The organism is Nonomuraea sediminis (genome assembly GCF_018531495.1).
Lineage (GTDB): Bacteria > Actinomycetota > Actinomycetes > Streptosporangiales > Streptosporangiaceae > Nonomuraea > Nonomuraea sediminis.
Genome location: NZ_JAHDTI010000013.1, coordinates 330,138 through 380,153 on the forward strand (window position 1 = coordinate 330,138; position 50,016 = coordinate 380,153).

The following is a 50,016-nucleotide window of genomic DNA, read 5'->3' on the forward strand; positions in this document are numbered from 1 at the left end:
ACCTCCCTCGGCACGATGCCGTCCTTCTCCCACTCGGCGTGGTGCGGGACGACCTCGCGGGTCAGGAACTCGCGCACGGTCTCCCTGAAGAGCAGATGCTCCTCGTCGAAGAGGTCTCGCTGCATTGGGGCGCCTCCAGAATCTGATTCTGTTACCCGAAGGTATACCCGATCGGCTACGGGTTCATCACAAGTGTCTGGAGACGGAGAAATATGCATGTGTCGCAGCATTTTCGACTCTAGGATCTACCTTCGGTCTATTTGGTGATCTGGAGTGTGTGCCGTGAGTGGGTGGCGCAAAGCGTTGATCGCCGCAACGGTCGGCGTCGCGGCATCCGCCGCGTTATCGATCTCGATGTCCCCCGGCCACGCCGAGGCCTCCCTCGTGGCGAAGTACAACTGCGTAGGCGGGGTCGCCGGGAGCGAAGGCGTCCAACTCGAGGCGCGGATCACGCCCAGGCTGGCCGAAGGCGGGATGCTGAACGTCGGGTGGTCGCTGAAGTACCTCGGCAACCGGCGGTTCGGCTCGCCGGGCTTCTTCGCCAAGGGCTCACAGCTGAACCTCGAGGGCATCGTCGACATCACCGGCGCATGGAACGGCCAGTTGCGGCCCAAGGGCGGCAAGGAGCAGGACGCCCTGGTGCCCGGGTCCCAGCTCGTAGTGCCCGAAGGGCTCTCGGACGCGGGCCTGGTGCAGCGGCCTGGGACGATCCGGGTCACGCCGGGCGCGCTCGCCGTACGGTTCACGCCCGCCAAGGGCGAGGTGATGGTGAACAACCACAAGCTCGCCTACCCCGGCGGCACGTGGACCCGTGAGAACACCGAGGCCGAGTTCGGCGACTACCTCAACGACCTGCACAAGACCACCGACCTCGGTGCCGCGGCGCGGCTCGACTTCACCGGGACCCAGGTGTCCTACATCAGCCGCCGCGAGCGCGACCTGAGCAAGATCCAGATCCTCCTGGACGGCCACCCGATCACCGACGGTCTGGTCGAGCCCGGCAAGGACGCCAACGGCATCCCGATGACCGGCACCAAGGCGCAGGAGAACCTCTGGACCTCGCCCGAGCTGCCGTACGGCCCGCACTCCATCCAGATCGTCAACACCGAGGCGAAGACCGCCTACGTGGATGCCGTCAAGGTGATCACCGGTGAACTCAGCGAGCCGCCGCTGCACGACCAGGCAACCTGCACGCTGATCAACGACCCCGGTTCGATCGAGCTCACCGTCCCCGGCGCCACGCCCACGAACTCGGGCACGCCCACGACCTCGGGAACGCCGACCACGACGGGCACGCCCACGGGCACCCCGACCACGACGAGCTCCACCCCCGGGCACACCGGCACCCCGAGCGCGACCAACACCAACGGGATGGGGCAGGTGATCGTGCTGCCCAGGGCCACCGGGACCAAGACCGTCACGGCCACCGCCAGCCCGACCACCACCAAGTACGTCAAGGCGCAGGTGGCCAAGACGCCCAAGGGCGGCGTCGAGACCGGGGAGGCGCCCGAGCAGGGGCGGCAGCCGTACGCCCTGATCGCGGGAGGATCTGTGCTGCTCATGGGCAGCGCGACCGGCGGCCTGCTGCTACGGCGGCGCCGGGCCGAGCACGCCGGAGGGATAGTCCGATGAAGTCGTCAACCAACAAGGTCCTGCCCGGCGTGCTGATCGCCGGCTCGCTGGGCGGTGTGGGCGCCATCATGGTCGGCCTGCTGTCGCTCGCGCCCAAGGTCGACGACGGCTCGGGTCCCGGGCCGCGGCCGCAGGGCAGCACCGTGCAGATCCAGAACGCCGGAGCCTACGAGCTGCCGCCGACCGTCGGACCCGGCGGCAAGAACGTCCCGCTGATGCCCGCCCGCCTGGACGCCCCGCCTCCGGCCGCCGCCGCGCCGATCGTGGCGCCCATCCCGCCGGCCAAGACCAAGACCACGCGGGCCAGGCCCACGCGCATCAAGATCCCGGCCATCAAGGTCAACGCCCCCATCGGGCCCGTGACGGTCGACATCAAGGGCGCCCTGGACACCCCGCCGCTCACCAAGCCCAACCAGACGGGCTGGTACCGCTTCAGCCCCGTTCCCGGCGAGCTCGGCCCCGCGGTCATCAACGGCCACGTGAGCACCAAGCGCGGCGACGCCGTCTTCTACCGCCTGCACGAACTGGCCAAGGGCAACCAGATCTACGTCTACCGATCGGACGGCAAGGTCACCCGCTTCACGGTCAGCGGCGTGGAGCAGGCCGGCAAGAACTCCTTCCCCACGGCCAGGGTCTACGGCAACACCGCCAACGCCCAACTCCGCCTGATCACCTGCGGCGGCGTCTACAACAAGACCACTCACAGCTTCTCCGACAACATCATCGTCTACGCCACCCTCTCCAAGAAGAAGGGCTGACCTCGCGCCCTGGCGCAGGTTCGATCAAGAGCGGATTTGATGACGGCTTTATAGCTCGGAGGATATTTACAGACGGAGTTCGTATGTTCTCAACCCAACTGTGACCAACGGCTGCAATCCTGGTACGCCTGTTGAACCTGTGCTGAACGGAGATGGACAGTGCTGACGTCCAAGGCGCGGCGCCGCCTCGCCCAGAAGACATCTGCCCTGGGGATCGCAAGCACGCTTCTCCTGTTCACCGGTGCAGCGCTGGCTGTTTCTTCGCCGGCGCAGGCGGCGTTAACAGACCCCGTGTCGACGTGTACGCCGTCGTCGACAGAGCAGCAGCAGGTGACCGTGCCGATCGGAACCGGTACGGGCGACAAGGGCCCTAAGCACATCACCTACACGTGCTCAGGCACCGCGATCACGGGCTCGCCGACGGTGGATCTCAGCGTTACGGCCGACACGGTGCAGGCCGGCGGGTCCATCGACGTCTCGCTGGCTGTTCCGCAGCTCACGCTCGCGACCGCCGTGACTGCGGCGTCCACGATGCAGGTGGATGCCACGCTGACCGTGACCGGCGGCACGGTCAGCGATGCCGGCGCGAAGACGGGCGGCTCGATCACGACGTCGTCGCCGACCAGCGTTCCCGCCGCTACCGTGAAATACAAGGTCACCGCGGCGAGCACCGGTGCCACGACAGTTTCGATCAAGCCGGGCTCCCTGAAGCTCACGGTCCAGAGTGGTTCGGGCGGCGGGACCGGGACTGATGTGGTCGAGTACAAGTGCACGGCCGGTAGCACGGACACGACCGGTCAGACCGTCAAGATCAAGACGACGCTGACCCCGCCCACGAGCGCCCAGACGAACCAGCAGTTCAGCATCGGCTGGACCGGCACGTACGAGACCGGCTACGAGCTGAAGGCGCCCTCGACCGGCACGCTCAGCCCCACCCTCTACGCGTACGCCGCGATGACCGGTATCAGCGGGTTGACCTCGGCGACCGGTCAGGGCACGCTCGGCACGATCACGCCGGGAGCCACCATCCCGCTGCCGACGGCTTCGGTCAGTCTGAAGGCGACGCCCACCACGGTGGGCACGGTGACCGTGAAGCCAGGCAAGCTCAACTTCGGCGCGAACTCCTCCGGCGGCACCTCGCCGATGATCGAGTGCACGGTCCAGAACGAGTCGGCGCTCAAGTCGTACACCTTCTCCGTGACCTCCGGCAGTTCCAGCACGTCGACGCCGACCAACTCCAGCACCAGCACCAGCACGCCCACGAACTCGCATACGCCCAAGCCCACCAAGACCACGACGAAGTTCGTCACCGCTTCGCCGACCAAGAAGAGTTCCAAGACGCCGAAGGCGGGAGCTGACACTGGTGGGGGTGGGGAGATCGGGCCTGATGGGCGGGTGTTCCTGCTGGTGGGCTCGCTGTTGATCGTGGGCGCGGGAGCTGGAGGGCTCGTGTTGCGGCGGCGCGGGCTCGGTAAGGGCTGAACCGGGTGAAGGGGGCGCTGATCCTGGCCGCCGTCGCCGGAGTGGTGGCGGTGGTCGCGGGGCTGCTGATCGTGATCAAGTCGCCCGGTGAGTACGGCCTGGGCGACGGCGACGGGCGTGATCAGTTGCAGCTGGCGGCGCAGCCGAGCGGGATGCCGCAGCAGGCGCTGTTCAAGGCCGCGCCGACCGCGCCGCCGCCGCTGCCCGCGCTGGTGCCGGCGCCGCCGTTGATGCCGTCGACGCCGAAGCGGATCGTGATCAAGCGGCTCGGCGTCAATGCGCCCATCGAGTCGATCGGGCTGGCCAAGGACGGCGCGATCGAGGTGCCGCCGGTGGACAAGGCCAACCTGGCCGGGTGGTACCGGGAGATGTCCACCCCGGGTGAGGCGGGACCCGCGATCATCCTGGGGCACAAGGACACCAGGACCACCACCGCGGTCTTCGGCAGGTTGTGGGAGATCCGCAACGGCGACACCATCGAGGTCAAGCGCCAGGACGGCCTCACCGCGGTCTTCACGGTCGGCGGTGTGGAGCAGGCGAGCAAGAAGACGTTCCCGACCCAGCGTGTTTACGGCAATCAGACGAACGCTCAGCTACACCTGATCACGTGCGGCGGCACGTACGACCGCACGATCGGTCACTACAAAGACAACATCATCGTCTACGCGACGATGACGAGCTCCTATCGAGGCTGACCCCCGGAGGGCGCGACATGGGCTGGATGGCGAAGCGGAGATTGCGTACCGGCCCGACGGCCGCCATGCGTACCAGGCCGTCCAGGGATGAGCTGCTGCGCATCGTACGGCTGGCCGACCCGGAGGCCAGGGCGGACGGTGACGACATCGTGGCGGCCGACGTCCGGGTGCACGCCCCTGAGCAGGCCGAGACGGACCTGGTGGGCGGCGAGCTGGACCGCGTGTGGGCGTGCCGGGTGAGCGCCGAGGGGCCGCTGCCGTTCGACTACTTCGACCGCTTCCTGGCGGAGGGCATCGCGTTCCGGCTGGGCGGGCTGGCCGTGTGCCGCGGCGAGGTGAGCGACCCGGCCGACGAGGGCAGGGGCGGCCCGGCGGTGATCGTGCCGGAGAAGCCCACGGACCTGTCGCCGCTGGAACCCGGCGAGGAGGAGTTCGTCTTCGAGGCCGACGGGATCCGGGCGGTGGTGGTGCCGCAGAAGGAGGGGCCGCCGGCCGTACAGGAGATCGTGCCTTTCGCGACGGAGCTGACGGCGATCGAGCTGCGCGGGGAGGATCAGGCGAAGCTGGGCGCGCTGGCGCTGGAGCTGGCCGACAGGCTGAACGGCGTGCCGGTGGACCGGTGGCGGTTCAGGATCGAGGCCGCGGGGGACCTCCTCCCTCCGGAATAGGATTCTGTTGTACGCTCCATGAGTAACCGAATATTGCTCGGTTTTCCATGGAGGCACTGTGGCAGAGGCGTACATCGTCGGGGCGGTCCGCACCCCGGTCGGCAAGAAGAAGGGCGGCCTGTCCACCGTCCACCCCACTGACCTGGCCGCTCACACGCTGAAGGCGCTGATCGACCGCACCGGCGTGGACCCCGTGGCGGTGGAGGACGTCGTCATGGGGTGCGTCATGCAGTTCGGCCCCCAGAGCATGGACATCGCGCGCAACGCCTGGCTCAGCGCGGGCCTGCCGGAGACCACCGCCGGCGTCACGATCGACAGGCAGTGCGGCTCCTCGCAGCAGTCGATCCACTTCGCCGCGCAGGGCGTCATGTCCGGCACGCAGGACCTCGTGGTGGCCGCGGGCGTCGAGTCGATGAGCGTCGTGCCGATGGGCTCGTCGATCACCGCCGCCCTGGAGAAGGGCATGCCGTTCCCCTTCGGCGACATGTGGGTGGACAGGTACGGCAAGCAGGAGATCTCCCAGTTCCGCGGCGCCGAGCTGATGTGCGAGAAGTGGGGCTTCAAGCGCGAGGAGCTGGAGCAGTTCGCCTTCGAGTCGCACCAGCGCGCGGCCAAGGCCATCGCGAACGGCTACTTCAAGGACCAGATCGCGCCCGTCAACGGCGTCGAGGACGACGAGGGCCCGCGCCCCGACACGACGCTGGAGAAGATGGCGGGGCTCAAGACGCTCAAGGAGGGCGGCCAGATCACCGCGGCCACGTCCTCGCAGATATCCGACGGCTCGGGCGCGGTGCTGATCGCCTCCGAGCAGGCGGTCAAGGACCACGGGCTCACCCCGCGGGCGCGGATCCACCAGCTCGCGCTGATGGGCGACGACCCGGTGTTCATGCTGACGGCGCCGATCCCGGCGACGCAGCGGGCGCTGAAGAAGGCCGGCATGTCCATCGACGACATCGACGTCGTGGAGATCAACGAGGCGTTCGCCCCGGTCCCGCTGGCCTGGATCAAGGAGCTCGGCGCCGACCCGGCGCGCGTCAACCCCAACGGCGGCGCGATCGCGCTCGGCCACCCGCTGGGCGGCACCGGCGCGATCCTGATGACCAAGCTGCTGCACGAGCTGGAGCGCACCGGCAAGCGGTACGGCCTGCAGACGATGTGCGAGGGCGGCGGCCAGGCCAACGTCACGATCATCGAGCGGCTCTGACCCGTGGACGGCGAACGGCGCCCCGGTCTCGGTGTGAGGCCGGGGCGCCGTCGTGTGCGGGGGTCCCGTGGCGTTTCGGGACGCGCGCCCGCGACTTACTACCATCCTGGTAGTAGATCAGCGGCCCTTCTGCGGGATGCGACGCGGCGGCGCGATCGGCCGCTGCGGGACCTTGGGCATCTGGCGCGGAAGGTCGGACTTGGTGGTCTTCTTGCCTGAACGAACTCGCATAAAGCATGGCTCCTTTACGGGACTCTCCGACGCGGCCGTGGCCGGTCGACAAGCTCAGCTGCCGCGTCTGGACGGGCGGGTGGGCTGATCTCGGCGAATCACAGGTAAAGGCGCATGTCCTTGACGATAGGGGGACGCCCCGAAGGGACACAACTGATTAAATCCGGCGTCCATCCACCTGTGAGGACACCTGGCCGAACACCCACGGCGAGGTCTGCGCGATGAAGTCCGCGGGGAACCCGCGCCGGAACCCGGTCGCCTCCTCCAGCCGTCGCACGGCCTCCTCGGGCAGTTCCACGGACACGAGGTTCTCGGCCAGCTGCGCCGCCGAGCGCGCCCCCACGATCGGGTGCACGGCCCGCGACCTGGCCCGCGTCCAGGCCAGCGCCACCTGCGAGCTCGTGGCGGCGAGCTCGTCGGCCACCTCCTGCACGGTCCTGGCCACCGCCAGGTCGTGCTCGCCGATGGAGTCCGGGGACACGCGGGTTCCCTGGCCCGCCGTACCCTTCACGTACTTGCCCGACAGGATCCCGCCCGCCAGCGGGCTCCAGGCGGCCACGGTGAGGCCGAAGGACTCGGCCATCGGCAGCAGTTCGCGCTCGATGTCGCGGTTGAGCAGGCTGTAGGGCACCTGGAGCCCGGCGAACGGGGTCCAGCCGCGCCATTCGGCCAGCGTGTTGGCTCTGGCCACGATCCAGGACGGAGCATCGGAGATGCCGATGTAGAGGACCTTCCCCGAACCGACCGCGTCGTCCAGCGCGCGCATGGTCTCCTCGATCGGGGTGTGCTCGTCCCACAGGTGCACCCAGTAGACGTCCACGTAGTCGGTGCGCAGGCGGCGCAGGCTCGTCTCGAGCGACAGCGTCAGGTTCTTGCGGTGGTTGCCCGCCGCGTTGGGGTCGGCGCCGTCGCGCGAGACCGTGTACTTGGTGGCCAGCACGAACCTGTCCCTGCGCCCGGCAAGCAGCTCGCCCAGGAACTCCTCGCTGGCGCCGCCGCGATAGTTGATCGCGGTGTCGACCACGTTGCCGCCCGCCTCCGCGTAGGCGTCCAGCATCTTCCGGCATTCCTCCAGGGGCGCGCCGACGCCGCCCTGCTCGCCGAACGTCATCGCCCCCAGGAACAGCTCGGAAACCCGTAATCCCGTCTGCCCGAACATCCGATATCTCATGACTCGATCATGTACAGCGCGGCCTCCGCGCCGCCATCGGTCCAAAGCCTCTTGCCAGCGGGGGAGAAGCCAGGTACGTAATCACCTAGAGCCATGTCATTTACCGCTCTTCAGACAAGGACGGCTGATGAACGGCAATAGTGATGAGTCAGGGATCGTGTCGTCGCTGGCGAATCTGAACGGGGTCTCGCTCTCCGAGATCGACGACGCGTCCGTCGCGGCGCTGCTCGGCAGGCTCCGGCTCACCCACGACCAGGACCAGGTCGCGGCGTTCAACTCCAGCATCTGAGCGGCCCAGGGCCGTGGGAGCGCCGTTCCGGCAGTTCGTGCTGAAGGTGTACGGCCGGTGCGATCTGGCCTGCGACCACTGCTACGTCTACGAGCACGCCGACCGGAGCTGGCGCGCCAAGCCGCCCAGGATGCCGGAGCGGACCGCACGCCTGGTGGCCGCGCGCATCGCCGAGCACGTCACGGCCCACGGCCTAGACCGGGTTCACGTGACGCTGCACGGCGGGGAGCCGTTGCTGGCGGGCGTGCCAGGGCTGCGGGCCGTCCTCGGCGCGCTGCGCGCGGCGCTCGATCCGCTGTGCGAGCCGGTGCTGCAGGTGCACACCAACGGCGTGCGCCTGAACGAGGAGTTCTGCGACCTGTTCGCCGAGTACGGCGTGCGGGTCGGCATCTCGCTCGACGGCGACCGGGCGGCCAACGACCTGCACAGGCGATACGCCGACGGCCGCAGCAGCCACGCCGCGGTGACCCGGGCGATCAACCTGCTCAGGACGCGGTATCCGGACGCGTACGCGGGCCTGCTGTGCACGATCGACCTGGCCAACGACCCGATCGCCGTCTACGAGGCGCTGCTGGCGCTCGAGCCGCCCAGGATCGACCTGCTGCTCCCGCACGCCACCCACGACCACCCGCCGCCGGGCGGGCCGGGCGACTACGCGGCCTGGCTGACCAGGATCTACGACCGGTGGGTGAGCGACGGCCGCCCGATGGGCATCCGCCTGTTCGACTCCGTGCGGCGCCGGTTGAGGGGAGAGCCGAGCCTGACGGAGGCGATCGGGCTCGAACCCACCGACCTCATCGTGGTCGAGACCGACGGGTCGCTGGAGCAGGCCGACTCGCTCAAGACCGCCTACGACGGCGCCCCCGCCACCGGGCTCAGCCTCACCACCGCCGGGTTCGACGCGGCCGCCACCCATCCCGGCATCCTGGCGCGCCGTACGGGGGTCGAGGGGTTGTGCGAGATCTGCCGGACGTGTCCCGTGGTCGGGATCTGCGGCGGCGGGCTCTACGCGCACCGGTACTCGACGGCGAACGGCTTCGCCAACCCGTCCGTCTACTGCGCCGACCTGCTCGGGCTCATCGACCACGTCAAGTCGCGCGCCGCGACGCCGCCGCCGACCCACACGCTGCCCGCGCGCCATCTCGACGAGCTGGCCTCGGGGTACGGCTCCGCGGCGGCGATCACCGCGCTGGCCGAGGCGCAGCTCAGCATCGTCAAGGGGCTGGCCAGGGCGGTCCGCGGGCCGGACGGGGTGTGGCGGGCGCTGAACCGGTTGGAGGAGGCGCGGCCCGACATCCTCGCCGACCTGCTGCTGCACCCGTACTTCCGGGTGTGGGCGGTCAACCACCTCGCGCGTCCCGGGCAGGACCCCGGCTACCCGGCCAGGCTGGCGGCGGCGGGGCTGGCCCGCGCGGGGCTGCCCGGCGCCGTGACGATGAAGCCGGACCCCGAGGGCATGATCTACCTGCCGACGCTGGGGCGCATCACGGTGCCGCCGGGCGCACCCGTCCGCGTCGAGACCGGGGAGCAGGGGATCCTGGCGGACCTGGAGCCGATCCGCATGCTCGACGCGAAGGGGCTGCGCGTCAGGATCGAGGACCTCGACCCGTGGCGCGACTGCCACCACTGGCCCCCCGCCCCCCGCCTGTCAGAACAGGAGGTCCAGGCATGGCAGTCCATGCTCGGCCAGGCCTTCGAGCTGATACCGCCCGAGTACGCGGGCGCGATCGCCGCCGGGCTGACCACGATCACCCCGCTGGTCCCCGGCGGGACCGAGCGCAGCTCGACGGCGCGGCACGCCTTCGGCGCGGTCGCGGTGGCCAGGCCGGGCAGCGCCGACAGCCTGGCCAAGCTGCTCATGCACGAGTTCCAGCACGTGAAGCTGGGCGCGGTGCTCGACCTGGTCGACCTGACGATCCGGGGCGAGCCGGAGCGCCGCTACCGCGTGGAATGGCGGGACGACCCGCGCCCACTGGAAGCCATCCTTCAGGGGACATATGCGCATATAGCGGTCACGGATTTCTGGCGAACCCGCCAGGAGGACGAATTCGGGCGATGGTATTCCGCGACCCTCGACGGCGCCCGCATCCTGCTGGACTCCGGGCGCCTGACGCCGCTGGGGCAGCGGTTCGTCGGCGGAATGCGCGCGACGCTCGCCTCCTTTCGCTGAATTCATCCCGGCAACCTCCCCGGCCCCGAAATTTCCTATATTTTGGGCTCACCGCCGAAGGCCGGAGGGCGCGCTGGATGGGACCACGGGAAACACCGCGGGTGCGAGTGCGCCCCTACTTCTTCTTCAGTTACGCGCACAGCCCCCCAACCGACTCGGTCGACGGCGAGCACCCTGACCGGCTGGCGTTCAAGTTCTTCCAGGACCTGCGCACGAACATCCTCCAGCTGACGGCCGCGCCCAGCGCGGAGGCCGCCGGGTTCATGGACCGCAACCTGCGCACGGGCGACGACTGGGAGCCCGGCATCTACCGCGCGCTGGCCGACTGCTACGTCTTCGTCCCCATGTACCAGCCTCGCTATTTCACCCGCCCCTACTGCGGCCAGGAATGGGACGGCTTCGCCAGGCGCGAGGCCGTGCACAACAGCCGCCGCAAGGTTCCGGTGCGGGCGATGATTCCGGTTCTCTGGGCGCCCGTCGACAGGAAAGAGATCCCGCCGTGCGCCGGCCATTTACAGGATTGGCACACGGAAATAGGGGAGAACTACCGCAGGTTCGGCCTGTTCAAGCTGGCCAGCGTCGAGAAATACCGGCACGACTACCAAGAGGCGACCTACGAGATCGCCTGGCGCATCGTCAGCGTGGCGCGGGCGACCAACCTCAGGTCGTGCAACCCCAACCGATTCAAGAATCTCGAGAACGTCTTCGAGACTCCCCAGGACCCGAGATCCAGGGAGGCCCCATGACGAGCCGGCCCTACTTCTTCCTGAGCTACGCGCGCACGCCCGGCGACCAGGACGACGAGCGGGATCCAGACCGCTGGGTGTTCATGCTCTTCAACGACCTGCGCGTCAAGGTGGCCCAGCTGGCCGACGTCCGGCACCTGGACGAGGCGGGCTTCATGGCAGGCGACGAGACGCACCTGGCCTCCGCGGTGGCGACCTGCCGGGTGTTCGTGCCGCTCTACTCGCCGCGGTACTTCGCCAGCGAGTTCTGCGGCAAGGAGTGGTCCGCCTTCGCCAAGCGCGGCTCCCTCGAGGCCATCGTGCCCGCGCTGTGGACCCCGGTGAGCCCGTCGGAGACGCCGGAGGTCGCCAAGGATCCGCGGATCACGGCCGAGGCGCTGGGCGAGCCGTACGACACCATGGGCTTCTACGGGATCATGAAGCTCAACAGGTTCAGGAGCGACTACGAGAAGACGGTCGACCACCTGGCCAGGCGGGTCGTCGAGGCGGCCGGGCACGCGCAGCCCGCGCAGGGCGTGCCTACCGACTACTTCGGGGCGCCCAACGCGTTCAAGGGGCCGGCGCGGCGGGCGCCGCTGCACATCACGGTGGCCTCGCTGACGGTGGACAGCCTTCCCGCGGGCGGGGCCGCGGACCGTTACGGCGAGCGCGAGCTGGACTGGAACCCCTACTACCCCACCTCGAAGGGCCCGATCGCCCGCTACGCCGCCGAGCTGGCCAGGCGCGAGGAGTACCAGCCGGTCCTGCGGTCCTTCGACGAGGACGTGGACGAGCTGCTGTCGGGCGGCGAACATCCCGCCTGGCCGGGGATCCTGCTGGTGGATCCGTGGACGCTGGCCGTACCTGAGCGGCGGGAGCGGCTGGCCGCCTTCGACGCGCTGCACAAGCCCTGGATCGCGGTGCTGATGCCGTGGCCGCGCGCCGACGACGACCCCGACCTGCGGGACGTCGCCGAGCGCACGCTCGGCCGCAAGTTGCTCGAAGGACGCGCCGCCGCCAGAAGCGTCGACAGTGGTATCCCCACCGTCCAGCAGTTTGGTAGAACTCTGCTTGACGTCGCTCGCGTGGTCGGCAGCAGATTCCTCAGGGTCGCGAGGACCTTTCCTCCGCAGGGGCCCGCCGTCAGACGTCCCCGGCTGCTTGGTCCTTCAGAAGGGCGGGAAGAGTCACGATGAGCGAAGGCAGCATCATCACCTTCTACTCCTACAAGGGCGGCACCGGACGCACGATGTCGCTGGCCAACACGGCCTGGATCCTCGCCTCGCACGGACACCGGGTGCTGGCCGTCGACTGGGACCTGGAATCGCCTGGACTGCACCGCTTCTTCCACCCCTTCCTCGGCGCCGGCGTGCTGCGCGACACCAAGGGCGTCATCGACATCATCAGCGACTACGCCTGGACGGCGGCCCACCAGGACGACCAGCGCCCGCTCGACTGGCACCTGGACTACGCCCGCGTGCTGCCGCACGCTGTCTCCATCAGCTGGGACTACTTCCCCGGCGACGGCACGCTCGACTTCATCTCGGCCGGCAGGCAGAACCGCGACTACTCCTCGCTGGTCTCCAGCTTCGACTGGGACAACTTCTACGACCGCCTGGGCGGCGGCCAGTTCTTCGCCGCGCTGCGCGCCGACATGAAGCGCCACTACGACTACGTGCTCATCGACTCCCGCACCGGGCTCAGCGACATCGCCGACATCTGCACCATCGAGATGCCCGACGTGGTCGTCGACTGCTTCACGCTGAGCGACCAGAGCATCGAGGGCGCCGCCGCCGTCGCGCGCAGCATCGTCAACAGGTACGGCGAGCGCAACATCCGCGTGCTGCCGGTGCCGATGCGCATCGAGAGCGCCGAGAAGGTCAAGCTCGACAACGGCCGCGCCCTGGCCCGCATCAAGTTCGCCGGCCTGCCGAGCCGCCTGGAGGGCAGCGACCTCGACAGGTACTGGGCCGACGTGGAGATCCCCTACCTGCCCTTCTACGCCTTCGAGGAGACCCTCGCCACGCTGGCCGACGCCCCGGGGCTGCCGTCGCCGCTGCTGGCCGCCTACGTACGGCTGGCCAGATTCATCACCGAGGGGGAGGTCAGCGAGCTGGCCAAGCTCGACGAGGAGGTGCACCGGCGCTACCAGGACGTGTTCGTGCGCAGGCGGCCCACCAGGCCGGCCGACGTGTTCCTCAGCTACATGCCGCAGGAGCGCATGTGGGCCGACTGGATCAAGGCCACCCTGCAGCGCGCCGGCATCCAGGTGCTCACCCGCGACAACGACGCCGCGGCGCCCCAGTCGACCGAGCACACCGTCGAGGCGGCCTCCCAGACGATCGTCGTGCTGTCGTCGGCCTACCTGCGCTCCAAGGAGGGCCGCACGGTGCTCGAGGCCGCGGCCGCCGCCGACCCGCTGCGCGCCAACCGCACGCTGATCCCGATCAGGGTGACCGACGTGCGGGTCCCCGAGGCGTTCGCCGACTGGTCACCGGTCGACCTGGGGCGGTTGGACGCCGCGCAGGCCACCGAGCTCCTGCTGCGCGCGGTCGGCAGGACGGCGCCGGCCACCGAGCATCCCGCCTACCCGGCGCCCCGCTTCCCCGGCGCCATCCCGCCGGTGTGGAACGTCCCGGGCAGGAACCCCCAGTTCACCGGCCGCAGCGAGGTGCTGGAGCGGCTGCGCGACCAGCTCGTGGCGGGCAGCGCCACCGTCGTGCTCCCGCAGGCGGTCCACGGCATGGGCGGGGTCGGCAAGACCCAGGTGGCGCTGGAGTACGCCCACCGGTTCATGGCCGACTACGACGTGGTGTGGTGGGTGGCCGCCGAGCAGCCCGCGCTGATCAACACCGCGATGGCCGAGCTCGCCGAGACGCTCGGCCTGTCGGTCGCGACCAGCAGGATGAGCGAGGCGGCCGACGCGGTGCGCGAGGCGCTGCGCAGGGGCCAGCCGTACCGCAGATGGCTGCTGATCTTCGACAACGCCGACAGCCCTGAAGCGGTGTCCGGCTTCCTGCCCGGCGGGACCGGGCACGTCATCGTCACCTCGCGCAACGCCGGCTGGCGCACTGTCGCCGAGTCGCTCGACGTGGACGTCTTCACCCAGGAGGAGGCCGTCCAGCACCTGCGTATGCGGGTCTCCGGGCTCAGTGACGAGGACGCGCTGGCGGTGGCGGGATCGATGGGGTTCCTGCCGCTGGCGGTCGAGCAGGCGGCCGCCTGGCTGGCCGAGACCGGGATGACAGCCGCGCAGTGCATCGAGCTGTTCGAGGAGCAGCTGCGGGAGGTGGGCGAGGTCGCCGAGTCGCGGGACTACCCGCTCCAGGTGGCCGCCACCTGGAACGTTTCGCTCCGGCAGCTGGAGTCCCGGTCTCCCGCCGCGGCCCGGCTGATGCAGCTGTGCGCGTTCCTCGGGCCCGACCCCATCGCGATGCGGATGATCGACAGCGATGTGGTGGCCAGGCTGCTCCTGCCCTACGACAGGAGGATGCGCTCGCGGCTGATGATCGGGCAGGCCGTACGGGAGATCACCAAGTTCTCGCTGGCCAAGGTGGAGAGCAACGCGATCCAGGTGCACCGCCTGGTGCAGGCCGCGATCAGGGGGCAGCTCGACGAGGAGGCCGCGGAGCGCACCCGGCAGGAGGTGCACGAGATCCTGGTGGCGGCGCGGCCTCGCGAGGGCGGCACGGACGACCCGGAGATGTGGGCGCTCTACGACCAGATCTGGCCGCACCTGGAGCCGTCGCAGGCGGTCGGCAGTTCCCGCGAGGAGACCAGGCAACTGCTGCTCGACCGGGTCCGCTACCTGTGGCAGCGGGGCGAGCTGGAGGAAGGGGTGGAGTTCGCCGGGACGGTTCACCGGGTGTGGGAGGACAGGATTCAGCAGAGTCCGCAGGACGACTCGCTGAGGACGAACCTGCTGCAGCTGGAGCGCCTGACCGCGAACCTGCTGCGCTCCCAGGGTCGCTACCGCGAGGCCTACGACCTGGACGCCCGGGCGCTCGAGCATCAGAAGGCATCCCCTGACCTGGGTCCCGACCACCCCGAGACGCTGATGACGGCCTTCGGCGTGGCCGCGGACCTGCGCGGGCTCGGCAGGTTCACCGAGGCGCTGGCCCGCGACACCCAGACCCTTGAGCAGCTCAGGGACCTCTTCGGCGAGGATCACCGCCAGACCTGGTCGGCCGCCAACAACCTGGCCGTCTCGCTGCGGCTCATCGGAGACTCCGGCGGCGCCCTCGTCCTGGACGAGGACACCTTCGAGCGGCGCCGGCTGGCGCTCGGGCCGAACGATCCCTGGACGCTGTTCTCCGCGCTCCACGTGGCCAGGGACCTGCGCGACCTGGGCAGGTTCGGCGAGTCGACCAGGCTGCTGCGCGAGACGCTCGATCGATACCGGACGAGCAAGAAGGGACCCGACTCGATCGAGACCCTGCGCACCGCCAAGAGCCTGGCCGTGTCGCTGCGCAAGGACGGCAACCAGAGCGAGGCCGCCGAGATCGTGACGGAGGCCTGTGACCGCTACGAACTGCACCACCCCAACGACCCCGAGCGCACCGCGGCGCTGCTCGAGCTCGGCTGCTGCGTGTCCGCGCTCGGCGACAAGCCCAGGGCCAAGCAGATCGCCCGCGACGTCGTCGGCGCCTACGGGCGCGACCTCGGCGACACCCACCCCTACACCCTGGCCGCCAGGAACAACCTCGCCTGCTACATGCGCGAGTCCGACGAGCTCGAGGCGGGGCTGGAGCTGGCCCAGGACACCTTCGACGCGCTGATCGACGGGCCGGGCGAGGCGCACCCCTACACGCTGTCGGCGGCGATCAACCTGGCCAACTGCCTGACCGACACCGGCGACTTCGAGCGGGCGCAGACGCTGCAGCGGCGCACGCTGTCGCTGCTGCGCGACTCCCTGGGGGACCGGCATCCCGACACGATCGCCTGCGAGGCCAACCTGGCCGTCACGCTGCACCGCTCAGGCCGGCCCGAGCACGCGGCCGAGGCGAGGAAGACGCGCGAGCGGCTGCTGACCGTCATGGCCGAGGTGCTGGGCAGGGAACACCCCAACCTGACCGCGCTGCACGACTGGCGGCTGCTCAACCGCGACCTGGAGCCGCAGCCGACGTAGTCAGCTCTCCACCAGCCAGGGCAGCACGTCGGGCAGGATGTCGAGCGCGCCGAAGTGCGCGACGCCGGGCTGCACGATGACCTTGGCGTCGGGGATGCGGTCGGCCAGCCAGCGCGCGTGGCCGACAGGGGAGAAGCCGTCCAGCGCGCCGTGCCACAGCAGGGTCGGCACCGCGATGTCGGCCGGGTCGAAGCCCCACGGCTTGGAGAAGGCCATCGCGTCGTCTATCCACCCGTACGCCGAGTGCTTCAGTCCTTCGGCGAAGTTGTCGACGAGCATGCGGCGGATGCCGAGGTCGGCCACGGTCTGCCGGTCGCTGGGGGACAGCTCCTGGTAGAGCCCGGAGATCAGGCTCTCGGGGTTGGCCCGGATCGCGGCCGCCTTGGGCGCGAGCCGCGTCTCGAGCACGCCCACCCCTGAGGCGGCGGCGTTGTACTCCACGACGTTGGACTCGGTCATGCCCTCGTACCAGTCGAGGCCCTCGGCGCCCTGCGGGGCGAGGCTGACCAGCGCGGCCACCCTGGTCACCCGGCCGGGCAGCAGCGCGGCGGCGGCGAGCGCGTGCGGACCCCCTCCTGACCTGCCGACCAGCGCGAACGTGCCGAGTTTCAGCGCCTCGGCGATGGTCAGCACGTCGACGGCCGCCGCGGCGACGTCGCGGCCCTCCAGGCGGTCTGACCCGCCGTATCCCGGCCTGTCGAAGGCGATCAGCCGGATGCCCAGCCGGTACAGCAGCATGCCGCGCGGCGCCGGTCCCATCCGGCTTCCCGGAGTGCCGTGGAGAAGGAACACAGGCCTCCCGGAGGGGTCTCCGGATTGCTCGACCGCGATGCGCCTGCCGTCGTCCGCCCGGACGATATCCGTCAACGCACGCCTCCTCGGCTCTGGGCCCCCGTGACGTCCCGGCTCCTGTAGCAGACCGCACCCGGCCGCGTGGAGAAAGGCTTCGTCGTCACTTATTCTCCAACTCGATAGCAAAAGTTGGCCAGCCAGTGAGGGATACGTCGTTACCTCACACACGGTTCAGGGGTCGTCATTGGATCTGGCGGAGGATCTTCAACGGCTCGGTCTGACCGAAGGGCGCATCGTGCTCCTGCACGCGTCTCTGGCCGGCATGGGCTACATCCCCGGTGGAGCGGCCACCGTCGCCGAGACGATCCTCGACGTCCTCGGCCCCTCGGGCACGCTGGTGGTCTCCACCTCGACGCCGGAGAACTCCGACACCTCCCGCGCCCACCTGCGCAAGGTCTCCGGGCTGTCGGAGCAGGACGTGCTCGCGTTCAGGGCAGAGATGCCGCCCTTCCACATCAGGACCTCGGCCGCGAGCACGGGACGCATCGCCGACTACGTGCGCACCCGCCGCGGGTCGATCCGCAGCGCCCATCCGCAGACGTCCTTCGCGGCCACCGGCCCGCACGCCGCGCACCTGATGGCGGGCCACCCGCTCACCTCGCACCTGGGACCCGACTCGCCCCTCGGCAAGCTCTACGCGCTGGGGGCGAGCGTGCTGCTCATCGGCGTCGGCTACGGGGCCTGCTCCGCCCTGCACCTGGCCGAGTACCTGTACAGGCCCGATCCGCCCCGCCGCGTGTACCGCTGCGTCATGCAGGTCGACGGGCTGTCGCAGTGGGTCACCTACCAGGACGTGGTCCTGGACGACAGCGACTTCCCCTGGATCGGGCGAGAGCTGGACCGGCACACCGACGTGCGGCGCGGCAAGGTCGCGCGGGCCTGGGCGCGCCTGATGCCGATGACCCTGTCGGTCGATACGGCGCGCCGCTGGCTAGCGGTGCACCGCTGAGAAACCGGTGATCATGGCGCGCAGCCCGGCGTCGAACCAGGTGTCGTAGAACTCGGCAGGGGGCGTCGGCTCATGCGGGCCGACCTGGGCCAGGGCGTGGCCGAGCACGTAGACGCCGACCGACTGGACGACGGTGATGGCCTCCTCCTGCGCCACGCCCGTCGCGGCGAACTGGTCGAGCAGCCCGCTCACCAGCTGGAGCCCGATCTCGAGGTCCACCGGATGGGTGGCGAGCAGCGGCACGGCCCCCGGGTGGGCCAGCAGCATCCGCCGGTAGGCGGCGGCGAAGCCGTACAGCGTCTCGGGCCAGCTCTGCCCGAGGGTCAGTTCGACCTCGGAGAACAGCCGGTTGACCACCGCGGCGAGCAGGGCGTCGTGATTGGGTACGTGCCGGTAGAGCGACATGGGCGCCACGCCGAGCTGCGCGCCGAGCCGGCGCATGGTCAGGGCCTCGGTCCCTTCGGCGTCCACCACCTCGACGGCCGCCGCCAGGATGCGGTCCAGGCTCAGTACGGCGGGCCGCCCTCCTCGCTGCTTCACCCAGCCAGGGTAGCGGCGAGCGTGGTGCCGAACATGAGCAGCGAGAGCACCCCGACGACCAGGTGCTGGACGTCGATCACCACGTCGTGGCCCTCGGTCGGGATGATCTTCAGCGTTCTGGAGTAGTCGCGCACGTAGGTCTCGCGCTGCTCGGGCGTGGCGGTGCCGAAGTAGGGCACCCACCAGCTCTGCACGTGGCCGATCAGGACCAGCACGCACAGCGCGGTGGCGGCGATCAGCGACCACGTCTGGTGCAGCGCGACGCCGCCGGCGATCAGGAGGGGGAACGGGTAGTTGATGGAGGCCGCCAGCATGCGGTGGCGCAGGTTGCCGGGGGCGAGGTCGTTGAGCGGGTACATGGGCACCCACTCGGTCAGGATGAGCCAGCCCAGCCAGACGAGCGGAACGACGATGGCGATCACGTATGCCTCCTTGAGGTTTGTGTACGACGTAAGCTTACGTCGTACACAAACTAAAATGGAAGCCATGCAGCAAAAAAGGCTCGTCCGCATCTCCAAATACCTGGCCAAGCACCTGCGTCACGAGCCGGAGCGCATCGGCATCCACCTCGACGCGCACGGCTGGGTCGCGGTCGACACGCTGCTGTCGGCCGCCGCGGCCCACGGCTTCCCGATCACGCGGGAGGAGCTCGACGAGGTCGTCGGGGGCAACGACAAGCGGCGCTACACCGTCGAGGACGGCCTGATCCGCGCCAACCAGGGGCACTCGGTGGAGGTGGACCTGGATCTCGAATCCGCGGTGCCGCCCGCGCTGCTCTATCACGGCACGGTGGGCAGGTTCCTGCCGTCGATCCTGACGGAGGGGCTGCGGCCGATGGCCCGCCATCACGTCCACCTCTCGCCCGACGTCGAGACGGCCACCAAGGTCGGCTCACGCCGCGGCGCTCCGGTGATCCTCACGGTCGACGCCGCCGCCATGCACGCCGGCGGCCACGTCTTCCACCGCTCCGCCAACGGCGTCTGGCTCACCGCCCACGTGCCGCCTCCGTACCTGCGCGTCCGCGGGATCTCCTAGCCTTCCGCGACGGCGGGCGGCTCGCCGTACTGGAGGAGTTACTTGCCGGACGGCAGTGGCAGTCATAGGAAGGAGATGAGACCGGGAGGCGTCATGAGCGACTACGCAACGGCGAGAGCGGTCGGGGAACAGGCCAGGGAGACGGAGTGGGTGCGGCCGAGCTTCGGCAAGCAGCTCTTCCTGGGTGACTTCCGGCTGGACCTGGTGTATCCGGTGCCGGCGCCGGCGGAGGAAGCGGCCAAGCGGGGCGAGGAGTTCGTCAGGGCGGTGCGCAGGTTCCTGGACGGGCAGGTCGACCCGGCGGTGATCGAGCGGACCGGGCGGATTCCCGACGAGGTGATCAAGGGGCTGCGGGAGCTGGGCGCGTTCGGGATCACCATCCCGGAGGACTACGGCGGGCTCGGGCTGCCGTACCTGTACTACTGCCGCGCGCTGATGCTGATCGGCTCGTACTGTCCGGCGCTGGCGACGCTGCTGTCCGCGCACCAGTCGATCGGGGTGCCGCAGCCGCTGAAGCAGTTCGGCACCGAGGAGCAGAAGCGGGAGTTCCTGCCGAGGTGCGCCCGGGGCGAGATCTCGGCGTTCCTGCTGACCGAGCCGGACGTGGGCTCCGACCCGGCCAGGCTGTCCACCACCGCGACCAGGGACGGCGACGACTACGTCCTGGACGGCGTCAAGCTGTGGACCACGAACGGCGTGATCGCCGACCTCCTGGTCGTCATGGCCCGCACGGGCAAGAGGATCTCGGCGTTCGTCGTCGAGGCGGACTCACCCGGCATCACGGTCAAGCGGCGCAACGAGTTCATGGGCCTGCGTGGCATCGAGAACGGCGTGACCGAGTTCTCCCAGGTCAGGGTCCCGGCGAAGAACCTCGTCGGCCGTGAGGGCGAGGGACTGAAGATCGCCCTCACCACGCTCAACACCGGCAGGCTGAGCCTGCCCGCCACCTGCGCGGGCAACGCCAAGTGGGCCGTGAAGATCGCCCGCGAGTGGGGTACGGCGCGCGTCCAGTGGGGCAGGAAGCTCGGCGAGCACGAGGCCGTGGCCACCAAGATCGCCTTCATCGCCGCCACCGCCTACGCGCTCGAGGCCGTGTGCGACCTGACCGCCAGGATGGCCGACGACCAGCGCAACGACATCAGGATCGAGGCCGCGCTGGCCAAGCTGTACTCGACCGAGCAGTCCTACAAGGCGCTGGACGAACTGGTCCAGATCAGGGGCGGGCGCGGGTTCGAGACGGCCGAGTCGCTGGCCGCACGCGGCGAGCGCGGCGTCCCGGCCGAGCAGATGCTGCGCGACTCGCGGATCAACCGCATCTTCGAGGGCTCCTCGGAGATCATGAAGCTGCTCATCACCAGGGAGGCCGTGGACGCCCACCTGTCGGCGGCCGGCGAGCTGATCGACCCGGAGGCCAGCCGCCAGGCGCGGGCGCAGGCACTCAAACGGGCCGGCCGCTTCTACGCCAAGTGGCTGCCCTCGCTGGTGGCGGGCACCGGCAACCTGCCCACGGCCTACGCCGAGTTCGGCCCGCTGGCGGGCCACCTGCGCTTCGTGGAGCGGACCAGCAGGAAGCTGGCCAGGTCCACCTTCTACGGCATGTCCAGGTGGCAGGGCAGGCTGGAGCACAAGCAGGCCTTCCTCGGCAGGATCGTCGACATCGGAGCCGAGCTGTTCGCGATGACGGCCGCCTGCGTGAAGGCCGACGAGGACTCCCGCGACCTGGGCCGCCGCCCGCAGGAGCTGGCCGACACGTTCTGCCAGCAGGCCAGGCAGCGGGTGGACGCGCTGTTCGGCAGCCTGTGGGACAACACCGACGGCCAGGACGTACGGCTGGCGCGGTACGTGCTGGAGGGCCGGTACTCCTTCCTGGAGGAGGGCATCCTCGACCCGTCGATCGAGGGGCCGTGGATCGGCGCGCCGGAGGGCGGCGAGAACGTGCGGAGAAAGATCCTCTGACGCCCCGGTCTAGACCGGATGACCCATTTGCTTTGCTCTCATGTTCTCAAACCGATATCTGGCGGTATAGACCGGCTGGTGAATCCCGGCTTACGCTGACGCAAACGCGGTGAGCTGCGGCTCACGCACCCCCAATCCCCTTGGGCGGGGCCAGGCCGCTGGTACGGACCAGCATGGCCCGTCCGACGAGAAGGCGGTATCAACGGTGAACATCAAGCTTGTGGGCGGTGCCGCTCTCGGCCTGGCCACCATGCTGGTCCTGTCCAGCTGTGGCGGGGGCGGAACCAGCTCGAACGGCGGCGGCGACAAGGCGTCAAGCGCAGGCCCCGTCACCCTGAAGATGGTGGCCGCGGACTACGGCGACAACCCCACGGCGGACAACGCGGGCACGAAGTTCTGGAAGTCCGTGGTGGACGAGTTCCAGGCGCAGAACCCGAACATCAAGGTCGACGTCCAGGTCATCAACTGGAACGACATCGACAAGCAGGTCGCCACCATGGTGCAGAACGGGCAGGTGCCCGACATCCTGCAGACCGGCGACTACTCCGGCTTCGTCAAGGACGGCCTGCTCTACAAGGTCGACGACGTCCTGTCCCCCAACGTCTCCGGCGACATGCTGCAGAAGTTCGCCGACTTCGGCAAGGTCGACGGCACGGCCTACGGCATCCCGTTCGTGTCCTCGGCCCGCGCGCTGTTCTACAACAAGGACCTGTTCAAGAAGGCCGGTATCGCCGAGCCGCCCAAGACCTGGGACGAGCTCAAGGCCGACGCCGAGAAGCTGAAGAAGGCCGGCGTCAGCCAGCCCTTCGGCCTGCCGCTGGGCCAGGAGGAGGCGCAGGCCGAGTCCTTCCTGTGGATGCTGGGCAACGGCGGCGGCTACACCGACGCCTCCGGCAAGTGGCAGATCAACGCCCCGCAGAACGTCGAGGCGTTCACCTACGTCAAGGGCCTGGTCGACGCCGGCCTGACCACCCCGAACCCGGGCACCAAGGACCGCAAGGCGGTCTGGGAGGACTTCGCCGCCGGCAAGGTCGGCATGGTCAACGGCGGCCCGATGTCGATCCCGATCTTCGACAAGGGTGCCGTCAAGGACCAGTACGCCGTCGCGCCCATCCCCGGCAAGACCGGCCCGCTGACCACCACGCTGGGCGTCATGGACTGGATCATGGCGTTCAACAAGAACGGCCACGGCGCCGAGATCAAGAAGTTCTTCGACTTCTTCTACACCGGTGACGCCGTCAACAAGATCGTCGACAACTACAAGCTGCTGCCGGTGACCAACGGCGGCATCCAGAAGCTGGCCGGCGACGAGAAGCTCAAGCCGTTCCTCGACGCGCTGCCCAACGCCAGCTTCTACCCCTTCAAGGACCCGAAGTGGTCCGAGGTGAACACCGCCATCAAGCAGCAGATCGGCGGCGCCGTCAAGGACCCGGCCAAGACCCTGGGTGACCTGCAGAAGGTCGCCGAGGCCGGCTGATCCAGCGGGGATCCGTACGGCCGGCGGCTCGCCAGCCGCCGGCCGTATCTCCATGAAAGGTTCTTCATGAGAAGGTTGGAACCCCTGGCCTGGGTGGGGCCGGCGGTGATCCTGATCGCCGTGGTCGTGCTCTGGCCCGTGGTCGAGATGGTCAGGTCGTCGTTCCTGAAGATCAGCAGGTTCGGCATCGTCCAGGGCTCGAACGGCACCAAGAACTTCGCCAAGCTGTTCGCGGCGCCCGACTTCGGGGCGATCATGTTCCGCTCGCTGATCTGGGTGGTCGCGGTCGTCGGCCTCACCGTGCTGATCTCGCTGGCCCTGGCCCAGCTGTTCAACCAGCGGTTCCCCGGCCGCAAGGTCGCGCGGTGGGCGCTCATCGCGCCGTGGGCCGCCTCGGTGCTGATGACGGCGATCATCTTCAAGTGGATGCTCGACCCCGAGGTCGGCGTCATCAACATCATCAGGAAGTGGCTGGGGCTGATCCCCGCGATGGGCGGCGCGGACGCCGACCAGCTGGGCAACGCCTCGACCGCGATGCCCTGGCTGATCTTCGTGGCCGTCTTCGTGTCGGTGCCGTTCACCACGTACGCGCTGCTCGCGGGCCTGGCGACGATCCCGGCGGACGTCTACGAGGCGGCCAAGATGGACGGCGCCACGAAGTGGCGGACGTACTGGTCGATCACGCTGCCGCTGCTGCGTCCCGCGCTGACCGTGGCCGCGCTGATCAACGTCATGAACGTCTTCAACAGCTTCCCGATCATCTGGCCGATGACCCACGGCCAGCCGGGCTACTCGACGGCCACCTCGACGATCTTCATGTACATCCTCAAGGGCGCCGACATCGGTGAGTCCGCCGCGATGTCCGTGATCAACTTCGGCACGGTGATCATCCTGACCGCGATCTTCCTCAAGATGTCCCGATGGAAGCAGGAGGTCGCGTGATGGCCGTCAGGACAGCGCCGCACCCGGCCCGCTCGCACGCCCGGTCGCGCCCGGTCGCCCCCCGGCGGATGCCGAAGCTCAAGACGGTGATCCTGGCGGCCGTGGCCTACGTGATCGCGTTCATCTTCCTGTTCCCCTACCTGATCATGCTGCTGACCGCGCTGCGGCCACAGTCCACGCTGCGCGAGGCCACGATCTTCCCGTCGCACTGGATGTGGTCCAACCTGGCCAACTTCTGGACCGGCGGGCTGGCGCACAACCTGTTCGTCACGCTGAAGGTGGCCGGCGGCTCGACGCTGCTCGTGCTGCTGGTGGCGCTGCCCGCGGCCTACTACACCGCCCGCTACAAGTTCCGCGGCCGGGTCGCGTTCCTGATCCTGGTGCTGACCACGCAGATGTTCCAGCCCACGGCCATGCTGGTCGGCATCTACCGGGAGTTCTACCAGTTCGGGCTGGTGGACAGCATCTGGTCGCTGATCCTGGTCAACGGCGGGTTCAACCTGGCCTTCGCGGTGTGGATCCTGAACGCCTACTTCTCCTCGATCCCGCGCGAGCTGGAGGAGGCCGCGTTCATCGACGGCAACGGGCGCTTCGGCGCGCTCTTCAGGATCACGCTGCCGCTGGCGATGCCCGGCGTGATCACCGCGCTGATCTTCACGTTCATCGCCGCGTGGAACGAGTTCGTGGTCGCGCTCACGCTGACCACCTCGCCGCAGAACCAGCCGCTGACGGTCGCGCTGAACTCCTTCATCGGGCAGTACGAGGTCGACTGGCAGAACCTGTTCGCCGGCTCGGTCATCGCCACGATCCCGGTGATCATCCTCTTCGCCCTGATCGAACGGAAGGTGGTCGGCGGCCTGACCGCCGGCTCCATCAAATAGCCCCCTCCACCCGGGCGTCCTCCTCCCGCCCGGGCCCCGGCCGCCCCGTGCCCTCCACCACGGCGGCGGCCGGGGCGTCTCACTTCCCCAGCCCTTCCGCTGTCCTACGGCGGGCTTTTTTGCTGTCCTACGGCGAGCTTTCTTGCTGTCGCACGGTGAGTTTTCTTGCTGCCGTACGGCGAGCCGCCGCCACCGCCACCCGACGCACTTCGGCCGGGCTCTGTCCAGGGAGACGCTCCTCCGGCGATGCGGGGTCGCTCGCCGTTACGCGGCTCTGTTACCGGTGTCCCGCGGCCCTGGGTTTCCCGCCGCACAGGGCGCCGCCTCCCGCCGACCCGCCTCCCGCCGACCCGGCGCCTGAAACCACCGAGGCCGTGGGCACCTAGGGTCACGGGCAACCCGGGACACGAGGACCCAGAACCGCGCACGGGGTTCCCGCGCTGGACCCACGTACAGGGTTCCCGCGCCGGGGTCGGTGAGGAGGTGTGCGGTGGTCGGCCGGCGCCTTGTGCGGCGGTGAGGGGGGACCGTGGTGCCTGGAGGACGACGTGTCGTGGCGGCGGGAAAGCGGCATCGACTCGCCGGAAGCGCCGGGCGCGGGTCCTCAGCTGGGTACGGCGGGCGGCCGGGGGCGGCGGCCTGCCGTACGAGAGCCCTTCGCAGTGCAGAGAGGTCAGCCACGAGTACGGCGGGCGGCCGGGGGCGGCAGCCTGCCGTACGGGAGCGGGAGAGGTCAGCCGGGGACGCGGGCGACGCAGAAGACCGTCTGGCCGAACGGCGGGCGGATGAAGCGCTCGATGAAGCGGGTCGTCGGGACGACCGTGCGGTCGTAGATCTTGACCAGGCGCGGGTCCGGGTAGCCGACGCCGCCGCGACGGACGGCGGCCCACCAGGCGATGCCGCCGAGGAAGTTGATCGGCTTGAGCACCTCGATGTCGAGGCCCGCCTTGGCGACCGTGCGGCCGAGCGTCTTGGGCGTGTAGCGCTGGACGTGGCCGACCTTCTTGTCGAAGTCTCCGTAGAGCTGCATGTAGCCGGGCACCCAGATGATGATCCGCCCGCCGGGCAGCGTGACCCTGGCCAGCGACCGCAGCGCCTCGGAGTCCTCCTCGATGTGCTCGAGGACGTTCATGAGCACGACCGTGTCGACCTTGTCCTTGAGCGGGATGTCGCACGGCAGCCCGAACTGCAGGACGTTGATGTCGTCGCGCCCGTGGAAGCGCTTGGACAGCTGCTCGCAGCAGTAGGGGTCGAAGTCGCTGACGACGAGCCGGTCGAGCCGCGGCAGGAACTGCTCGGCGAAGTGGCCGAGCCCGGACCCGATCTCCAGCATGGAACGGCCGACATGCGGTGCGACCATGTCGAACTCGTACTGCCGATAGTTCTTGGCCTCGTCCCCACCCAGGTGGTTCTCCAGGGCCTCGTCACCGGCCGCCGGTTGCACTACACGGTCATACCCAGAAGACATGGGTCCGTTCCTCCAAAGGGGGTTCGCGGATCTGACCGAGTCTAGTGCCCAGCTCGGACTGGGAGCACCTCTTCCCCCGGCGACCACGATGCGATGGAATCTCCTACGTCCATGGACGACGACGAGGCCATTGGCCGTTCCCTATCCGGCGATTTATCCGCCTATGAGGTGTTGGTCGCCCGCTACAGCGTGCTCGCGCACCGGACGGCGGCCATGCTGGGCGCGGGAGACGAGGCTGAAGACGTGGTCCAGGAGGCGTTCGTCAAGGCCTTCCGCCACCTGGCCTCCTTCCGCCGCGACGCGCCGTTCCGCCCCTGGCTGCTGCGCATCGTGGCCAACGAGACGCACAACCTGACCCGCTCCCGCGGCCGCCGCTCCGAGCTGACGGCCAAGCTGAGCATGACCGCTGACGGCCGCGCCCCCGACGACCCCGAGGGTACGGCTGTCGCCACCGACCGCCGCGCCCGCCTGCTCGCTGCCGTCAAGACGCTGCCCGAGCGGGAACGCCAGGCCGTGGTGTGCAGGTACTTCTTACAGCTGTCGGAGGCGGAGACCGCCCAGGTGCTGGATTGGCCGCTCGGCACCGTCAAGTCGGCGACGCACCGCGGCCTGGCCCGGCTGAGGGAGGAGGTGGGCCGTGACCTCGCATGACGACGACCTGGAAGCCGAGTTGCTGGCTCTCGGCGCCTCCCTCGACGTCCCGGCCCCGGACCCCGCCGACACGGCCGCCGCCGTCCGAGCCCGCCTCGAATCCGCCACCCCGGAACCCGGAACCCAGGAGACCGAACCGCAACCCAGGACTCAGGGGGCCGAGCCGGAACCCCGAACGCCGAGGTCCCACCCCGCAGGCCATCCGAGAGCGCCGGGGACGCGGGACGATGGCCGGCGGCCGCCGGCGCGACGTGGCAGGCGCCCGAGACGCTGGCTGGTCGTGACCGCGATCGTCCTGGTCGTGGCCGCCATCACCGCGGCGACCCCGCAGGGACGCGCGGCCGTGGCCAGGATCCTGCGCGTGGCGGGCATCGAGATCACCCTCACCACCACCACGCCCAGCCCGGTCAAGACACCCACCACGATCCCCGGCGAACACACGATCCCGAACACGGGAACCTTCCCCAAGGCCCTCGGCCCTCCCCAGGAGACCCGCCGGAGCGAAGGAGTCGTGTCGATGCTCTGGCCGGGCGGCATCCGCCTCGACAGGATCGACGGCGGCATCAGCCCGTACTTCCTGAAGGAGATCGGCCCGCCCTGGCCCGACGAGGTGACCGTGCGCGGTGTCCAGGGCTGGTGGATCTCCGGCGGCCACCGCCTCAGCTACCTCAGGCGTGCCGACAACACCCAGATCCCGTTGCGCCTGGCAGGCCCGACCCTCATCTGGAGCGAGGGCGAGACCGCCTACCGCCTCGAGGGCGTCACGGACAGGGCCAGGGCCGTCGAGATCGCGGACTCACTCGGCTAGCCAGTCGTCCACGGACTCGATGAGCTCCTTGCGCACCGAGTCCGGCGCGGCGGACGAGCGGATCGACTGCCTGGCCAGCTCGGCGATCTCCGCGTCGCGGAAGCCGTACACCTCGCGCGCCAGCTCGTACTGCCGCAACAGCCGCGAACCGAACAGCAGCGGGTCGTCGGCGCCCAGCGCGATCGGCACGCCCGCCTCGAACAGGCGCCGTAGCGGCACCTCGGCGGGCGACTCGGCCACGCCGAGCCCCACGTTGGAGGTCGGGCAGACCTCGCAGCAGATCTGCCGGTCGGCCAGCCGCTCCATCAGCCGCTCGGACTCGGCCGCGCGCACGCCGTGCCCCACCCGGTCGGCGTCCAGGTCGTAGACGCACTGCTCGACGCTGCGCGGCCCGAGCAGCTCCCCGCCATGGGGCACGGACAGCAGCCCCGCCCGCTTGGCGATGCGGAAGGCCCGCTCGAAGTCGCGCGCCTCACCGCGCCGCTCGTCGTTGGACAGCCCGAAGCCGACCACGCCCTTGTCCACGTACTGGGTGGCGAGCCTGGCCAGCGTGTTGGCGTCGAGGGGATGCCGGGTCCTGTTGGCCGCCACGATCATCGCGACGCCGACCCCGGCGTGCTCGGCCGCCCGGGCCGCCGCGTCGAGGAACAGCTCGAGCGTGGCGGTCAGCCCGCCGAACCTGGAGGCGTAGCCGGACGGGTCGACCTGGATCTCCAGCCACCGCGAGCCGTCGGTGACCTCGTCCTCGGCGGTCTCGCGCAGGAGCCGGTAGATGTGCTCGGGGCGGGACAGCACGGACCTGGCGATGTCGTAGAGCCGCTGGAAGCGGAACCAGCCCCGCTCGTCGGTCGCCCGCAGCTTGGGCGGCCAGTCGTCCTCCAGCGCGTCCGGCAGGTGCAGGCCCTGCTCCCTGGCCAGCTCGATGAGCGTCGAATGGCGCATCGATCCGGTGAAGTGCAGGTGGAGGTGGGCCTTGGGCAGTGCGTCGAGCGGGCGGAGCATCTCCATATCCTGCCACTCAACCCTTTGATGGGTTCGCGGGTTTAGAGGGCGCGAGTTCATTTAAGACAAGGGACCCTCGCGATGACGGATGAAGACGAGGCGGCGTTCGACGAGTTCCTCGCCGCCAGGAGCACCACGCTGCTGCGCACCGCGATCCTGGTCTGCGGCGCCACCAGGCACGACGCCGAGGATCTGGTCCAGCACGCGCTGGAGAAGGTCTACCGGCACTGGGCCAGGATCAGGCACGACAACCCCGAGGCGTACGCGCGCAAGGTCGTCGTGAACGCGGCGATCAACAGGTCGCGGCGGCGCCGCGTGCTCAAGGAGATCATCTCCGCCAGGCCGCCGGACACCCCGGCCGACAGCCCCGACCTGGACCTGCGCGACACGCTCGTCGCCGAGCTGCGCAGGCTCCCGCCCAGGATGCGCGCCGTGCTCGTCCTGCGCTACTGGGAGGACCAGACGGAGGCCGCCACCGCGGCCCTGCTCGGCTGCTCCATCGGCACGGTCAAGAGCCAGGCGGCCAGGGGACTGGCCAGGATCCGCGAACACATGGAAGAAGGAGCCATGCGATGAGCGTGGAGGAAGCACTCAAGGACGCCATGCGCGCCCACGTCGCCGACGTGCAGGCCGCCCCCACGCTGGGCGGCGCGATCCGCAGGCGGCACCGCACACATGTCCTGCGGTTTCGTACGGCAGGCGCCGCCCTCGTCACCGCAGCGGTCGCCGTGGCCGTGCCGGTGGCGCTGACTTCCTCGGACCCGGGGAACAAGGTCGCCACGGGATCGGACCGCGCCGTGATCGCCACGGTGAAGGTGCCCGACGTGACCGGCATGACCCTCGAGGAGGCGACTTCCACGCTCAAGCAGGCGGTCGTCCTCGTCAAGCTCACCACGGGCAAGCCGGACGAGCATTCGCAGGACCTGGTGACCGGGCAGGATCCCGCGGCGGGGGCCGAGGTCGCGCCGGGCACCCAGGTCACGCTCACCGTGAAGGCGCCTACTGACGACAACAAGCCGCAGGACCTGGGCGACCTCGGAGACGGCCGCACCTTCGGCGGGATCCACCTGGACTACGTGCCGGACGGGCTCGCCTGGGGCAAGTGGTCGGGCAAGGACGGCTTCGGCGTGCACAGCTACACCACCTCCTTCGACCTGCCCGACAACCCGGACGGGTACTACGGCGTCCAGGTCGTGGTCTACCAGGGTGAGGCGGCCAAGCTCATCCGCGGGCGCGTCGGCAAGCTCAAGGGCGCCGAGAAGGTGGACGTCAACGGCAGGCCCGGCTACCTGGCCATGTTCGGCGAGGCCAGCGAGGTCGTCTCCGACGGCGGCACCAGGACGATCGGCTGGATGCTCCGCGACGACCTGGCCGTCGAGGCGATGATCAGCCCCGACTACGCCAAGAAGGTCGACGCGGACGCCGAGCTCAAGAAGGTGGCCGAGGGAATCAAGCCGACCGAATAGTCCCGACCGAAATCGGGGATCAACCGTGTATGGGCCAGTGGTGGCGCGCGATCCTGGCATTTCTCGCCCTCGGGGTGACCGGGGGCGTCATCTACGAACTCTTCTCCTCCGGTTTCGGCCGAGTCCAGCAGGCCGTCGTGGCCTCGCCGGAACCCACCAGGGTCGTGATGACGACGCCCCCCACCCAGGTCGCGTCCACCGCCACCCTCGCGGTCATCTCCGACAACTTCTGGCTGACGTACCTGCCCGCCGGTCTCGACCGGACCGGCGGCGGGTCCATCGAACCTGAACGCGGCGTCCAGGGCGGCTGGGCCAGGTTCGGCTCCACGAGCCGCTTCGTCGAAGCCCAGGTCGAACACGGCACCGTCGCCGCCGACTGGGCCACCTACCGCAAGCGCGCCACGCTCGTGGACGCCAGGAGCACCACGATCCGCGGCAAACCCGCCATGATCGGAAAGAGCCCGAGCGGCGGCCGGATGATCGTCTGGCTCGAACGCGTCGGCACGGGAGCGTGGATCCGGGTGAGTGATTCGCTGAGCAAAGAGCTGCTGCCTATTGCCGCATCGGTGAAGGCTCCTGTAGGAGACTAAGCAGCTTTCCCGGAGTAAAGGACTGAGGCAGATGCGGCGTATGGGCACGATCGTTCTCGTGCTCGCGCTCACCGCCTGCGGCACCGCCGCCCCGCCCGGCGCGACGACGGCGCCTCCCTCCAAGATCGCCCAGAGGAGCCCCGCCCTGTCCTGCGGCCGCGACCGGGTCCACCTCGGCGCCATGCCCCCCGGCCTGACGCGCGCGGGCGCCTTCACCCGCATCAAGGCCCTGCCCAGGAAGCTGAAGGTCCGTGGGACGACCTGGCGCCAGGGCGACCAACGCCTCCAGGCCGCCGTCATCTGCGGCGTCCGCACGGCGGAGCAGTTCGCCACCCTCGTCAAACGCTCGACCCTCGGCCAGCAGGCCGGCCGCCCGGCCCTGTCCTGGCACACCAAGGACGGCTCGATCGGCTACATGTGGCTGGCCCGCCCCGGCACCGCCATCTACCTCTCCGCCACCCCCGCCCTGGCCCCCCACCTCCCCCGCATAGCCACCGCCACCACCCTTACCCCGTGACGCCCGGCGGACTCCTGACCCTGACGCCTGGCGAACTCCTGCTGCACGGTGAGCGACCCCCGGTGCAGGGCGGCTCTTGGATGTAGGGCGAATCTTGGATCTAGGGCGAGCGACTTCTGATGTACGGCAAGCCACCGCCACCGGCCGCCCGCCGAACTTCGGCCAAGGACCTGCGCCCGGCGCTTCCGGCGAGTCGATGACACTCACCCGCCGCCACGCCCCTTCGCCCTCCAGGCACCACGGCCGCCTAGCCCGCCGTACAGGGCGCCGGCCGACCGCCGCACCACGCCTCGCCGACCCCGGCGCGGAACCGACGCCTCGGGACGCGCCCGCAGGTGCTGGGTACCACGGCCCCCTGGCCCGCCGTACAGGGCGCCGGCCGAGGTACGGCGGGCGGCCGGTGGTGGCGGCCCGCCGTACGCACGTCCTTGGGCCCGCTGTACGCACGTCCTAGGGGCCGCCGTACTCACGTTCTAGGGGCCGCCGTGGCGCACGTCCTGGAAAGTGCCGTGTGCGCGTCCTGGAAGCTGTGCGGGCGCCCTGTAGCCCGCCGTACCGGCAATGACCCGTGCAGGCGCTCGAAGAGGCCGGTCAGTGGGCCTCGGAGAGGAGTTTGGTGAGGCGGCTGATGCCCTCGACGAGGTCGTCGTCGCCCAGGGCGTAGGAGAGGCGGAAGTAGCCGGGGGTGCCGAAGGCCTCGCCGGGGACGACGGCGACCTCGGCCTCCTCGAGGATGAGTTCCGCCAGCTCGCTCGAGGACTGGGGCCGGCGGCCGCGCAGTTCCTTGCCGATGAGCTCCTTGACCGAGGGGTAGACGTAGAACGCGCCCTTCGGCTCGGGGCAGACGACGCCGGGGATGTCGTTGAGCATCCGCACGATCGTCTGCCTGCGCCGGTCGAAGGCCTCGCGCATGCGCTCGACGGCCGACAGGTCGCCGGAGACGGCGGCGAGCGCGGCCCGCTGCGACACGTTGGCCACGTTGGACGTGGCGTGCGACTGCAGGTTCGTGGCCGCCTTGATCACGTCGGTGGGGCCGATCATCCAGCCCACCCGCCAGCCGGTCATCGCGTACGTCTTGGCGACGCCGTTCAGGATGACGACCTTGTCGCCCAGCTCGGGAACGGCCGTGGCGATGCTGGTGAACTCGGTGCCGCCGTACACGAGGTGCTCGTAGATCTCGTCGGTGACCACCCACAGGTCGTGCTCGGCGGCCCAGCGGCCGATGGCCTCGACCTCGGCGCGCGAGTAGACCGCGCCCGTCGGGTTGGACGGCGAGACGAACAGCAGGACCTTGGTGCGCTCGGTGCGCGCGGCCTCCAGCTGCTCCACGCTTGCCAGGTAGCCGGTGGTCTCGTCGGTGACGACGTCGACCTGGACGCCGCCGGCCAGCTTGATCGCCTCCGGGTAGGTCGTCCAGTACGGCGCGACGACCACGACCTCGTCGCCCGGGTCGAGCAGCGCGGCGAACGCCTCGTAGACGGCCTGCTTGCCGCCGTTGGTGACCAGCACCTGCGAGGCGTCGGCGCGGTAGCCGGAGTCGCGCAGCGTCTTGTCGGCGATGGCCTTCTTCAGCTCGGGCAGGCCGCCCGCCGGCGTGTACTTGTGGTTTTTCGGGTCGCGGGCCGCCTCGACGGCCGCTTCCACGATGTAGTCGGGCGTCGGGAAGTCGGGCTCGCCCGCGCCGAAGCCGATGACCGGGCGGCCCTCGGCCTTCATGGCCTTCGCCTTGGCGTCCACGGCGAGCGTTGCGGACTCGGAAATCGCGGAGATCCGTGTGGAAATACGGGGTCGGCTGGACATGCATCTATGCTCGCATGCCCACGTGACCTGGGCGATCAGGTTCTGGTTCGACGAACCGGTCATTCCCCCGTACACTTTCGCCTGGTCGTACACCGCATGTCGAGTCGCGGTTCGGTCCATGCAGTGAGCCGATCAGGGTATCGTGGTTGGCGACATAGGGCACTGGCGCAATTGGTAGCGCACCGGTCTCCAAAACCGGCGGTTGGGGGTTCGAGTCCCTCGTGCCCTGCGAGTGCGGTCCGCGCAATAATTGGCGTGTAAGCGCGCCGCAAACTGCGTTGGATACGACAGATCAGGTGAGGACTGTGGCGATCGACACGCGCGGCGAGACCGCAGGCAAGCCTAGTGGTGGCGAGAAGAAGAAGCGTACTTCGCCTGCCCTTTTCTACCGGCAGGTCGTCACTGAGCTGCGTAAGGTCATCTGGCCGACACGCAAGGATCTCATCACTTACACCACGGTCGTTCTGGTATTCGTGCTGATCATGGTCGCGGTCGTGTACGGGTTCGACAGCGCGCTCGGCTGGGTGGTTCTCAAGGTCTTCGGCGGATCCTGACCAGAACCCGGCGGGGCGTAACCTGACGGAGTCGCCGTCCGATTCGACGAAAGAGGAAAAGTCACCGTGTCCGAGTCTTCAGTACCGGCGGACGAGCCCCGCGAGGAGTGGGACGCCGAGCCGGAAGAGTCCGTCGAAGATGTCGTGGAGAGCGACGTCGCCGACGAGGCTCCCGCCGTCGCGGAAGGCGAGGCGGAAGCCGAGGATGGTGACCTCCAGCCTGACGTCGACCCGGTGGAGGAGTTCAAGCAGTCGCTGCGCGGTCTCGAAGGCGAGTGGTATGTCATCCACTCCTACGCCGGTTACGAGAACCGCGTGAAGTCCAACATCGAGAGCAGGAACGTCTCGCTCAACATGGAGGACTACATCTACCAGGTCGAGGTGCCCACGCACACCGTCCAGGAGTTCAAGAGCGGCAAGAAGGTCCCGGTCAAGGAGCGCGTGCTGCCCGGCTATGTGCTGGTGCGCATGGAGCTGACCGACGAGTCCTGGGCCGCCGTGCGTAACACGCCCGGCGTGACCGGTTTCGTGGGCCTGTCCAACAAGCCGTCGCCGCTGAGCCTGGACGAGGTCGCCAAGCTGCTGGCACCAGAACCCACCGAGGAGAGCAAGAAGGCCGCGGCCAAGACCTCGGCCGGACCGACCGTCGAGTTCGAGATCGGCGAGTCCGTCACGGTCATGGACGGTCCGTTCGCCACCCTGCCCGCCTCGGTCAGCGAGATCAGCCCCGAGTCGCAGAAGCTCAAGGTGCTGGTTTCGATCTTCGGCCGCGAGACGCCGGTCGAGCTGTCGTTTAACCAGGTCTCCAAGATCTGACATACACTGAGTCGTTCGGTGGCCGTCTCTCGCGAAGGGCGGCCATCCGACGTGTCCGGCTCCATCCGTCGGACGCAATCATCCATCCGGACCCGGAGTAGGAAAAATGCCTCCGAAGAAGAAGATTGCCGCGCTGGTCAAGGTTCAGCTTCCCGCTGGCCAGGCCACCCCGGCCCCGCCCGTCGGTACCGCCCTCGGTCCGCACGGCGTCAACATCATGGACTTCGTCAAGCAGTACAACGCTGCGACGGAGGCTCAGCGGGGCAACATCATCCCCGTCGAGATCACCATCTTCGAAGACCGCAGCTTCACCTTCATCACGAAGACGCCCCCGGCGCCTGAGCTGATCAAGAAGGCCCTGGGCCTCGACAAGGGCAGCGCGGTCCCGCACAAGGACAAGGTCGGCAAGCTCACCCGCGAGCAGCTCCGCAGCATCGCCGAGACCAAGATGCCGGACCTGAACGCCAACGACATCGAGGCGGCCGAGAAGATCATCGCCGGCACCGCCCGGTCGATGGGCATCACCGTCGCCGAGTAAGACCTTTCCGAAATCCGTGGGAGGGCCAGCGCTGGCCCGCCGTACCACAAGGAGACTGAGATGAAGCGCAGCAAGGCGCACAAGGACGCGGTCGCCAAGGTCGACCGCGACAAGCTGTACAGCCCTGTCGAGGCCGTCAAGCTGGCCAAGGAGACGACGACCACCAAGTTCGACGCGACCGTCGAGGTGGCGCTCCGGCTGGGCGTCGACCCCCGCAAGGCCGACCAGATCGTGCGCGGCACCGTCAACCTTCCGCACGGCACCGGTAAGACCGCCCGGGTCCTGGTCTTCGCGACCGGTGACCGTGCCGAGGCCGCCCGCGAGGCCGGCGCCGACATCATCGGCGCCGACGAGCTGATCGACGAGATCAGCAAGGGCAACCGCCTCAACGAGTTCGACGCCGTCGTGGCCACCCCCGACCTCATGGGCAAGGTCGGTCGCCTGGGCCGGGTCCTCGGTCCGCGCGGCCTCATGCCGAACCCGAAGACGGGCACGGTGACCCCTGACGTCGCCAGGGCCGTCACCGAGATCAAGGGCGGCAAGATCGAGTTCCGCACCGACCGGCAGGCCAACCTGCACTTCATCATCGGCAAGACGTCGTTCGACGAGCGCAAGCTCGTCGAGAACTACGCTGCCGCGCTGGACGAGGTGCTGCGTCTCAAGCCGTCGGCCGCCAAGGGCCGTTACGTGAAGAAGGTCACCTTCTCCACCACCATGGGCCCCGGCGTCCCGGTCGACCCGAACGCGACCCGCGGCCTCACCGCCGAGCTCGACGCGTAGTTCTTCCTTCATCAAGGCCCTCGCCGTTTTCTCGGCGGGGGCCTTTTTGGTTGCCGTGCGGCAAGTTCGGCTGTCGTGCGGCAAGAGGCTGTTGTATGGCGAGCCGCCGCCACCGGCCGCCCGCCGTACTTCGGTTGCGGGCCCGTGCCCGGCGCTTCCGGCGAGTCGGTGACGGTTGCTCGCCGCCACGGCGCTTCGGCAGCCGGGCGCCACGGTCCTCCTGGCCCGCCGTACCTGGCGCCGGACGACGGCCGTACAGCTTCTCGCCGACCCCGGCGCTACGGTTCTCCTGGCCCGCCGTACCTGGCGCCGGATGACCGCCGTACACCTTCTCGCTGACCCCGGCGCGGTTCAAGAGCGTGGTTAGTGAACGCCGGGCGGCGAATGGTCAGGTATGGACCTATTACCTGATGGATATCCCTTGGTAGGTGGTGTGTCTGGTTTCGGCTCAGGGATAACCCTGGCGTTTACCCTGAATCTGCACGGGAAGTGCGCCCGATGCCGACATCCGCTACGTAGGGTCGAAAGCATGCTGAAGCGCAGGATTACTCTCGCCGCCGTCGCAACGGGCGCCGCTGCCATGATCGCGGTGGCCGGTTGTGGATCGAACGCGCAGCCCATCCAGGTCAATCTCGCAGCCTCGGAGGTCCTCGCGCAGGCCGCGCAGAAGACCCAGGAGGTCAACAGCTACACCGTGGACGCGGTCGCCAACGTGAACGACGCCCAGGACGGCCAGGGCAAGGTCCAGGGGAAGATGCTCTACCAGCGCGACCCGCTGGGCGTCGACCTCACGCTCGACACGCTCGCCATGGAGGGCAGGAGCGTGCCGGGTGGCGTGCACGCGGTCCTGCAGGGTGACACCGTCTACGTCAAGGTCGAGGCGCTCAACCAGATGCTCGGCGCGACCAAGCCGTGGATCAAGGTGCCGCTGACCGAGGTCGGCCAGCCGAGCCAGGTCAAGCAGTACCTGGACCAGATCCAGCAGTTCGACCTGGCGAGCGTGACGAAGATGGTCACGGCCTCCAAGGACGTCAAGTCGGTCGGCACCGAGAGCGTCAACGGCGAGGACACCACGCACTACAGCGGGACGTTCCCCACCGACGCGGCCGTGCAGCTGCTGCCCGCCGACAAGCAGGAGCAGGCCAAGGAGAACGTGGGCGACCTCAAGGACGTCAAGTTCGACATCTGGGTCGGCTCCGACGGGCTGCCGCGCAAGCTGGCGCTGAACGGCTCGAAGGACGGGTCCACGCTGGACGCCACCCTGTTCTTCAAGGGCTTCAACGAGCCGGTGAACATCCAGACGCCGCCGGCCGACCAGGTGGGCGACCTGCCCAACCACGGCCCCGCCGACGAGCAGTCCACCCAGTCGGACGCCACTCCGTCGGACACGGCCTCGCCCGCCGAGACCGCCACGCCGTCGCCTGCCCAGAGCTGACGCTGACGGGCGCGCATGGGAGCCGCTCCAGGTGGCTCCCGCGCGCCGTTGCGGCGGGTGAGCGTCACCGACTCGCCGCGAGCGCCGGTCGGGGGCCCTCGGCCGGAGTACGGCGGGCGGGGGGTGGGGTGGCCTGCCGTACGGACGTGGATTTGGTTTCCGGGAGCGGAGGCCGTACTCTTGACTTTGCCGAAGACCGCCGGTCGTCGTCAGGTGCCCAAAGGCCTGGCGACCGAAGGACCCACTCATGTGGGCGGCCCGCGTAGGTGATGCGAGTTTTTCCACATGGTTCTGCCGTGTGCGTGAAGCCCCGTGCGCCTGCGCCGGGGCCGTTTTCATGTCTGGGCCTTCGCCGGTGGCACATCTGGAAGGAGGCCCATGGCGAGGGCGGATAAGGCGACAGCGGTTGCCGAGCTCAAGAGCGAGTTCGAAGGCAGCAGCGCCGCCGTTCTGACCGAGTACCGCGGTCTCACCGTCGCTCAGCTCAAGCAGCTGCGCGTTGCTCTCGGTGGGAATGCGAATTTCGCCGTGGCGAAGAACACCCTGACCAAGATCGCCGCGAATGAGGCCGGCCTGACCGGTCTCGACTCGCTGCTGGTCGGCCCGACCGCCGTCGCCTTCGTCAAGGGCGACGTCGTCGAGGCGGCCAAGGGTCTGCGTGACTTCGCCAAGGCCAACCCCCTCCTGGTGATCAAGGGCGGCGTGCTGGAGGGCAAGACCCTCGACGCCGCCGCGATCACCAAGCTCGCCGACCTCGAGTCCCGTGAGGTTCTCCTCGCGAAGCTCGCCGGCGCGCTCAAGGCGAAGCAGAGCGCTGCTGCCGCGATGTTCGCCGCGCTGCCGACCCAAATGGCCCAGCTGGCCGAGGCCCTCCGCGCCAAGCGCGACGAGGCGGGCGAGTAGCACGGGGGTTGCCGCATATCCCGCGGTCCCGTTCCTAGTTTTTGCAAGATCCATACGGAGGAAACCACAATGGCGAAGCTCAGCACCGACGAGCTGCTCGACGCGTTCAAGGAGATGACCCTCCTCGAGCTTTCCGAGTTCGTGAAGCAGTTCGAAGAGGTCTTCGACGTCAAGGCCGCCGCCCCCGTCGCGGTTGCCGCCGCTGCCCCGGGTGGCGCTGCTCCGGCCGCCGAGGCCGTTGAGGAGCAGGACGAGTTCGACGTCATCCTCGAGGCTGCCGGCGACAAGAAGATCCAGGTCATCAAGGAGATCCGCGCCCTGACGTCCCTGGGCCTCAAGGAGGCCAAGGACCTGGTCGACGGCGCTCCGAAGCCGGTCTTCGACGGCAAGGTCAACAAGGAGCAGGCGGAGAAGGCCAAGGCTGCCCTCGAGGGCGCCGGCGCCACCGTCACCGTGAAGTAACTTTCACGCTGCTGCTTTCGAAAAGGCGGTCACACCCAGGTGCCGGGTGTGGCTGCCTTTTTCGTTTTCAGGTGGTTCTCATCCCGGTCTAAGACCGGATGCCTAGCGTGCGGGGCGTGAAGTCACGTTGGGCGTTGGTCGTGCTGCTGCTGGGCACCGCGATCCTCTATCTGTGGGGGCTGTCGGCCTCCGGGTGGGCGAACCCGTTCTACTCCGCCGCCGTGCAGGCGGGCAGCCAGAGCTGGAAGGCGTTCTTCTTCGGCTCCTCCGACGCGGCGAACGCGATCACGCGACGCGTGGGGTGGGGCGTGGGCGTCGCGGCGGCCGTCGCGATCGTGGCCGGGCTCGGCGGTCCCTCGGCGTACGCGGTGGACACGGCCGCGACCCCACATACCGGCGCGATCCCCACGGCGGGCCCGAGCACGGGCCGGGGCGGCCCCGGCTTCGGCCCCCGTGGCGCTTTCGGCCCCGGTCAGCCCCCACCGGGCGCCGGTCAGCCGGGCATGGGACAGCCGGGTGGCGGTCAGCCGGGTCGTGGGCGGGCCGGGTTCGCGGTCGACGGGCAGGGCCGGAGCGGGATGCGGGGCCGGATGGGCGGCCTGCTGGGCGCCGCCACGCCGGGAGCCCAGGTGACCGCGCTGCTGGAGACGGACGCGGCGCGCTACACCTGGGCTGCGGCCACCGTGGGATCGAACAACGCCGCCGGGTACCAGCTGGCCACCGGCGCCCCGGTGATGGCTGTGGGCGGCTTCAACGGCACCGACCCCGCGCCCACCCTCGAGCGGTTCCAGCGCTACGTGGCCGAGGGCAGGATCCACTACTTCATCGGCTCCGGCATGACCGGCGACGGCCAGGCCGCCAGGATCTCCGCCTGGGTGGCCGGCGCCTACACCCCGGTCACGGTTGACGGCGTGACCCTCTACGACCTGACCGCGCGGCGGTAGCCGTACGGCTAGGCGGCGGCGGAGCGCATGGCGGCGATGGCGGTGGCGTCCATGAAGTCCTGCGTGCGGGTGATCCGCCCGTCGCGGGTCTGGATGATGAGCAACCCGGGGATCGTGAACTCCTTGCCGTTCACCGTGACGACGGTCCGGTGGCGGGCGACCACCACCGACGGATCGGTCGTGTGGTGCAGCTCGACCAGCTCCACGTCCTTCACCTCGGCGGGCGAGGCGCCCCAGGAGGCCGTGTAGCCGGCGCGGACGGCCTCGCGGCCCTCGTAGGCCGGCAAGCCGCCGAAGGGGAACTCGTGGACGCCGTCCTCGGCGTAGAGGTCGGCCAGTTCGTCGGCCGACTTGTGCCGCATCGCGTCATGAAACCTCTGCAGGATCTCGGACATGCGAAAGCCCTTCACTCAACGGATGTTGACTCAACGAGCGTAGAGCGAAGCCCGGCAAACAGTCAACGGCTGTAGAGTCGGCAGCGTGGACGATCGACTCCCGCGGGCCGAGCGCAGGCGCAGGACGGAGGCCCGGATCCTGGACGAGGCCAGGCGCCTGTTCGCCGAGCGCGGGTTCGAGCGGACCACGATCAGGGCCGTGGCCGCGGCGGCCGAGATCGACCCCGCGCTCGTCATGCAGTACTTCGGCAGCAAGCAGGAGCTGTTCTCCAAGGCCGTCAAGGTCACCCCCGTACTCCCCGAGCACGCGGAACCCGACGAGATCGTCGAACACGTCCTGGCCACGATCGGGCTGAAGATGGGCGAGCTGCCGCAGAGCACGCTGGCGATGATGCGCTCCATGCTCACCCACCCGGAGGCGGCGGTCTCGGCCCGCGAGTCGCTCAACGGGCAGATCGACCGGATCGCGGGCCTGGTCAAGACCGACGACGCCCGGCTGCGCGCCGCGCTGGTGACGTCGATCATGCTGGGCGTGACCGTGGGCCACCAACTGCTCGAACTGGACGCGCTGCGCGAGGCCGAGCCCGAGGACATCGCCCGGGTTCTGCGCCCCGCCCTGCGGGCGCTCACCATAACTGGCCAGTAACAAGTTATTAGAATTTGTTCCAATTCCAGGGAAGCCCGTTACTGTGATGCCCATCACTAAGTAAAGTGTCCGTCACGCTACCGTCAGCCACGGAAGGTGACCAGTGGGCGTCGAGGTCGTGGTCGAAGGGTTGACCAAATCGTTCGGTCGGCAGGTCATCTGGGAGGACGTCGCGCTGACGCTGCCCGCGGGCGAGATCTCGGTGCTGCTCGGCCCGTCCGGCACGGGCAAGTCGGTCTTCCTGAAGACCCTGGTGGGCCTGCTGCGGCCCGACCGCGGCCACATCTGGATCGACGGCCACGACCTGGCCAACTGCAGCGAGAACAAGCTCTATGAGCTGCGCCGCCTGTTCGGCGTGCTGTTCCAGGACGGGGCGCTGTTCGGCTCGCTGAGCCTGTACGACAACATCGCCTTCCCGCTGCGCGAGCACACCAAGAAGTCCGAGTCGCAGATCCGCCAGATCGTGATGGAGAACATCGAGCTGGTGGGCCTGGTCGGCGCGGAGGGCAAGCTGCCCGGCGAGATCTCCGGCGGCATGCGCAAGCGGGCGGGCCTGGCCAGGGCGTTGGTGCTCGACCCCGAGATCATCCTGGTCGACGAGCCCGACTCCGGCCTCGACCCCGTCCGTACCGCCTTCCTCAGCCAGCTCTTCGTCGACATCACCACCGAGACGGGCGCCACGTTCCTCATCGTCACCCACGACATCAACACCGCGCGCACGGTGCCCGACAACATCGGGCTGCTGTTCAGGCGCGGGCTGGTGATGTTCGGGCCGCGCGAGATGCTGCTGTCGAGCGAGGAGCCGGTGGTGCGGCAGTTCCTCAACGCCCGCAGGCACGGCCCGATCGGCATGTCGGAGGAGAAGGACATCTCCGAGCTGGAGGCCGAGGCCCAGCTCGGTCACGACCCCGGCGCGCTGCCGCCGATCCCGCCGCAGCTCATGCCGACGGGCAACCGCCTGCGTGACGGCCAGCGCCGGCCGGGGGAGTGGCTGGCGGCCAACGGCGTCATCCCGCCCGCGGGCTCGTTCGTGGACGATCGCGGGCGCAACTGGCTGGAGGAGTACCCCCGGCTGCTCAACGCCCATCTCAACGGCGTCAGGTAGATCATGACAAAAGCCAAGAAGCCCTTTTTTGCGGCCTTAAGCCACTACTCTCCGCTCATGGAGCGTGACGAATGGTGATCGAAGAGGCGGGACGCTTCGTCGCCATGTCCCTCGACACGCTCAGGGTGGCGCCCCGCCGTCCCTTCCACTGGCGCGAGTTCGTGCGGCAGGCCTGGTTCATCGTCAGCGTCAGCGCGCTGCCCACCGCCCTGGTGGCCATCCCGTTCGGCGCGGTGCTCGCGCTGCAGGCCGGCAACCTGATCCGCCAGTTCGGCGCCCAGTCCTTCACCGGCGCGACGGCCGTGCTCGGCATCGTGCGTGAGGCAAGCCCCGTCGTCACCGCTCTGATGATCGCGGGCGCGGCGGGCAGCGCCATCTGCGCCGACCTGGGCGCGCGCAAGATCCGCGAGGAGATCGACGCGCTGGAGGTGCTCGGCATCGATCCGCTGCACCGCCTGGTCGTGCCCAGGGTGGCGGCCTGTGCCTTCGTCGCGCCGTTCCTCAACGGGCTGGTCACGACCGTGGGGCTGGTGGCCAGCTACCTGTTCAACGTCGTGGCCCAGGGCGGCTCGCCCGGCTCGTACCTGCAGTCGTTCAACGCCCTGGCCCAGCTGTCCGACCTGTGGGTGGCGGAGGTCAAGGCGTTCGCGTTCGGGCTGTCGGCGGGCCTGATCGCCGCCTACAAGGGGCTCAGCGCGGGCGGAGGCCCCAAGGGCGTCGGCGACGCGGTCAACCAGACCGTGGTGTTCACCGCGATGGTGCTCTTCGCCGAGAACTTCCTCATCAGCACCGTCTACAACCAGCTGGTGGCCGGATGAGCCTCAACAAGCAGGGAGAGTTCTACGCCAAGGCTCTGAGGTCGCTGCCCAGGGCCATGGGCTACCGGACCGAGGTGCTCAGACTGCTGGGCGAGGTGAGCCTCGGCACCGGCGGGCTGGCCGTCATCGGCGGCACGATGGCGATCGTCGCGTTCATGACGTTCTTCACCGGCACCGAGGTCGGCCTGCAGGGCTACACCGCGCTCGACCAGATCGGCACCTCCGCCTTCACCGGCTTCCTGTCGAGCTACGTCAACACCCGCGAGATCGCCCCGATCGTGGCCGCGATCGGCCTGTCGGCGACCGTGGGCTCCGGCTTCACCGCCCAGCTCGGCGCCATGCGGATCAGCGACGAGGTCGACGCGCTCGAGGTGATGGCCGTGCCGTCCGTGCCCTTCCTGGTCACCACGCGGCTGATCGCCGGGTTCGTCGCCGTGATGCCGCTGTACGTGCTCGGGCTGCTGGCCTCCTACATCGCCACCCGGCTGATCACGACGGTCTTCTACGCCCAGTCGACAGGGACCTACGACCACTACTTCGGCCTGTTCCTGGTGCCCTACGACGTGCTGTGGTCCTTCGGCAAGGTGATGGTCTTCGCGGTGCTGGTCATCCTGATCCACTGCTACTACGGCTTCCACGCCACCGGCGGTCCCGCCGGAGTGGGGGTCGCGGTCGGCCGTGCCGTACGGGCCGTGCTGGTGACCGTCAACATCGCCAACGTGCTGCTCGGCCTGGCCATCTGGGGCACCACGACGACCGTGAGGCTGGCCGGATGAGATACGGCCTCGCACTGGTGCTGATCATGGCCGCGTTCGTGGCGGTCACCGTCGGCGCGTACCAGGGGGTCTTCTCCCGGGCGACCAGCGTCACGCTGGCGGTGCCGCGGGCGGGGCTGCAGCTCGGGCCCAGGGCCGACGTCAAGGTGCACGGGGTGGTCGTCGGCGAGGTCTCCGCGCTCAGGGCCACCGCCGCGGGCGCCGAGATCACCCTGGCCCTGGACCAGCCCGTCGACCGCGCCTCGACGGCCAGGCTGGTCCCCAAGACCCTGTTCGGCGAGAAGTACGTCGACCTGGTCCCGCCCGCGCACCCCACGACCCCGCTCAGTGACGGCGACACGATCACGGCCTCCGCGCAGGCCGTCGAGACCACCCAGGTGCTCGACCGCCTCCTGCCCCGGCTGCGCGCCGTCCACCCCGAGCGGATCAACTCCACGCTCGACGCGCTGGCCACCGCGCTCGACGGCCGCGGCGCCAGGCTCGGCGACACGCTCGAGCGGGCCGACGCCTACCTCGCCGGGCTCCAGCCGTACCTGCCGACGATCAGGCGCGACCTCGCCAAGCTCGCCGACGTCACCGCCCTGTACGGCGAGGCCGCCCCCGACCTGCTCCGCACCGTCGCCAACACGGCGGCACTGAGCAGGGTGATCACCGGCCGACGCGCGAAGATCGACCGCGCCGCGGCACGCGTCACGGCGACGGCAGGCAAGACGCAGACCCTGCTGGCGGACAACGAACTCGGCCTCATCGGGCTCCCGCACGTGGCCCGCCCCGCCCTGACCGTGACCGCGCGCTACTCGCCCGGCATCGCCTGCGTCTTCCAGGGCCTGGAACGCCTCCACCCGTTGCTCGACGACGCCTTCGGCAGCGGCAGGCTCAAGACCGTCCTGGAGATCGTCAAGCCGGTCCCGCCGTACCGCCCCGGCCAGGACACCCCGCGTTACGCCGACACCCGCGGCCCGCGTTGCTACGGCCTGCCCGACCACCCGCCGATCCCGTTCCCCCAGATCCACTTCGACGACGGAACCCAGGAACTGGCGGGGCTGATGCTGCGATGACGACGCTCAAACCGGCGCTCAAGCTGGCCGCGTTCGCACTGGTCACCAGCCTGTGCGTGGCCGTGCTCGCGATCACGATCTCCGGCGCCCAGTTCGCCGCCACCACCGTGTACCTGGCCCTGTTCACCGACGCCGGCGGCCTGCGCTCCGGCGACGACGTGCGGATCGCCGGCGTGCGCGTCGGCCGCGTCGAGGGCGTGCGCCTGGCGGGCGACAAGGCGGAGGTGTCCTTCTCCGTCCGCGAACGCACCCGCCTGCCGCGTGCCACCATGGCCGCCATCCGCTGGCGCGACCTGGTCGGCGACCGCTACCTGGCCCTGTCCACCGGCGCGGGCGCGCCCGGCCTGCTGGCCCCAGGCGACCGCATCACCGACACCCGCCCCGCCCTCGACGTCACCGCGCTGTTCAACGGCTTCAGACCGCTGCTGCGCGCCATCCGCCCCGCCGACGTCAACCGGCTCAGCTGGCAGATCGTCCAGGTCCTGCAGGGCGAGGGCGGCACGGTCGACAGCCTGCTCGGCCACATCGCCTCGCTCACCGGCACGCTCGCCGACCGCGACGCGGTGATCGGCCGTGTCATCGGCAACCTCGACACGGTCCTCGGCGAGATCGCCGGACGCGAGGACGAGTACGGCAGGCTCATCTCGGACCTGCGCGCGCTGGTCGGCGGCCTGGCCGGCGACAGGAAGGCCATCGGTGACTCCCTCACCACGCTCGACAGGCTCACCGGCGTCACCGCCTCGTTCCTCGAACGGGCCAGACCCGATGTCAAGGCCGACCTGGAACACTCCGAGAGCTTCCTCAAGGCGCTCAACGACCGCAACGAGCTGATCGACCGCACGCTCAAGGACGTCCCAGGACGGCTCAACCAGCTCGTCAGGGCTGTCTCCTACGGCTCCTGGTTCAACTTCTACCTGTGCTCGCTGCAGATCAGGTCGGGCCCCGTCACCACCCCGAAGATCGTCAACGGGAGCGCGCGATGCCGCTGACCCCGTTCCGCCGCCGCGACCCCGTCCGGCTGGCCGTCGCCGCCCTGGCGGTCACGCTCGCCCTGGTCGTCGTCGCGCTCACGGTCGGCGACCTGCCGATCGGCGCCACGTACTCGGCCGCGTTCGCCGAGTCGGCGGGGCTGCGCGAGAAGGAGGAGGTCATGGTCGCCGGCGTCAAGGTCGGCGAGGTCACCCGCGTGGACCTGGAGGGCGACCATGTCCGGGTGGACATGCGCCTCGGCGACGACGTCCGGCTCGGCACGCTCACCCGGGCCGAGATCAAGATCCGCACCCTGCTCGGCTCCCACTACGTCATGCTCGAACCCCACGGGTCCGGGACGCTGCGCACGGAGATCCCGGTGTCGCGGACCGCCGTGCCGTACGAGATCGTGCCGGCCGTGGCGGACCTGTCGCAGGCGGCGGCGAGCATCGACACCAAGGGCCTGGAGTCGGCGATGAAGGTGCTCGCGCAGACCGTCGACACCTCAGCCCCCGAGATCAGGTCCTCGCTGGCCGGGCTCGGCCGCCTGTCCAGGACGATCGCCGCGCGCGACGACAGGCTGCACGAGCTCGTACGGCACGCCCGCACGGTCACCGGGCTGATCGCGAGCCGCGACGAGGACCTGCGCGCCGTCATCGGGGACGGCGACCTCGTGCTGCGCGAGATCGCCGCCCGCCGGGCCGTCGTCCACGGCCTGCTGGTGAACACCGTCGCGCTGTCGCGGCAGATCGACGGGCTGATCGGCGAGGACAGGGCCAGGCTCAAGCCCGCGCTGCGGCAGCTGCGCTCCTTCACCGCGATCCTGCGCCGCAACGAGGACAGCCTGGACCGCTCCCTGACCCTGCTGGGGCCGTTCACCCGCCAGTTCACCGACGCCATCGGCAACGGGCGCTGGTTCGACTCGATCATCCAGAACCTGCTGCCCGTGCCCGCCTCGGTCCAGACGCCCGACTTCACGCTGGGAGGCCTCGCCCGATGAGACGGCTGCTCACGCTCGGGATCCTGCTCACCCTGCCCGGCTGCGGCTTCGAAGGCGCCTCCTCGCTGCCGCTGCCGGGCGGCGCCGACCTGGGGGAGCGGCCCTACCAGGTGACGATCGAGTTCGCCGACGCGCTCGACCTGGTCCCGCAGTCGCTGTGCAAGGTCAACGACGTCACCGTCGGCAAGGCCACCGCGGTCGAGCTCGCCGATTCGTGGCGGGCCGAGGTGGTGTGCGCGGTCCGCGGCGACGTCGCGCTCCCCGCGCTGACCACCGCGGCGATCTCGCAGACCAGCCTGCTGGGGGAGAAGTTCGTCAAGCTCGAGCCCGCGGGGCAGGGCAGGCTCGCCGGACGCATCCCGCTGGCCCGCACCACCCAGACCGCCGAGGTCGAGCAGGTGCTGGCTGCCGCGTCGCTGCTGGTCAACGGCGGCGGTCTGGACCAGCTGGCCACCATCAACACCGAACTCGGCAACGTCCTGAACGGCCGCGCCGGCAAGCTGCGCGACCTGCTGCGCAGGCTCGACACCTTCGCCGCGGGGCTCGACGGCTCCAAGGGCGACATCGTCCGCCTGATCGGCCACCTCGACAGGCTGACCGCCACGCTCTCCGGCCAGCGGGCCACGATCGCCGCCGTGGCCACCGAGATCGGCCCCGCCGTCAAGCAGCTCAGGCGCCAGCGCGAGGACCTGACGCGCATGCTCGGCAGCCTCGACAGGCTCGGCCGCACCGCCACCCGCGTCGTCACCCGCTCGGGCGACGACACGCTGGCCGACCTCGCCCGCCTGCGCGAGCTGCTCACCAACCTCGACAAGGCCAGGACCAGCATCGCCAAGGAGCTGTCGACCGCGCTCACCTTCCCCTTCCCAGGCTCGGTCTCCACGCTGCTCAAGGGCGACTACGGCAACGCCGACGTGACCGTCGACCTCACCGGAGGCCGCCGGTGAGGCTGCGACTGCTGGCCTTCGCGCTCATCAGCGTCGTGGCCACCACCTACACCCTCGTCAAGTACGCCCGCGTGGGCGCCGACGTCTTCGAACCCGCCTACCGCGTGACCGTCCGCCTCGCCGACACCGGCGGCCTGTTCGAGAACGCCGAGGTCACCTACCGCGGCGTCGAGATCGGCCGGGTCGAGCGCCTCCGGCTCGCCGACGGCGGTGTGCGCGCCGTGCTGCGCCTGCGCCCCGACGCGCCCGTCCCCGCCCAGGGGCTGCTCGCCGTCGTCGCCAACCGCTCCGGCGTGGGCGAGCAGTACCTCGACCTGCTGCCTTCCGGTACGGCCCGGCCGTACCTGCGTGACGGGGACGTGATCCCGCAGGCGCGCACGCGGCTGCCGATCACCACCGACAGGCTCCTCGGCGACACCGACCGGCTGCTGGCCTCCGTCGACCCGCGCGACGTCGAGACCGTGGTGACGGAGCTGGACAAGGCGTTCGGCGGCTCGGGACCGCGGCTCGGCCGCCTCATCGACGACGGCGACCGGCTGCTGGCCGAGGCGCAGGACGTCCTCCCCGAGACCGTGACCGTGCTGCGCGACGGGGAGAAGGTGCTCGACACGCAGCGCGCCTCGGGCGGGTCGCTCAGATCGTTCGCCAAGGACCTGGCCTCGCTCACCGACTCGCTCCGCCAGGGCACCCCCGACCTGGCGCGGGTCATCGACAGGACGCCTCGAACGGCGCGCTCGGTCGCCCGGCTGGTGGACGGCGTGTCGCCGAACCTGCGACCGCTGCTGACCAACCTGATCGTCGGCGGACGGACGGCCTCCGCCCGCGTGCCCGCGCTGCGGCAACTGCTGATCGGCTACCCGGCCGGGGTCGCCGCGGCGTTCTCCGTCGTGCGGCCCGACGGGCTCCACTTCGGGCTCGACCTCAACATCAACGTGCCGCCGCCGTGCGAGCGCGGCTACGAGCGGGTCCGCCGCCGCTACCCGCAGGACGTCCGGACCAAGCCGGCCGACCTGCACACCTCCTGCAAGGAGCCCAAGGACAGCGCGACCGGCGTGCGCGGCTCGCGCAACGCGCCTCCTGCCCTGGATCCTCCGACCATTCCCGGGCTGGAGCGGTGGCTGGCGGGTTATGATCCGGCGACCGGTCAGGGAGGGGGTGAGCAGACGTGGCAGGCATTGCTGCGGGGCCCGCTCGGATCCTGATCCCGGTGCTGTCCGTGCTGATCGCGCTGCTGTCTGCGGCGGGCTTCTGGGTCGGCGTCCAGGAGCGCGACGAGCAGGCCAGGGCCGACGACCGGCAGGCCGCGCTGGCGGCGGCCGGCACCCACGCCGTCGACGTGCTGTCGCTCAACTACCGCACCGTCGACGCGGACGTGGCGCGCATCCTGGCCACCTCCACGGGCCCCGCCAGGGCCGAGTACGCCTCGCTGGCGGGCAGGCTCAAGGAGACCACGGTCGCCAACAAGGTGGTGCAGCAGGGCGTGCTGCGCGCCACAGGGGTGGTGTCGCTGTCGGGCGACTCGGCGCGGGTCCTGGTCGTGGCCGACGCCGACATCCACTGGGAGGGCACCAACGGGACCAGCACGCCCGCCCCCGAGCGCTTCTACCGCTGGCAGATGGACCTGACCAAGGTGGGCGGCGTCTGGCTGGTGTCGAAGGCGGTGCAGATCTCGTGAGATCCGTCGTGGTCGCCGTCCTGACCATGATCGCCCTCGCGCTGGCCGCCGGGGTCGGCGTCATGTGGTTCGATCTGCGGGGCATGCGGGCGGGCGAGGCGGCAGGCACCGAGGCCGTGGCCGCCGCCCGTACGATCGCGCCCGACCTGCTGTCCTACGACTACCGCACGATCGAGCAGGACCTGGCCAGGGCGGGCGAGCACACCACCGGCGCGCTGGCCGAGCACTACAGGCAGCTGTCGGGCACGCTGGTGGCCAAGGCCAGGGCCGAGAAGACGGTCCAGACCGCCGCCGTGGCGGGCGCCGCCGTCATGCACGCAGAGCCTGGGCGCGTCGAGGTTCTCCTGTTCGTGAACATGGGTACCGTCAAGCAGGTGCCCGGCAAGGCTGAGCCGCAGCAGCAGGTGAGCCAGAACCGGGCGAAGCTCGTTATGATCAACAAGGATTCGCACTGGCTGGTGGAGGATCTGTCCACCTTGCTGGGGACCGCCTGAGGGCTCGGGCGCGCCGCGAAGTTCAATTGTTATCAAAAATCGGGTTTAGCGAACCCCATGACAGGGGTACCCCAGTCACTGCTGCACCGGTTGTCGGCACGGGTTCGACCCTCGGTGTGACGGAGCGTTAACCGTCCCCGTTCGCGGGTATCGTCTTGGGCCTGACGGTAGGCGTCCGATCACGCAGGGGAGAAAACCCAGCGTCCGGGCCTCGAGTCGGCGGAAAGTCGGCCTTGCGGGCTTGACGTTTGCGCTCGAACGGGCGATGCTGCGACCAACGTGGAGCATGCATCGAGTGCGGAGTGGACAGGCGTGTGCCGTTCGGCTACACTGCCTCTTTGCGCTGCCCTTTGACGACCCGCGATGCTTGCTCACGTTGCGAGGTTGTTTGGCGTGCGTGTAGTCAGTCCGCCGCGAGCCCTCGGAAGGACATCTGTTGGCAGCCTCGCGCAACGCCTCCGCCGTACCCGCCGGTCCCCGTCGCGTGTCTTTCGCGCGTATCCAGGAGCCCCTCGAAGTTCCTGACCTTCTTGCTCTGCAAACCGAGTCGTTCGACTGGTTGCTGGGCAACGAGAAGTGGAAGGCCCGGGTCGAGGCGGCTCAGCAGGCCGGGC

General features: G+C 69.6%; 51 protein-coding genes and 1 tRNA gene (1 of these 52 cut by a window edge). 43 read left to right on the forward strand and 9 right to left on the reverse strand.

What is annotated here, in order from left to right; translation table 11 throughout:
- Window positions 1–125, reverse strand: partial view of an acyl-CoA dehydrogenase family protein gene (locus tag KIK09_RS43815; RefSeq protein WP_214325424.1) — the beginning only. 1,021 nt of this gene lie to the left of the window's left edge; only the first 125 of its 1,146 coding nucleotides appear in the window; its start codon is at window positions 123–125; its stop codon lies off the left edge, out of view.
- A 157-nt stretch (window positions 126–282) separates the two neighbouring features.
- Here KIK09_RS43815 and KIK09_RS43820 point away from each other — a divergent pair, with 157 nt between their 5' ends.
- From KIK09_RS43820 to KIK09_RS43845, 6 genes are all read left to right on the forward strand, one after another.
- The gene (locus KIK09_RS43820) at window positions 283–1,632 is read left to right on the forward strand and encodes a hypothetical protein (protein ID WP_214325425.1); all 1,350 of its coding nucleotides are present in this window, start codon (window positions 283–285) and stop codon (window positions 1,630–1,632) included.
- Window positions 1,629–2,390: a class F sortase gene (locus tag KIK09_RS43825; RefSeq protein ID WP_214325426.1), complete on the forward strand. Its 762-nt coding sequence runs from the start codon at window positions 1,629–1,631 to the stop codon at window positions 2,388–2,390. The genes KIK09_RS43820 and KIK09_RS43825 overlap by 4 nt, the downstream gene beginning before the upstream one ends.
- A gap of 330 nt (window positions 2,391–2,720) precedes the next feature.
- Entirely contained in the window at window positions 2,721–3,872 is a 1,152-nt protein-coding gene (locus KIK09_RS43830; RefSeq protein WP_214325427.1) for a hypothetical protein, read from the forward strand.
- Between the two features lie 5 nt (window positions 3,873–3,877).
- Window positions 3,878–4,567: a class F sortase gene (locus tag KIK09_RS43835; RefSeq protein ID WP_308164678.1), complete on the forward strand. Its 690-nt coding sequence runs from the start codon at window positions 3,878–3,880 to the stop codon at window positions 4,565–4,567.
- A gap of 26 nt (window positions 4,568–4,593) precedes the next feature.
- On the forward strand, window positions 4,594–5,235 hold the full coding sequence (locus KIK09_RS43840) for a hypothetical protein (protein WP_214325428.1): 642 nt from the start codon (window positions 4,594–4,596) through the stop codon (window positions 5,233–5,235).
- 58 nt (window positions 5,236–5,293) lie between these two features.
- Window positions 5,294–6,439 (forward strand): acetyl-CoA C-acetyltransferase, encoded by a 1,146-nt coding sequence (locus KIK09_RS43845; protein WP_214325429.1) that lies wholly within the window; start codon window positions 5,294–5,296, stop codon window positions 6,437–6,439.
- Between the two features lie 388 nt (window positions 6,440–6,827).
- Here the strand turns inward: KIK09_RS43845 and KIK09_RS43850 are convergent, their stop codons facing one another.
- Complete coding sequence (locus KIK09_RS43850) at window positions 6,828–7,841, reverse strand: aldo/keto reductase (protein WP_214325430.1); 1,014 nt, start codon at window positions 7,839–7,841, stop codon at window positions 6,828–6,830.
- Window positions 7,842–7,968: 127 nt separating this feature from the next.
- Between KIK09_RS43850 and KIK09_RS43855 the strand changes: the two genes are divergently transcribed.
- From KIK09_RS43855 to fxsT, 5 genes are all read left to right on the forward strand, one after another.
- Window positions 7,969–8,130 (forward strand): hypothetical protein, encoded by a 162-nt coding sequence (locus tag KIK09_RS43855; protein ID WP_214325431.1) that lies wholly within the window; start codon window positions 7,969–7,971, stop codon window positions 8,128–8,130.
- Between the two features lie 13 nt (window positions 8,131–8,143).
- A complete protein-coding gene (locus tag KIK09_RS60325; RefSeq protein ID WP_214325432.1) occupies window positions 8,144–10,300 on the forward strand; it encodes an FxsB family cyclophane-forming radical SAM/SPASM peptide maturase in 2,157 nt (718 codons plus the stop codon).
- A 101-nt stretch (window positions 10,301–10,401) separates the two neighbouring features.
- Window positions 10,402–11,046 carry a TIR-like protein FxsC gene (locus KIK09_RS43865; protein WP_214325433.1) on the forward strand — a complete coding sequence of 215 codons (645 nt, stop codon included), beginning with the start codon at window positions 10,402–10,404 and terminating at the stop codon, window positions 11,044–11,046.
- Window positions 11,043–12,221: a TIR-like protein FxsC gene (locus KIK09_RS43870; RefSeq protein WP_214325434.1), complete on the forward strand. Its 1,179-nt coding sequence runs from the start codon at window positions 11,043–11,045 to the stop codon at window positions 12,219–12,221. Before KIK09_RS43865 ends, KIK09_RS43870 begins: the two co-directional genes overlap by 4 nt.
- On the forward strand, window positions 12,218–16,153 hold the full coding sequence (fxsT, locus tag KIK09_RS43875; RefSeq protein ID WP_214325435.1) for an FxSxx-COOH system tetratricopeptide repeat protein: 3,936 nt from the start codon (window positions 12,218–12,220) through the stop codon (window positions 16,151–16,153). The genes KIK09_RS43870 and fxsT overlap by 4 nt, the downstream gene beginning before the upstream one ends.
- Here fxsT and KIK09_RS43880 read toward each other — a convergent pair whose 3' ends face one another.
- A complete protein-coding gene (locus KIK09_RS43880; protein ID WP_214325436.1) occupies window positions 16,154–17,020 on the reverse strand; it encodes an alpha/beta fold hydrolase in 867 nt (288 codons plus the stop codon).
- 169 nt (window positions 17,021–17,189) lie between these two features.
- Between KIK09_RS43880 and KIK09_RS43885 the strand changes: the two genes are divergently transcribed.
- Window positions 17,190–17,954 (forward strand): AAC(3) family N-acetyltransferase, encoded by a 765-nt coding sequence (locus KIK09_RS43885; RefSeq protein ID WP_214325437.1) that lies wholly within the window; start codon window positions 17,190–17,192, stop codon window positions 17,952–17,954.
- Here the strand turns inward: KIK09_RS43885 and KIK09_RS43890 are convergent.
- Together KIK09_RS43890 and KIK09_RS43895 are read right to left on the reverse strand one after the other, a co-directional pair.
- Window positions 17,937–18,494, reverse strand: a complete 558-nt coding sequence (locus tag KIK09_RS43890; protein ID WP_214325438.1) for a TetR/AcrR family transcriptional regulator — start codon at window positions 18,492–18,494, stop codon at window positions 17,937–17,939. The two genes, KIK09_RS43885 and KIK09_RS43890, sit on opposite strands and share 18 nt — an antisense overlap.
- Window positions 18,491–18,916, reverse strand: a complete 426-nt coding sequence (locus KIK09_RS43895) for a hypothetical protein (RefSeq protein WP_214325439.1) — start codon at window positions 18,914–18,916, stop codon at window positions 18,491–18,493. The genes KIK09_RS43890 and KIK09_RS43895 overlap by 4 nt, the downstream gene beginning before the upstream one ends.
- Window positions 18,917–18,980: 64 nt before the next feature.
- On the opposite strand from KIK09_RS43895, the gene KIK09_RS43900 reads away from it, so the two are divergent.
- From KIK09_RS43900 to KIK09_RS43920, 5 genes are all read left to right on the forward strand, one after another.
- The gene (locus KIK09_RS43900; RefSeq protein WP_214325440.1) at window positions 18,981–19,529 is read left to right on the forward strand and encodes an RNA 2'-phosphotransferase; all 549 of its coding nucleotides are present in this window, start codon (window positions 18,981–18,983) and stop codon (window positions 19,527–19,529) included.
- A 93-nt stretch (window positions 19,530–19,622) separates the two neighbouring features.
- Window positions 19,623–21,485, forward strand: a complete 1,863-nt coding sequence (locus KIK09_RS43905; RefSeq protein WP_214325441.1) for an acyl-CoA dehydrogenase family protein — start codon at window positions 19,623–19,625, stop codon at window positions 21,483–21,485.
- Window positions 21,486–21,690: 205 nt separating this feature from the next.
- A complete protein-coding gene (locus KIK09_RS43910; protein ID WP_308164679.1) occupies window positions 21,691–22,962 on the forward strand; it encodes an extracellular solute-binding protein in 1,272 nt (423 codons plus the stop codon).
- Window positions 22,963–23,028: 66 nt separating this feature from the next.
- Window positions 23,029–23,904 (forward strand): carbohydrate ABC transporter permease, encoded by an 876-nt coding sequence (locus KIK09_RS43915; protein ID WP_214325442.1) that lies wholly within the window; start codon window positions 23,029–23,031, stop codon window positions 23,902–23,904.
- Entirely contained in the window at window positions 23,904–24,785 is an 882-nt protein-coding gene (locus KIK09_RS43920) for a carbohydrate ABC transporter permease (protein WP_250574695.1), read from the forward strand. The genes KIK09_RS43915 and KIK09_RS43920 overlap by 1 nt, the downstream gene beginning before the upstream one ends.
- Window positions 24,786–25,518: 733 nt before the next feature.
- Here the strand turns inward: KIK09_RS43920 and KIK09_RS43925 are convergent.
- Window positions 25,519–26,253 carry a class I SAM-dependent methyltransferase gene (locus KIK09_RS43925; RefSeq protein WP_214325443.1) on the reverse strand — a complete coding sequence of 245 codons (735 nt, stop codon included), beginning with the start codon at window positions 26,251–26,253 and terminating at the stop codon, window positions 25,519–25,521.
- Between the two features lie 111 nt (window positions 26,254–26,364).
- Between KIK09_RS43925 and KIK09_RS43930 the strand changes: the two genes are divergently transcribed.
- Together KIK09_RS43930 and KIK09_RS43935 are read left to right on the forward strand one after the other, a co-directional pair.
- Window positions 26,365–26,904, forward strand: coding sequence for an RNA polymerase sigma factor (locus KIK09_RS43930; protein WP_214325444.1), 540 nt, complete (start codon window positions 26,365–26,367; stop codon window positions 26,902–26,904).
- Window positions 26,891–27,712, forward strand: coding sequence for a hypothetical protein (locus KIK09_RS43935; protein WP_214325445.1), 822 nt, complete (start codon window positions 26,891–26,893; stop codon window positions 27,710–27,712). The genes KIK09_RS43930 and KIK09_RS43935 overlap by 14 nt, the downstream gene beginning before the upstream one ends.
- On the opposite strand, the gene KIK09_RS43940 is transcribed toward KIK09_RS43935, so the two are convergent.
- On the reverse strand, window positions 27,701–28,714 hold the full coding sequence (locus KIK09_RS43940; RefSeq protein WP_214325446.1) for an adenosine deaminase: 1,014 nt from the start codon (window positions 28,712–28,714) through the stop codon (window positions 27,701–27,703). The two genes, KIK09_RS43935 and KIK09_RS43940, sit on opposite strands and share 12 nt — an antisense overlap.
- 81 nt (window positions 28,715–28,795) lie before the next feature.
- Here KIK09_RS43940 and KIK09_RS43945 point away from each other — a divergent pair, with 81 nt between their 5' ends.
- From KIK09_RS43945 to KIK09_RS43960, 4 genes are read left to right on the forward strand one after another with little or no spacing between them, the layout of a single operon-like run.
- Window positions 28,796–29,290 (forward strand): SigE family RNA polymerase sigma factor, encoded by a 495-nt coding sequence (locus tag KIK09_RS43945; RefSeq protein WP_214325447.1) that lies wholly within the window; start codon window positions 28,796–28,798, stop codon window positions 29,288–29,290.
- Complete coding sequence (locus tag KIK09_RS43950; protein WP_214325448.1) at window positions 29,287–30,180, forward strand: PASTA domain-containing protein; 894 nt, start codon at window positions 29,287–29,289, stop codon at window positions 30,178–30,180. The genes KIK09_RS43945 and KIK09_RS43950 overlap by 4 nt, the downstream gene beginning before the upstream one ends.
- A 29-nt stretch (window positions 30,181–30,209) precedes the next feature.
- Window positions 30,210–30,770, forward strand: coding sequence for a hypothetical protein (locus KIK09_RS43955; RefSeq protein WP_214325449.1), 561 nt, complete (start codon window positions 30,210–30,212; stop codon window positions 30,768–30,770).
- Window positions 30,771–30,810: 40 nt separating this feature from the next.
- Entirely contained in the window at window positions 30,811–31,287 is a 477-nt protein-coding gene (locus KIK09_RS43960) for a hypothetical protein (RefSeq protein ID WP_214325450.1), read from the forward strand.
- Window positions 31,288–31,878: 591 nt separating this feature from the next.
- Here the strand turns inward: KIK09_RS43960 and KIK09_RS43965 are convergent.
- Window positions 31,879–33,087, reverse strand: a complete 1,209-nt coding sequence (locus KIK09_RS43965; RefSeq protein WP_214325451.1) for a pyridoxal phosphate-dependent aminotransferase — start codon at window positions 33,085–33,087, stop codon at window positions 31,879–31,881.
- 156 nt (window positions 33,088–33,243) lie between these two features.
- Here KIK09_RS43965 and KIK09_RS43970 point away from each other — a divergent pair.
- The 9 genes from KIK09_RS43970 (at window position 33,244) to KIK09_RS44010 (ending at window position 39,519) form a co-directional block, all read left to right on the forward strand.
- A tRNA-Trp gene (locus KIK09_RS43970) sits at window positions 33,244–33,316 on the forward strand.
- A 76-nt stretch (window positions 33,317–33,392) separates the two neighbouring features.
- Window positions 33,393–33,641, forward strand: coding sequence for a preprotein translocase subunit SecE (secE, locus tag KIK09_RS43975; protein ID WP_214325452.1), 249 nt, complete (start codon window positions 33,393–33,395; stop codon window positions 33,639–33,641).
- 66 nt (window positions 33,642–33,707) lie between these two features.
- Window positions 33,708–34,457, forward strand: coding sequence for a transcription termination/antitermination protein NusG (gene nusG, locus KIK09_RS43980; protein ID WP_214325453.1), 750 nt, complete (start codon window positions 33,708–33,710; stop codon window positions 34,455–34,457).
- Between the two features lie 106 nt (window positions 34,458–34,563).
- A complete protein-coding gene (gene rplK / locus KIK09_RS43985; RefSeq protein WP_214325454.1) occupies window positions 34,564–34,995 on the forward strand; it encodes a 50S ribosomal protein L11 in 432 nt (143 codons plus the stop codon).
- A 60-nt stretch (window positions 34,996–35,055) separates the two neighbouring features.
- Window positions 35,056–35,775, forward strand: coding sequence for a 50S ribosomal protein L1 (rplA, locus tag KIK09_RS43990; protein ID WP_214325455.1), 720 nt, complete (start codon window positions 35,056–35,058; stop codon window positions 35,773–35,775).
- 529 nt (window positions 35,776–36,304) lie between these two features.
- Window positions 36,305–37,210, forward strand: coding sequence for an SCO4651 family lipoprotein (locus KIK09_RS43995; protein WP_250574697.1), 906 nt, complete (start codon window positions 36,305–36,307; stop codon window positions 37,208–37,210).
- Between the two features lie 378 nt (window positions 37,211–37,588).
- A complete protein-coding gene (gene rplJ, locus KIK09_RS44000) occupies window positions 37,589–38,113 on the forward strand; it encodes a 50S ribosomal protein L10 (protein ID WP_214325456.1) in 525 nt (174 codons plus the stop codon).
- A 69-nt stretch (window positions 38,114–38,182) separates the two neighbouring features.
- On the forward strand, window positions 38,183–38,575 hold the full coding sequence (gene rplL, locus KIK09_RS44005; protein WP_214325457.1) for a 50S ribosomal protein L7/L12: 393 nt from the start codon (window positions 38,183–38,185) through the stop codon (window positions 38,573–38,575).
- Window positions 38,576–38,691: 116 nt separating this feature from the next.
- Window positions 38,692–39,519: a mannosyltransferase YkcB-related protein gene (locus KIK09_RS44010; protein ID WP_214325458.1), complete on the forward strand. Its 828-nt coding sequence runs from the start codon at window positions 38,692–38,694 to the stop codon at window positions 39,517–39,519.
- 8 nt (window positions 39,520–39,527) lie between these two features.
- On the opposite strand, the gene KIK09_RS44015 is transcribed toward KIK09_RS44010, so the two are convergent.
- Complete coding sequence (locus KIK09_RS44015) at window positions 39,528–39,914, reverse strand: nuclear transport factor 2 family protein (protein ID WP_214325459.1); 387 nt, start codon at window positions 39,912–39,914, stop codon at window positions 39,528–39,530.
- 85 nt (window positions 39,915–39,999) lie between these two features.
- Here KIK09_RS44015 and KIK09_RS44020 point away from each other — a divergent pair, with 85 nt between their 5' ends.
- The 11 genes from KIK09_RS44020 (at window position 40,000) to KIK09_RS44070 (ending at window position 49,402) form a co-directional block, all read left to right on the forward strand.
- Window positions 40,000–40,560, forward strand: a complete 561-nt coding sequence (locus tag KIK09_RS44020) for a TetR/AcrR family transcriptional regulator (protein WP_214325460.1) — start codon at window positions 40,000–40,002, stop codon at window positions 40,558–40,560.
- Between the two features lie 103 nt (window positions 40,561–40,663).
- Window positions 40,664–41,665: an ABC transporter ATP-binding protein gene (locus KIK09_RS44025; protein WP_214325461.1), complete on the forward strand. Its 1,002-nt coding sequence runs from the start codon at window positions 40,664–40,666 to the stop codon at window positions 41,663–41,665.
- A gap of 71 nt (window positions 41,666–41,736) precedes the next feature.
- Complete coding sequence (locus tag KIK09_RS44030; RefSeq protein WP_214325462.1) at window positions 41,737–42,483, forward strand: MlaE family ABC transporter permease; 747 nt, start codon at window positions 41,737–41,739, stop codon at window positions 42,481–42,483.
- Window positions 42,480–43,259: an MlaE family ABC transporter permease gene (locus KIK09_RS44035; protein WP_214325463.1), complete on the forward strand. Its 780-nt coding sequence runs from the start codon at window positions 42,480–42,482 to the stop codon at window positions 43,257–43,259. Before KIK09_RS44030 ends, KIK09_RS44035 begins: the two co-directional genes overlap by 4 nt.
- Window positions 43,256–44,317 (forward strand): MCE family protein, encoded by a 1,062-nt coding sequence (locus KIK09_RS44040; RefSeq protein WP_214325464.1) that lies wholly within the window; start codon window positions 43,256–43,258, stop codon window positions 44,315–44,317. Before KIK09_RS44035 ends, KIK09_RS44040 begins: the two co-directional genes overlap by 4 nt.
- On the forward strand, window positions 44,314–45,306 hold the full coding sequence (locus KIK09_RS44045; protein WP_214325465.1) for an MCE family protein: 993 nt from the start codon (window positions 44,314–44,316) through the stop codon (window positions 45,304–45,306). The genes KIK09_RS44040 and KIK09_RS44045 overlap by 4 nt, the downstream gene beginning before the upstream one ends.
- Entirely contained in the window at window positions 45,297–46,286 is a 990-nt protein-coding gene (locus KIK09_RS44050; protein ID WP_214325466.1) for an MCE family protein, read from the forward strand. The genes KIK09_RS44045 and KIK09_RS44050 overlap by 10 nt, the downstream gene beginning before the upstream one ends.
- Window positions 46,283–47,233 carry an MCE family protein gene (locus KIK09_RS44055; RefSeq protein ID WP_214325467.1) on the forward strand — a complete coding sequence of 317 codons (951 nt, stop codon included), beginning with the start codon at window positions 46,283–46,285 and terminating at the stop codon, window positions 47,231–47,233. The genes KIK09_RS44050 and KIK09_RS44055 overlap by 4 nt, the downstream gene beginning before the upstream one ends.
- On the forward strand, window positions 47,230–48,435 hold the full coding sequence (locus tag KIK09_RS44060; protein ID WP_214325468.1) for an MCE family protein: 1,206 nt from the start codon (window positions 47,230–47,232) through the stop codon (window positions 48,433–48,435). Before KIK09_RS44055 ends, KIK09_RS44060 begins: the two co-directional genes overlap by 4 nt.
- Window positions 48,399–48,908 carry an Rv1363c family protein gene (locus KIK09_RS44065; RefSeq protein ID WP_214325469.1) on the forward strand — a complete coding sequence of 170 codons (510 nt, stop codon included), beginning with the start codon at window positions 48,399–48,401 and terminating at the stop codon, window positions 48,906–48,908. The genes KIK09_RS44060 and KIK09_RS44065 overlap by 37 nt, the downstream gene beginning before the upstream one ends.
- Complete coding sequence (locus KIK09_RS44070) at window positions 48,905–49,402, forward strand: hypothetical protein (RefSeq protein WP_308164680.1); 498 nt, start codon at window positions 48,905–48,907, stop codon at window positions 49,400–49,402. The genes KIK09_RS44065 and KIK09_RS44070 overlap by 4 nt, the downstream gene beginning before the upstream one ends.
- Window positions 49,403–50,016 lie beyond the last annotated feature (614 nt).

Bases quoted from the DNA above. Each gene is read 5' to 3' on its own strand.
- KIK09_RS43825 (WP_214325426.1), top strand. From the start codon at position 1,629: ATGAAGTCGTCAACCAACAAGGTCCTGCCCGGCGTGCTGATCGCCGGC.
- KIK09_RS43840 (WP_214325428.1), top strand. From the start codon at position 4,594: ATGGCGAAGCGGAGATTGCGTACCGGCCCGACGGCCGCCATGCGTACC.
- KIK09_RS43850 (WP_214325430.1), bottom strand. From the start codon at position 7,841: ATGAGATATCGGATGTTCGGGCAGACGGGATTACGGGTTTCCGAGCTG.
- KIK09_RS43855 (WP_214325431.1), top strand. From the start codon at position 7,969: ATGAACGGCAATAGTGATGAGTCAGGGATCGTGTCGTCGCTGGCGAAT.
- KIK09_RS43870 (WP_214325434.1), top strand. From the start codon at position 11,043: ATGACGAGCCGGCCCTACTTCTTCCTGAGCTACGCGCGCACGCCCGGC.
- fxsT (WP_214325435.1), top strand. From the start codon at position 12,218: ATGAGCGAAGGCAGCATCATCACCTTCTACTCCTACAAGGGCGGCACC.
- KIK09_RS43900 (WP_214325440.1), top strand. From the start codon at position 18,981: ATGCAGCAAAAAAGGCTCGTCCGCATCTCCAAATACCTGGCCAAGCAC.
- KIK09_RS43905 (WP_214325441.1), top strand. From the start codon at position 19,623: ATGAGCGACTACGCAACGGCGAGAGCGGTCGGGGAACAGGCCAGGGAG.
- KIK09_RS43915 (WP_214325442.1), top strand. From the start codon at position 23,029: ATGAGAAGGTTGGAACCCCTGGCCTGGGTGGGGCCGGCGGTGATCCTG.
- KIK09_RS43920 (WP_250574695.1), top strand. From the start codon at position 23,904: ATGGCCGTCAGGACAGCGCCGCACCCGGCCCGCTCGCACGCCCGGTCG.
- KIK09_RS43925 (WP_214325443.1), bottom strand. From the start codon at position 26,253: ATGTCTTCTGGGTATGACCGTGTAGTGCAACCGGCGGCCGGTGACGAG.
- KIK09_RS43930 (WP_214325444.1), top strand. From the start codon at position 26,365: ATGGACGACGACGAGGCCATTGGCCGTTCCCTATCCGGCGATTTATCC.
- KIK09_RS43940 (WP_214325446.1), bottom strand. From the start codon at position 28,714: ATGCTCCGCCCGCTCGACGCACTGCCCAAGGCCCACCTCCACCTGCAC.
- KIK09_RS43945 (WP_214325447.1), top strand. From the start codon at position 28,796: ATGACGGATGAAGACGAGGCGGCGTTCGACGAGTTCCTCGCCGCCAGG.
- KIK09_RS43950 (WP_214325448.1), top strand. From the start codon at position 29,287: ATGAGCGTGGAGGAAGCACTCAAGGACGCCATGCGCGCCCACGTCGCC.
- KIK09_RS43955 (WP_214325449.1), top strand. From the start codon at position 30,210: ATGGGCCAGTGGTGGCGCGCGATCCTGGCATTTCTCGCCCTCGGGGTG.
- KIK09_RS43960 (WP_214325450.1), top strand. From the start codon at position 30,811: ATGGGCACGATCGTTCTCGTGCTCGCGCTCACCGCCTGCGGCACCGCC.
- KIK09_RS43965 (WP_214325451.1), bottom strand. From the start codon at position 33,087: ATGTCCAGCCGACCCCGTATTTCCACACGGATCTCCGCGATTTCCGAG.
- rplK (WP_214325454.1), top strand. From the start codon at position 34,564: ATGCCTCCGAAGAAGAAGATTGCCGCGCTGGTCAAGGTTCAGCTTCCC.
- rplA (WP_214325455.1), top strand. From the start codon at position 35,056: ATGAAGCGCAGCAAGGCGCACAAGGACGCGGTCGCCAAGGTCGACCGC.
- KIK09_RS43995 (WP_250574697.1), top strand. From the start codon at position 36,305: ATGCTGAAGCGCAGGATTACTCTCGCCGCCGTCGCAACGGGCGCCGCT.
- rplJ (WP_214325456.1), top strand. From the start codon at position 37,589: ATGGCGAGGGCGGATAAGGCGACAGCGGTTGCCGAGCTCAAGAGCGAG.
- rplL (WP_214325457.1), top strand. From the start codon at position 38,183: ATGGCGAAGCTCAGCACCGACGAGCTGCTCGACGCGTTCAAGGAGATG.
- KIK09_RS44015 (WP_214325459.1), bottom strand. From the start codon at position 39,914: ATGTCCGAGATCCTGCAGAGGTTTCATGACGCGATGCGGCACAAGTCG.
- KIK09_RS44030 (WP_214325462.1), top strand. From the start codon at position 41,737: ATGGTGATCGAAGAGGCGGGACGCTTCGTCGCCATGTCCCTCGACACG.
- KIK09_RS44035 (WP_214325463.1), top strand. From the start codon at position 42,480: ATGAGCCTCAACAAGCAGGGAGAGTTCTACGCCAAGGCTCTGAGGTCG.
- KIK09_RS44040 (WP_214325464.1), top strand. From the start codon at position 43,256: ATGAGATACGGCCTCGCACTGGTGCTGATCATGGCCGCGTTCGTGGCG.
- KIK09_RS44045 (WP_214325465.1), top strand. From the start codon at position 44,314: ATGACGACGCTCAAACCGGCGCTCAAGCTGGCCGCGTTCGCACTGGTC.
- KIK09_RS44050 (WP_214325466.1), top strand. From the start codon at position 45,297: ATGCCGCTGACCCCGTTCCGCCGCCGCGACCCCGTCCGGCTGGCCGTC.
- KIK09_RS44055 (WP_214325467.1), top strand. From the start codon at position 46,283: ATGAGACGGCTGCTCACGCTCGGGATCCTGCTCACCCTGCCCGGCTGC.